Source organism: Rhizobium leucaenae USDA 9039 (genome assembly GCF_000426285.1).
Lineage (GTDB): Bacteria > Pseudomonadota > Alphaproteobacteria > Rhizobiales > Rhizobiaceae > Rhizobium > Rhizobium leucaenae.
The window spans coordinates 57672-112946 of record NZ_AUFB01000004.1; the positions used below are offsets into that span (position 1 = coordinate 57672).

60 protein-coding genes (2 of these 60 running past the window's edge) are annotated in these 55275 nt (G+C 60.6%); 18 read left to right on the forward strand and 42 right to left on the reverse strand.

Annotation, left to right across the window (positions count from 1 at the left end):
* From odhB to sdhC, 13 genes are all read right to left on the reverse strand, one after another.
* Positions 1-308, reverse strand: partial view of a 2-oxoglutarate dehydrogenase complex dihydrolipoyllysine-residue succinyltransferase gene (odhB, locus tag K290_RS0107270; protein ID WP_028751282.1) — the 5' portion only. The gene continues 919 nt to the left of window position 1, outside the view; 308 of the gene's 1227 nt are visible here — the first part of the coding sequence; the start codon lies at positions 306-308; the stop codon falls past the left edge of the window.
* Positions 309-341: 33 nt separating this feature from the next.
* Positions 342-662, reverse strand: a complete 321-nt coding sequence (locus K290_RS0107275; protein WP_028751283.1) for a YciI family protein — start codon at positions 660-662, stop codon at positions 342-344.
* A 19-nt stretch (positions 663-681) separates the two neighbouring features.
* On the reverse strand, positions 682-3666 hold the full coding sequence (locus K290_RS0107280) for a 2-oxoglutarate dehydrogenase E1 component (protein WP_028751284.1): 2985 nt from the start codon (positions 3664-3666) through the stop codon (positions 682-684).
* Between the two features lie 174 nt (positions 3667-3840).
* Positions 3841-4743: a succinate--CoA ligase subunit alpha gene (sucD, locus tag K290_RS0107285; RefSeq protein ID WP_028751285.1), complete on the reverse strand. Its 903-nt coding sequence runs from the start codon at positions 4741-4743 to the stop codon at positions 3841-3843.
* A 12-nt stretch (positions 4744-4755) separates the two neighbouring features.
* The gene (locus K290_RS0107290) at positions 4756-5247 is read right to left on the reverse strand and encodes a DUF1579 family protein (RefSeq protein WP_028751286.1); all 492 of its coding nucleotides are present in this window, start codon (positions 5245-5247) and stop codon (positions 4756-4758) included.
* 5 nt (positions 5248-5252) lie between these two features.
* Complete coding sequence (sucC, locus tag K290_RS0107295) at positions 5253-6446, reverse strand: ADP-forming succinate--CoA ligase subunit beta (RefSeq protein WP_028751287.1); 1194 nt, start codon at positions 6444-6446, stop codon at positions 5253-5255.
* Positions 6447-6473: 27 nt separating this feature from the next.
* The gene (mdh, locus tag K290_RS0107300; protein WP_028751288.1) at positions 6474-7436 is read right to left on the reverse strand and encodes a malate dehydrogenase; all 963 of its coding nucleotides are present in this window, start codon (positions 7434-7436) and stop codon (positions 6474-6476) included.
* Positions 7437-7616: 180 nt separating this feature from the next.
* On the reverse strand, positions 7617-8780 hold the full coding sequence (gene zapE / locus K290_RS0107305; protein WP_028751289.1) for a cell division protein ZapE: 1164 nt from the start codon (positions 8778-8780) through the stop codon (positions 7617-7619).
* A gap of 63 nt (positions 8781-8843) precedes the next feature.
* Positions 8844-9365 (reverse strand): protease inhibitor Inh/omp19 family protein, encoded by a 522-nt coding sequence (locus K290_RS0107310; protein WP_028751290.1) that lies wholly within the window; start codon positions 9363-9365, stop codon positions 8844-8846.
* A gap of 382 nt (positions 9366-9747) precedes the next feature.
* Entirely contained in the window at positions 9748-10527 is a 780-nt protein-coding gene (locus K290_RS0107315; RefSeq protein WP_028751291.1) for a succinate dehydrogenase iron-sulfur subunit, read from the reverse strand.
* Positions 10528-10544: 17 nt separating this feature from the next.
* Positions 10545-12401 carry a succinate dehydrogenase flavoprotein subunit gene (gene sdhA, locus K290_RS0107320; RefSeq protein WP_028751292.1) on the reverse strand — a complete coding sequence of 619 codons (1857 nt, stop codon included), beginning with the start codon at positions 12399-12401 and terminating at the stop codon, positions 10545-10547.
* A 6-nt stretch (positions 12402-12407) separates the two neighbouring features.
* Complete coding sequence (gene sdhD / locus K290_RS0107325; RefSeq protein WP_028751293.1) at positions 12408-12788, reverse strand: succinate dehydrogenase, hydrophobic membrane anchor protein; 381 nt, start codon at positions 12786-12788, stop codon at positions 12408-12410.
* 64 nt (positions 12789-12852) lie between these two features.
* Positions 12853-13251 (reverse strand): succinate dehydrogenase, cytochrome b556 subunit, encoded by a 399-nt coding sequence (sdhC, locus tag K290_RS0107330; RefSeq protein ID WP_028751294.1) that lies wholly within the window; start codon positions 13249-13251, stop codon positions 12853-12855.
* 311 nt (positions 13252-13562) lie between these two features.
* Here sdhC and K290_RS0107335 point away from each other — a divergent pair, with 311 nt between their 5' ends.
* Positions 13563-14066 carry a hypothetical protein gene (locus tag K290_RS0107335; protein ID WP_028751295.1) on the forward strand — a complete coding sequence of 168 codons (504 nt, stop codon included), beginning with the start codon at positions 13563-13565 and terminating at the stop codon, positions 14064-14066.
* 83 nt (positions 14067-14149) lie between these two features.
* On the opposite strand, the gene K290_RS0107340 is transcribed toward K290_RS0107335, so the two are convergent.
* From K290_RS0107340 to tsaD, 7 genes are read right to left on the reverse strand one after another with little or no spacing between them, the layout of a single operon-like run.
* The gene (locus K290_RS0107340; protein ID WP_028751296.1) at positions 14150-14800 is read right to left on the reverse strand and encodes a class I SAM-dependent methyltransferase; all 651 of its coding nucleotides are present in this window, start codon (positions 14798-14800) and stop codon (positions 14150-14152) included.
* A gap of 19 nt (positions 14801-14819) precedes the next feature.
* Positions 14820-15251, reverse strand: a complete 432-nt coding sequence (locus K290_RS0107345) for an EVE domain-containing protein (protein WP_028751297.1) — start codon at positions 15249-15251, stop codon at positions 14820-14822.
* Positions 15252-15253: 2 nt separating this feature from the next.
* Positions 15254-15547 (reverse strand): YciI-like protein, encoded by a 294-nt coding sequence (locus tag K290_RS0107350; RefSeq protein ID WP_028751298.1) that lies wholly within the window; start codon positions 15545-15547, stop codon positions 15254-15256.
* Positions 15548-15601: 54 nt separating this feature from the next.
* Positions 15602-16036, reverse strand: coding sequence for a PIN domain-containing protein (locus K290_RS0107355; RefSeq protein WP_028751299.1), 435 nt, complete (start codon positions 16034-16036; stop codon positions 15602-15604).
* Positions 16033-16332 carry a hypothetical protein gene (locus K290_RS0107360; protein ID WP_028751300.1) on the reverse strand — a complete coding sequence of 100 codons (300 nt, stop codon included), beginning with the start codon at positions 16330-16332 and terminating at the stop codon, positions 16033-16035. Before K290_RS0107360 ends, K290_RS0107355 begins: the two co-directional genes overlap by 4 nt.
* A gap of 58 nt (positions 16333-16390) precedes the next feature.
* Positions 16391-17380, reverse strand: a complete 990-nt coding sequence (locus K290_RS0107365; RefSeq protein ID WP_028751301.1) for an NAD(P)H-dependent glycerol-3-phosphate dehydrogenase — start codon at positions 17378-17380, stop codon at positions 16391-16393.
* On the reverse strand, positions 17377-18474 hold the full coding sequence (gene tsaD, locus K290_RS0107370) for a tRNA (adenosine(37)-N6)-threonylcarbamoyltransferase complex transferase subunit TsaD (RefSeq protein WP_028751302.1): 1098 nt from the start codon (positions 18472-18474) through the stop codon (positions 17377-17379). Before tsaD ends, K290_RS0107365 begins: the two co-directional genes overlap by 4 nt.
* A gap of 83 nt (positions 18475-18557) precedes the next feature.
* Here tsaD and hemC point away from each other — a divergent pair, with 83 nt between their 5' ends.
* From hemC to K290_RS0107400, 6 genes are all read left to right on the forward strand, one after another.
* On the forward strand, positions 18558-19487 hold the full coding sequence (gene hemC, locus K290_RS0107375) for a hydroxymethylbilane synthase (protein ID WP_028751303.1): 930 nt from the start codon (positions 18558-18560) through the stop codon (positions 19485-19487).
* A gap of 6 nt (positions 19488-19493) precedes the next feature.
* Positions 19494-20222, forward strand: coding sequence for a uroporphyrinogen-III synthase (locus tag K290_RS0107380; RefSeq protein WP_028751304.1), 729 nt, complete (start codon positions 19494-19496; stop codon positions 20220-20222).
* A gap of 79 nt (positions 20223-20301) precedes the next feature.
* Positions 20302-21573, forward strand: coding sequence for a COG4223 family protein (locus K290_RS0107385; RefSeq protein WP_028751305.1), 1272 nt, complete (start codon positions 20302-20304; stop codon positions 21571-21573).
* A gap of 14 nt (positions 21574-21587) precedes the next feature.
* Positions 21588-23189, forward strand: coding sequence for a heme biosynthesis protein HemY (locus K290_RS0107390; RefSeq protein WP_028751306.1), 1602 nt, complete (start codon positions 21588-21590; stop codon positions 23187-23189).
* Positions 23190-23201: 12 nt separating this feature from the next.
* Positions 23202-23687, forward strand: a complete 486-nt coding sequence (locus K290_RS0107395; RefSeq protein WP_028751307.1) for a tellurite resistance TerB family protein — start codon at positions 23202-23204, stop codon at positions 23685-23687.
* The gene (locus K290_RS0107400) at positions 23680-24411 is read left to right on the forward strand and encodes a glutamine amidotransferase (RefSeq protein ID WP_028751308.1); all 732 of its coding nucleotides are present in this window, start codon (positions 23680-23682) and stop codon (positions 24409-24411) included. The genes K290_RS0107395 and K290_RS0107400 overlap by 8 nt, the downstream gene beginning before the upstream one ends.
* Before the next feature lie 33 nt (positions 24412-24444).
* Here K290_RS0107400 and K290_RS0107405 read toward each other — a convergent pair whose 3' ends face one another.
* From K290_RS0107405 to K290_RS0107415, 3 genes are read right to left on the reverse strand one after another with little or no spacing between them, the layout of a single operon-like run.
* The gene (locus K290_RS0107405) at positions 24445-25539 is read right to left on the reverse strand and encodes an FUSC family protein (RefSeq protein ID WP_028751309.1); all 1095 of its coding nucleotides are present in this window, start codon (positions 25537-25539) and stop codon (positions 24445-24447) included.
* The gene (locus K290_RS0107410) at positions 25536-26540 is read right to left on the reverse strand and encodes an HlyD family secretion protein (RefSeq protein ID WP_245276499.1); all 1005 of its coding nucleotides are present in this window, start codon (positions 26538-26540) and stop codon (positions 25536-25538) included. The genes K290_RS0107405 and K290_RS0107410 overlap by 4 nt, the downstream gene beginning before the upstream one ends.
* Positions 26541-26588: 48 nt before the next feature.
* On the reverse strand, positions 26589-27845 hold the full coding sequence (locus K290_RS0107415) for an MFS transporter (RefSeq protein WP_028751311.1): 1257 nt from the start codon (positions 27843-27845) through the stop codon (positions 26589-26591).
* Positions 27846-27978: 133 nt separating this feature from the next.
* Here K290_RS0107415 and K290_RS0107420 point away from each other — a divergent pair, with 133 nt between their 5' ends.
* A complete protein-coding gene (locus tag K290_RS0107420; protein WP_028751312.1) occupies positions 27979-28272 on the forward strand; it encodes a YggT family protein in 294 nt (97 codons plus the stop codon).
* Complete coding sequence (locus tag K290_RS0107425) at positions 28269-28583, forward strand: DUF167 domain-containing protein (RefSeq protein WP_028751313.1); 315 nt, start codon at positions 28269-28271, stop codon at positions 28581-28583. Before K290_RS0107420 ends, K290_RS0107425 begins: the two co-directional genes overlap by 4 nt.
* Here the strand turns inward: K290_RS0107425 and ppa are convergent, their stop codons facing one another.
* From ppa to K290_RS0107445, 4 genes are all read right to left on the reverse strand, one after another.
* Positions 28584-29117 (reverse strand): inorganic diphosphatase, encoded by a 534-nt coding sequence (gene ppa / locus K290_RS0107430; RefSeq protein ID WP_028751314.1) that lies wholly within the window; start codon positions 29115-29117, stop codon positions 28584-28586.
* Between the two features lie 204 nt (positions 29118-29321).
* Complete coding sequence (locus K290_RS0107435) at positions 29322-29828, reverse strand: GNAT family N-acetyltransferase (protein ID WP_028751315.1); 507 nt, start codon at positions 29826-29828, stop codon at positions 29322-29324.
* Positions 29829-30035: 207 nt separating this feature from the next.
* Positions 30036-31853 carry a translational GTPase TypA gene (gene typA, locus K290_RS0107440; RefSeq protein ID WP_028751316.1) on the reverse strand — a complete coding sequence of 606 codons (1818 nt, stop codon included), beginning with the start codon at positions 31851-31853 and terminating at the stop codon, positions 30036-30038.
* 190 nt (positions 31854-32043) lie between these two features.
* The gene (locus tag K290_RS0107445; RefSeq protein ID WP_028751317.1) at positions 32044-32727 is read right to left on the reverse strand and encodes a glutathione S-transferase family protein; all 684 of its coding nucleotides are present in this window, start codon (positions 32725-32727) and stop codon (positions 32044-32046) included.
* 79 nt (positions 32728-32806) lie between these two features.
* Between K290_RS0107445 and K290_RS0107450 the strand changes: the two genes are divergently transcribed.
* Positions 32807-33310, forward strand: coding sequence for a MarR family winged helix-turn-helix transcriptional regulator (locus K290_RS0107450; RefSeq protein ID WP_425337583.1), 504 nt, complete (start codon positions 32807-32809; stop codon positions 33308-33310).
* A gap of 98 nt (positions 33311-33408) precedes the next feature.
* On the opposite strand, the gene K290_RS0107455 is transcribed toward K290_RS0107450, so the two are convergent.
* Positions 33409-35472, reverse strand: coding sequence for a M3 family metallopeptidase (locus tag K290_RS0107455; RefSeq protein WP_028751319.1), 2064 nt, complete (start codon positions 35470-35472; stop codon positions 33409-33411).
* 96 nt (positions 35473-35568) lie between these two features.
* Complete coding sequence (locus tag K290_RS0107460; RefSeq protein WP_028751320.1) at positions 35569-36210, reverse strand: LysE family translocator; 642 nt, start codon at positions 36208-36210, stop codon at positions 35569-35571.
* Between the two features lie 160 nt (positions 36211-36370).
* On the opposite strand from K290_RS0107460, the gene K290_RS0107465 reads away from it, so the two are divergent.
* Positions 36371-36853: a MarR family winged helix-turn-helix transcriptional regulator gene (locus K290_RS0107465; protein WP_028751321.1), complete on the forward strand. Its 483-nt coding sequence runs from the start codon at positions 36371-36373 to the stop codon at positions 36851-36853.
* A gap of 77 nt (positions 36854-36930) precedes the next feature.
* On the opposite strand, the gene K290_RS0107470 is transcribed toward K290_RS0107465, so the two are convergent.
* The 3 genes from K290_RS0107470 to K290_RS0107480 form a co-directional block, all read right to left on the reverse strand.
* A complete protein-coding gene (locus K290_RS0107470) occupies positions 36931-38154 on the reverse strand; it encodes an argininosuccinate synthase (RefSeq protein ID WP_028751322.1) in 1224 nt (407 codons plus the stop codon).
* A 73-nt stretch (positions 38155-38227) separates the two neighbouring features.
* The gene (locus K290_RS33900; protein WP_037135095.1) at positions 38228-38563 is read right to left on the reverse strand and encodes a type II toxin-antitoxin system RelE/ParE family toxin; all 336 of its coding nucleotides are present in this window, start codon (positions 38561-38563) and stop codon (positions 38228-38230) included.
* On the reverse strand, positions 38560-38805 hold the full coding sequence (locus tag K290_RS0107480) for a type II toxin-antitoxin system ParD family antitoxin (RefSeq protein ID WP_028751323.1): 246 nt from the start codon (positions 38803-38805) through the stop codon (positions 38560-38562). Before K290_RS0107480 ends, K290_RS33900 begins: the two co-directional genes overlap by 4 nt.
* Positions 38806-38891: 86 nt before the next feature.
* Here K290_RS0107480 and K290_RS0107485 point away from each other — a divergent pair, with 86 nt between their 5' ends.
* Positions 38892-39746 carry an SDR family NAD(P)-dependent oxidoreductase gene (locus K290_RS0107485; RefSeq protein WP_028751324.1) on the forward strand — a complete coding sequence of 285 codons (855 nt, stop codon included), beginning with the start codon at positions 38892-38894 and terminating at the stop codon, positions 39744-39746.
* Positions 39747-39809: 63 nt separating this feature from the next.
* Positions 39810-40451, forward strand: coding sequence for a LysE family translocator (locus K290_RS0107490; RefSeq protein ID WP_028751325.1), 642 nt, complete (start codon positions 39810-39812; stop codon positions 40449-40451).
* On the opposite strand, the gene K290_RS0107495 is transcribed toward K290_RS0107490, so the two are convergent.
* From K290_RS0107495 to K290_RS0107515, 5 genes are all read right to left on the reverse strand, one after another.
* Positions 40435-40863 carry a hypothetical protein gene (locus tag K290_RS0107495; protein WP_028751326.1) on the reverse strand — a complete coding sequence of 143 codons (429 nt, stop codon included), beginning with the start codon at positions 40861-40863 and terminating at the stop codon, positions 40435-40437. The two genes, K290_RS0107490 and K290_RS0107495, sit on opposite strands and share 17 nt — an antisense overlap.
* 5 nt (positions 40864-40868) lie before the next feature.
* Positions 40869-42104: a dual-specificity RNA methyltransferase RlmN gene (gene rlmN, locus K290_RS0107500; RefSeq protein WP_028751327.1), complete on the reverse strand. Its 1236-nt coding sequence runs from the start codon at positions 42102-42104 to the stop codon at positions 40869-40871.
* 264 nt (positions 42105-42368) lie between these two features.
* Positions 42369-42932, reverse strand: coding sequence for an invasion associated locus B family protein (locus K290_RS0107505; RefSeq protein WP_028751328.1), 564 nt, complete (start codon positions 42930-42932; stop codon positions 42369-42371).
* A 330-nt stretch (positions 42933-43262) separates the two neighbouring features.
* Positions 43263-43652, reverse strand: coding sequence for a YkvA family protein (locus tag K290_RS0107510; protein WP_028751329.1), 390 nt, complete (start codon positions 43650-43652; stop codon positions 43263-43265).
* 68 nt (positions 43653-43720) lie between these two features.
* The gene (locus tag K290_RS0107515; RefSeq protein WP_028751330.1) at positions 43721-44026 is read right to left on the reverse strand and encodes a 4a-hydroxytetrahydrobiopterin dehydratase; all 306 of its coding nucleotides are present in this window, start codon (positions 44024-44026) and stop codon (positions 43721-43723) included.
* A gap of 36 nt (positions 44027-44062) precedes the next feature.
* On the opposite strand from K290_RS0107515, the gene K290_RS0107520 reads away from it, so the two are divergent.
* Positions 44063-44545, forward strand: coding sequence for a low molecular weight protein-tyrosine-phosphatase (locus K290_RS0107520; RefSeq protein WP_028751331.1), 483 nt, complete (start codon positions 44063-44065; stop codon positions 44543-44545).
* Here K290_RS0107520 and thpR read toward each other — a convergent pair.
* Together thpR and K290_RS0107530 are read right to left on the reverse strand one after the other, a co-directional pair.
* Complete coding sequence (gene thpR, locus K290_RS0107525; protein ID WP_028751332.1) at positions 44476-45072, reverse strand: RNA 2',3'-cyclic phosphodiesterase; 597 nt, start codon at positions 45070-45072, stop codon at positions 44476-44478. The two genes, K290_RS0107520 and thpR, sit on opposite strands and share 70 nt — an antisense overlap.
* 68 nt (positions 45073-45140) lie before the next feature.
* Positions 45141-45791 carry an arylesterase gene (locus tag K290_RS0107530; protein ID WP_028751333.1) on the reverse strand — a complete coding sequence of 217 codons (651 nt, stop codon included), beginning with the start codon at positions 45789-45791 and terminating at the stop codon, positions 45141-45143.
* Positions 45792-45865: 74 nt separating this feature from the next.
* Between K290_RS0107530 and K290_RS0107535 the strand changes: the two genes are divergently transcribed.
* The 4 genes from K290_RS0107535 to K290_RS0107550 all read left to right on the forward strand — a co-directional run bounded on the left by K290_RS0107535 (position 45866) and on the right by K290_RS0107550 (position 50780).
* A complete protein-coding gene (locus K290_RS0107535; protein WP_028751334.1) occupies positions 45866-46576 on the forward strand; it encodes an ABC transporter ATP-binding protein in 711 nt (236 codons plus the stop codon).
* Entirely contained in the window at positions 46573-49119 is a 2547-nt protein-coding gene (locus K290_RS0107540) for an ABC transporter permease (RefSeq protein WP_028751335.1), read from the forward strand. Before K290_RS0107535 ends, K290_RS0107540 begins: the two co-directional genes overlap by 4 nt.
* 238 nt (positions 49120-49357) lie before the next feature.
* Positions 49358-50101, forward strand: coding sequence for a Bax inhibitor-1/YccA family protein (locus tag K290_RS0107545; protein WP_028751336.1), 744 nt, complete (start codon positions 49358-49360; stop codon positions 50099-50101).
* Positions 50102-50222: 121 nt separating this feature from the next.
* Positions 50223-50780, forward strand: coding sequence for a GNAT family N-acetyltransferase (locus K290_RS0107550; protein ID WP_028751337.1), 558 nt, complete (start codon positions 50223-50225; stop codon positions 50778-50780).
* A gap of 214 nt (positions 50781-50994) precedes the next feature.
* Here K290_RS0107550 and K290_RS0107555 read toward each other — a convergent pair whose 3' ends face one another.
* The 3 genes from K290_RS0107555 to acnA all read right to left on the reverse strand — a co-directional run.
* Positions 50995-51396 (reverse strand): DUF2794 domain-containing protein, encoded by a 402-nt coding sequence (locus K290_RS0107555; protein ID WP_028751338.1) that lies wholly within the window; start codon positions 51394-51396, stop codon positions 50995-50997.
* 357 nt (positions 51397-51753) lie between these two features.
* Entirely contained in the window at positions 51754-52497 is a 744-nt protein-coding gene (locus K290_RS0107560) for a DUF1223 domain-containing protein (RefSeq protein ID WP_028751339.1), read from the reverse strand.
* 258 nt (positions 52498-52755) lie between these two features.
* Positions 52756-55275, reverse strand: partial view of an aconitate hydratase AcnA gene (gene acnA / locus K290_RS0107565; protein ID WP_028751340.1) — the 3' portion only. It continues 171 nt past the right edge of the window; the window shows 2520 of its 2691 coding nt (coding positions 172-2691); its start codon lies beyond the right edge, outside the window — the gene reads right to left on this strand; the stop codon is at positions 52756-52758.

Genomic DNA, 55275 nt, shown 5'->3' on the forward strand with positions numbered 1-55275 from the left:
GCAACAGGTGCGGGCGCGGCGGCAGCGGCCGGTGCGGCAACAGCCTGGGCCGGAGCAGCCGCAGCGCCGTTGCCGGCGCTGATCTGGCCGAGCAGCGCGCCGAGGCCGACGGTTTCACCGGCCTGGACAACGATTTCGGACAGCGTGCCGGCTGCGGGTGCGGGAACTTCGATCGTCACCTTGTCGGTTTCCAGCTCGAGAATCGGCTCATCGGCCTTGATGGCATCGCCGACCTTCTTGAACCAGGTGCCGACGGTCGCCTCGCTGACGGATTCGCCGAGGGTAGGAACGCGGATTTCAGTGGCCATTGTTCAGATCCTGATTTTTCGTCGTTATAAAATTTAGATGGAATTTCCAGCGGCGGACGGCCGGAGAATGATCGAGGGCATCGGCGAGATTTCGATATGGAAACCGAGCCCAGCGAGAAGGACGGGATCGGCATCACCAAGTGCTTTGGCGGCATCGGCATCGTCCACATCGATGACAGCCATGCCGAAGGCACCGTCCGTCGCGAACACCGGACCGACGACTACAGCCGTTCCGGCACTCGCATGTTCGCGCCAGTAGGCGGCATGTTGCTGCATGGCAGCCATCTCCTCCCCTGTGGCGTCATGCGGGAAGCTGGGGCGCGGCGGCACGAGTTTCAGATGAAAATAGGCCATCGCGCACCCCTATTCGCCTTTAACCGCCGAGCGCATCCTCAAGGAACGCGGCAAGCTGCGCCAGATGCTTGGACATCAGGCCCGTCGCCGGAGAGGCGGCGGCCGGACGGCCGGTGTAGCGAACCCGCTGGTACTTGGCATCGATATGGGCAAGCACCCATTCCAGATAAGGGTCGATGAAGGACCAGGCGCCCATGTTCTTCGGCTCTTCCTGGCACCAGACCATCTCCGCATTGCGGAAGCGGCTGAGCTCGTTGATGAGCGCCTTGGCCGGGAACGGATAGAGCTGTTCGATACGCAGCAGGTAGATATCGTCGATACCGCGCTTTTCACGCTCTTCCAGCAGGTCGTAATAGACCTTGCCGGAGCAGATGACGACGCGACGGATCTTGTTGTCCTTCTGCAGCTTGATCGGGCCGTCCTTGATCACTTCCGCATCGTCCCAGAGCAGGCGATGGAACGAGGTTTCCCCCGCCATTTCCGCAAGTGCCGACACTGCGCGCTTGTGGCGCAGCAGCGACTTCGGCGTCATCAGGATCAGCGGCTTACGGAAGTCGCGCTTCAACTGACGGCGCAGGACGTGGAAATAGTTCGCCGGCGTGGTGACGTTGGCGACCTGCATGTTGTCCTCGGCACAGAGCTGCAGATAGCGCTCGAGGCGGGCCGAAGAGTGTTCCGGACCTTGGCCTTCATAGCCATGCGGCAGCAGGCAGACGAGGCCGGACATGCGCAGCCATTTGCGCTCGCCCGACGAGATGAACTGGTCGAAGACGACCTGAGCACCGTTGGCAAAGTCGCCGAACTGTGCTTCCCAGAGGGTCAGCGCATTCGGGCGGGCCAGCGAATAGCCGTATTCGAAGCCAAGAACCGCTTCTTCGGAGAGCATCGAGTTGATGACTTCGTAGCGGGCCTGGGTCGGCGACAGGTTGGCGAGCGGAATGTAGCGCTCTTCGGTTTCCTGATCGTAGAGAACCGAATGACGCTGCGAGAAGGTGCCGCGTTCGCAATCCTGGCCCGACAAACGGATCTTGTGGCCTTCGACCACGAGCGAGCCGAACGCCAGCGCTTCCGCCATCGCCCAGTCGATGCCTTCGCCGGTCTGGACCATGCCGGCGCGGTTTTCCATGAAGCGCTGGATGGTGCGATGCGCATGAAAGCCTGAGGGGATTTCCGACAGCTTGCGGCCGATATCCTTCAGCATCTTCATCGGCACGGCAGTCTTGCCGCGGCGCTGCTCGTCGGCATTGTCGGCCGTATGCAGGCCCGACCATTCGCCGTCCAGCCAGTCGGCCTTGTTCGGCTTATAGGACTGGCCGGCCTCGAACTCCTGTTCGAGATGGGCGCGCCAGTCGGCCTTCATCTTCTCGACTTCGCCTTCGCTCAACACGCCTTCGCCGACAAGCCGCTCGGAATAGAGCTGCAGCACCGTCTTGTGGGCACGAATGACCTTGTACATCTTCGGCTGCGTGAAGGACGGTTCGTCGCCTTCATTATGGCCGTAGCGGCGATAGCAGAACATGTCGACCACAACGGGCTTGTGGAACTTCATGCGGAATTCGGTCGCGATCTTCGCCGCATAGACGACCGCTTCCGGATCGTCGCCGTTGACGTGGAAGATCGGCGCTTCGATCATCTTGGCAACGTCGGACGGATAGGGCGACGAACGCGAGAAGGCCGGATTGGTGGTGAAGCCGATCTGGTTGTTGATGATGACGTGCATCGTACCGGCCACGCGGTGACCGCGCAGGCCGGAAAGGCCGAGGATTTCCGCCACGACGCCCTGACCCGCAAAAGCGGCGTCACCGTGGATCAGCAACGGCATGACCTTGGAGCGCTCGGAAAGCGGAATGATGTCGCCGTCCCAGAGGGTGGCGCTCATATCCTGCTTGGCTCGGACCTTGCCCATGACGACGGGATTGACGATTTCCAGATGTGACGGATTGGCCGTCAGGGAAACATGCACCTTGGTGCCGTCGAAATCGCGGTCCGAGGAAGCGCCGAGATGGTACTTGACGTCGCCCGAGCCTTCGACCTCGTCCGGCGCATACGAGCCGCCCTTGAACTCATGGAAAATTGCACGATGCGGCTTGCCCATGACCTGGGAAAGCACATTGAGGCGGCCGCGATGGGCCATGCCGAACACGGCTTCCTTGAGACCGAGCTGGCTGCCGCTCTTGAGAATCTGCTCCAGCGCCGGGATCAGCGATTCACCGCCGTCGAGGCCGAAGCGCTTGGTGCCCTTGAACTTGACGTCGAGGAACTGCTCGTAGCCCTCGGATTCGATCACCTTCTGCAGGATCGCCTTTTTGCGGTCCGCGCTGAAGTTGATACCCTTGTTGACGCCCTCGATGCGTTCCTGAATCCAGGCCTTCTCTTCCGGATTGGAGATATGCATGAATTCGACGCCGAGCGTCGAGCAATAGGTGCGCTCGAGGATTTCCATCATCTCGCGCACGCTCGCATATTCGAGCCCGAGCACGTTATCGATGAAAATCTTGCGGTCGAGGTCGGCCTCGGTAAAGCCGTAGGCTTCCGGCGACAGCTCTTTATAGTCTTCCACGGGAGCGGCGATGCCGAGGGGATCGAGCTTGGCGTGCAGGTGTCCGCGCATGCGGTAGGCGCGGATCATCATGATGGCACGGACGGAATCGCGCGTCGCCTGCAGGACGTCGGCGGTATCGGTCGGCTTGCCGGCGGCTTCGGCCTTGGCCTTCACCTTGGTCTCGATGGCCTTCTCGACGATGCCCCAGTTGCCGTCGAGCGCGGAAACGAGCTCGCCGTTTGCCTGGATCGGCCAGTTCTTGCGCTGCCAGGAGGCGCCCTTGGCCGCCTTCTTCACATCGTCAGGACTGTCTTCCAGTGCCTTGAAGAACGACCGCCATTCGTCGGCCACCGACGACGGGTCTTCCTCGTAGCGCGCATAAAGCTGCTCGATATAGGCAGCGTTGGCGCCGTCCAGGAACGAGGTGATCTGAAATTGCTCGTTGGCTTCTTGCCTTGCCATGGTGATATGCGGACACTCTCGTCCGCCTCCCGACTTGTTTACTTTGCCGGCTTACGGAAATCCGGCGACCATATTCCGTCTGCGGTCCTCGGACCGCACATCTGCTTTTACAACTTCGAAGCCGGACGGAATGTGCGAAAGCCGCTGCCCGTCCGGGTCTTGCTACAGGTAGGATCAGCCCTTCAGGACTTCCACCAGCGTCTTGCCGAGACGTGCCGGCGAAGGCGACACGCGGATGCCTGCCGATTCCATCGCAGCGATCTTGTCTTCCGCGCCGCCCTTGCCGCCGGAAATCACGGCGCCTGCATGGCCCATGGTGCGGCCGGGAGGTGCCGTGCGGCCGGCGATGAAGCCGACCATCGGCTTCTTGCGGCCCTTTTTGGCTTCGTCCTTCAGGAACTGCGCGGCGTCTTCTTCCGCCGAGCCGCCGATTTCGCCGATCATGATGATCGACTTGGTCTCGTCGTCGGCGAGGAACATTTCCAGGACGTCGATGAATTCCGTGCCCTTGACCGGGTCGCCGCCGATGCCGACGGCCGTCGTCTGGCCGAGCCCTTCATTGGTGGTCTGGAACACGGCTTCATAGGTCAGCGTGCCGGAACGCGAGAGAACGCCGACTGAGCCCTTCTTGAAGATGGAGCCCGGCATGATGCCGATCTTGCATTCGTTCGGGGTGAGCACGCCCGGGCAGTTCGGGCCGATCAGGCGCGACTTCGACTTCTGGAGGCGATCCTTGACCTTGACCATATCGGCGACCGGAATGCCTTCCGTGATGCAGACGATCAGCGGGATTTCGGCTTCGATCGCTTCGAGGATCGCAGCCGCGGCACCTGCCGGCGGCACGTAGATGACCGAGGCGTTGGCGCCGGTCGCATCCTTGCCTTCGGCGACCGACTTGAAGATCGGCAGCTTTTCGCCGTCCTTGCCGGTCCAGGTTTCGCCACCCTTGGACGGGTGGATACCGCCGACCATCTTCGTGCCGTGATAGGCAAGCGCCTGTTCGGTGTGGAAGGTACCGGTCTTGCCGGTCAGGCCCTGAACCAGAACCTTGGTGTCTTTGTTGATGAGAATAGACATGCGAGGCCTTTGTTACGAGAGGTTGGAAGACGCGGAGGCAACGCGACGATAGACGCCGCTGACAACCTCCTGCCATGTATCGCTGCCGGCGGGCGAGAAAGTGACGCCCATGCGGTAGCAGTCTTCATTTTCGAACTGGAAGAGAGTGCGTTGTTGACCGCGCGGCGAGACCTTGGTCAGGACAAGCTTGTTGTCGATCCATTCGCCGGAGGCCGGCGCGGCGGGCGTAAAGCCCATCGTATCGAACTGATAAAGCTTGTAGGCCTGATCCGCTGCGTCGAAGCCGAGAATGTTCCTGGCTTCGAACGACGCGCTGCCGTCCCGCATCTGCATGTAGCGCTGTTCGACGAAAAATCCGCCGAACAGACACTCGGCCGTGAGCTGCGCGGTTGCCGTTCCTTCCTTCGTCCAGGCCGAAGCCGCGACACGCTCTTCCCCTTCCCAGGTGCCCGCAAAGGCACCGAGGCGAAGATGAGCAGCCGTTGGAGCGAAGGAAGCAGCCATCCCGATCAGCCCTTGACTGCCTTCACGATCTTCTGGGCGGCATCGTCCAGGTCATCGGCGGAGATGACATTGAGACCGGATTCGTTGATGATCTTCTTACCGAGCTCGACGTTGGTGCCTTCGAGGCGGACAACGAGCGGAACCTTCAGACCGACTTCCTTGACGGCTGCGAGCACGCCTTCGGCGATGACGTCGCACTTCATGATGCCGCCGAAGATGTTGACCAGGATGCCTTCGACAGCCGGATCGGCGGTGATGATCTTGAAGGCCGCGGTGACCTTTTCCTTGGTAGCGCCGCCGCCGACATCGAGGAAGTTCGCCGGCTCGGCACCGTAGAGCTTGATGATGTCCATGGTGGCCATGGCAAGGCCGGCGCCGTTGACCATGCAGCCGATGTTGCCGTCGAGGGCGACATAGGCGAGGTCATACTTGTGCGCTTCGATTTCCTTGGCGTCTTCCTCCGTCGTGTCGCGCAGCGCAACGATATCCTCGTGACGGAACAGCGCGTTGCCGTCGAAGGAGACCTTGGCGTCGAGGACGCGCAGGTTGCCGTTGGTCATGACGATCAGCGGATTGACTTCGAGCAGGGCCATGTCCTTTTCGACGAAGGCCTTGTAGAGGATCGGGAAGAGCTTGGCAGCGTCTTCGCGGGCAGCGCCTTCGAGCTTCAGCGCGTCGGAAAGGGCAGCCGAGTTGGCAGCCGTCACGCCCGTCGAAGGATCGATGTCGACGGTGATGATCTTTTCCGGCGTGTCGTGCGCAACGGTCTCGATGTCCATGCCGCCTTCGGTCGAAACGACGAAGGCAACCTTGCCGACCGAGCGGTCGACCAGGATCGAGAGGTAGAGTTCGCGGTCGATGTCGGCGCCGTCTTCGATGTAGAGGCGGTTGACCTGCTTGCCGGCCGGGCCAGTCTGCTTGGTCACCAGCGTGTGGCCGAGCATTTCCTTGGCATTGGCAACGACGTCCTCGATCGACTTGGCAAGGCGAACGCCGCCCTTGGCGTCGGGGCCGAGTTCCTTGAACTTGCCCTTGCCGCGACCGCCGGCATGGATCTGGCTCTTGACGACATAAAGCGGGCCCGGAAGCTGCTTTGCGGCGGCTTCGGCTTCATCGGCGGAGAAAATGGCAACGCCGTCCGCGACGGGTGCGCCATAGGTCTTCAGCAGAGCCTTGGCCTGATATTCATGAATGTTCATGGATTTATCCCTGTTGGAACGCGGAAATTACTTCAGCGACGGCGCGATGGTGGCGCAGGCTTCGCAGAGGCCGGCAACGGCTGCGACCGACTTGTCGAAGGCTTCCTTCTCGGCCTTGTTCAGGTCGATCTCGATAACGCGCTCGATGCCGCCGGCACCGATGACGGTGGGAACGCCGACATACATGTCCTTCACGCCGTACTGGCCGGAGAGGTAGGCAGCGCAGGGCAGAACGCGCTTCTTGTCCTTGAGGTAGGATTCAGCCATCGCGATGGCGGAAGCGGCCGGAGCGTAGTAGGCCGAGCCGGTCTTCAGCAGGCCGACGATCTCGGCACCGCCGTCACGGGTGCGCTGGATGATTTCTTCGAGGCGCTCCTTGGTGACCCAGCCCATGGTGACGAGGTCGGTCAGCGGAATGCCGGCAACGGTGGAGTAACGAGCGAGCGGCACCATCGAATCGCCGTGGCCGCCGAGAACGAAAGCAGAGACGTCTTCGACCGATACGTTGAATTCCTTGGCGAGGAAGAGGCGGAAGCGCGACGAGTCGAGCACGCCGGCCATGCCGACGACCTTGTTGGTCGGCAGGCCCGAGAACTTCTGCAGAGCCCAGACCATGGCGTCGAGCGGATTGGTGATGCAGATCACGAAAGCGTCCGGGGCATACTTCTTGATGCCGGCGCCGACCTGTTCCATGACCTTGAGATTGATGCCGAGAAGATCGTCGCGGCTCATGCCCGGCTTGCGGGGAACGCCGGCGGTGACGATGCAGACGTCAGCGCCTTCGATCGCGGAATAGTCGCTGGCGCCGGTGAGGTTGGCGTCGAAGCCTTCGACTGGCGAAGACTGGGCGATGTCGAGACCCTTGCCCTGGGGAATGCCGTCCGCGATGTCGAACAGGACGATGTCGCCCAGTTCTTTCAGGCCGGCGAGATGCGCCAGCGTGCCACCAATCATGCCAGAACCAATAAGTGCGATCTTGTTGCGCGCCATTTCGGTGTATCCTTTGCGATCAAAATCCGTGGCGGGACACCTTGCAAGGCATCCACCATTGCCGCCAATCGCATAGACCCAAAGGCCGAAATTGGCAATTGATTATTTTTGGATCAGGTATTTCAATCGGTTAGATCGAAAATGTCTTACGTAAACGTAAGACATTCCGTCACTAAATCGTTACTCGGCGGCGCGCTTTCCGTGAGTCTGGGCGAGATATTCCGCGCTGCGCATCTCGAAAAGCCGTGACGCGGTGCGGTCGAACTCGAAGCCTTCCGTGCCGCATCTTTCGATCAGAAGGTCCTCCGGCATCGCTTCGGCCGAAATGAAAAGCCGCACCGCATGATCGTAAAGCGTGTCGATGAGAATAATGAAGCGCTTGGTTTGGTTGCGCTTTTCCGGCCCAAGCTTCGGAACGCGGTCGATAAAAATCGTGTCGAACCGCTTGGCAATGGCCAGGAAATCGCTCGCACCCAGTGGCTGCTCACAGAGATCGGCGAAGGAGAAGCGAGCCATGCCATCGGCGGCGAGCGGCACATGGATAGAGCGGCCCTTCATCGGAATCTCCAGCGGCTGTGCCTTGCGTCCATGCAGCACCTGCACCCATGACGCATCCATCGCCATATCGGTACGCTCGTTGATCGGCGTCAGATAGACCGGCTGGCTGTTCAGCTTCTCCATGCGGTAGTCTGTCGGCGAGTCAAGCGTGACGACGTCGACATAGCGTTTCAGGAGATCGATGAAGGGCAGGAACAGGCCACGATTGAGCCCGTCGCGATAGAGATTGTCCGGCTCGACATTCGATGTGGCAACCAACACGCAGCCGAGCGAAAACAGCTCGGAAAACAGCCGCGACAGGATCATCGCATCGGCGATGTCGGTCACGGAGAATTCGTCGAAGCAAAGCAGCTCGGCCTGACCATAAAGCTCGGCTGCGACCGGCGGCACCGGATCGGCCTGCTTGGTCTCACCGTTCTTGAACTTCAGCCGATGGGCGGCGATGCGGTTATGTATGTCCGCCATGAATTCATGGAAATGCGCCCGGCGTTTTTTGCTGCAGGGCGCCATGCCGAAGAACATGTCCATCAGCATGGTCTTGCCGCGCCCGACACTGCCATGAATATAGAGGCCGCGAACGATCTCAGTCGGCTTCTTGCGCGCGGCAAACATCCAGCCGAGCGCGCTCGATTTGGTCGCCGGTCGCTTTCGCTTGAGATTGGCAAGCACGCGATCGAGGGATTTCGCCACATCCATCTGCGCCGAATCCACCTGAAGCGATCCGGAAGCCGTCAGCGCCTTCAAATGTTCGACGACGCTGATGGAATAGTCGGGCATGGGCTGCATGGGGAGATACCCACCTGTGCAAGGAGGAAGCGGCCGGGATGGCCCAACCGCTTCTAAAGAGTGCTATCGGCTGAGGCTGAGCGGCTGGCCGGACGCCGTGGAACCGTCGAAGCGTGAAGCGGCCGTCTTGTAGAGCGAGCCGATCTGGCTGCCATCACGGTTCTTCAGGATAACCTGCTTGCCGGAAACCTCCCAGGAACCCATCGTCGTGAGTTCGCCCGCGCAACCGCGCGTACCGCCGCGCGAACCGCTGCCGAGATTGGTGAGCGTCAGGAACATGTCGCAGCTCGCACCGCCGTTGCTGACTTTCCAGCTACCGACCATGGATTCCTTGGTCACGTCCTGCGCGGAAGCGGCCATCGCCTGCTGTTGCTGCTGATTGCCCGCGTTCGGCGCATTCGTCGGCGCTGCCGGAAATTGCGAGGCGCCGCCGGTCGTGGGCGGAAGCTGGCTGGATTGGACAGAAGGGACGGGCTGAGCCTGCAGTGGCGGGGCAGAATAATCGTCGTTGTTGTATGCTGTGCGCTGGCAACCGGCAAGCGACAGACCTATCGCCGCAGCCGTCGCTGCATATCTCAATTGCATCATCATCCTCCTAATTGTCCACCATCGATGTTTGCAAACTGGCGCTTAGTTAGGTTGGGATTATCGTATTTCACTTTGGTTAATCAAGTCGCTACAGGGCACAAATCGCCGGAGGCCATAGCTCCGCAAGAATCCGGTCATTTCAAGGCTTAACCCGATGAACCTCATCCAAATAGAAATGATTGGCGAGTTCCTGCATCTTTTATCGCGTGGTCTGTCACGCTGCAGCTTGCCAGGGAAATCGGAATGGCGTGTGAACGTGGCAGATAAAAACTCCGTGAGCCGCGCCCGCGGCGGCCCTCTCGCAACTGCTCCTTGACCACGAGCAGTTGGGGGGCGATCCCGCTTCTATCCGATATGGACGAAGCGGGAATCATGGCGATCAGATCCGCCGCTCGACCATCATCTTCTTGATTTCGGCAATCGCCTTGGCCGGGTTCAGACCCTTGGGGCAGGTCTGGGCGCAGTTCATGATCGTGTGGCAGCGATAGAGTCGGAACGGATCTTCGAGATTGTCGAGACGCTCTCCCTTTGCCTCGTCGCGGCTGTCGATCAGCCAGCGATAGGCCTGCAGAAGAACAGCCGGGCCGAGATAGCGGTCGCCGTTCCACCAATAGCTCGGACAGGAGGTCGAGCAGCAGGCGCAGAGGATGCATTCATAAAGGCCGTCGAGCTTCAGACGATCCTCATGGCTCTGCTTCCATTCCTTTGCCGGCGGAGGCGACACCGTCTTCAGCCAGGGCTCGATCGAGCGATGCTGGGCGTAGAAGTTCGTCAGATCCGGCACGAGATCCTTGACGATGGGCATGTGCGGCAGCGGATAGATTTTCACCGTGCCCTTGATCTCGTCCATGCCCTTGGTGCAGGCGAGCGTGTTGGTGCCGTCGATATTCATCGCGCACGAGCCGCAAATGCCTTCGCGGCAGGAGCGGCGCAGCGTCAGGGTCGGGTCGATCTTGTTCTTGATATAGAGCAGACCGTCGAGCACCATCGGGCCGCAATCATCGACGTCGATGTAATAGGTGTCGATGCTTGGGTTCAGTCCATCATCCGGGCTCCAGCGGTAGACGCGGAATTCCCGCGTGTTCGTCGCGCCCGTCGGCTTCGGCCAGACCTTGCCTTCACGCATCTGAGAGTTTTTGGGGAGAGCGAGTTCAACCATGGTCAGTTCCTCTCAGATCAGTACACGCGTGCCTTCGGCTCGATCTTGTGCGGATCGATGCCTTCGGCGATCAGTTCGGTATGAACGGGACGATAGTCGAGCTTCACGTCGCCGGCTTCGTTGACCCAGGCGAGCGTATGCTTGCGCCAGTTTTCGTCGTCGCGGCCGGCGAACTTGCCCTCGGTGTAATCCTCGCGGGCATGCGAGCCGCGGCTCTCCTTGCGGGCTTCGGCGCCGTAGATCGTCGTGATGGCGTTTGCCATCAGATTGTGCAGTTCCAGCGTCTCGACGAGATCGGAATTCCAGATCAGCGAACGGTCGGTGACCTTGACGTCGGGCAGCTCCTTCCAGATCGCCGAGAGGCGGCGGCAGCCGGATTCCAGCGATTCCTGCGTGCGGAACACGGCGGCGTCTTCCTGCATGGCGCGCTGCATCTTTTCGCGCAGCACCGCCGTCGGCGTCGAGCCGCTGGCATGGCGCAGACGGTCGAAGCGCTCCATGATCTTGTCGCACGCGGCAACATTGACCGGCGGCACCGGGCTCGCGCGGTCGATGACCTCACCGGCGCGGATGGCAGCGGCACGGCCGAAGACCACGAGGTCGATCAGCGAGTTGGAGCCGAGCCGATTGGCGCCGTGCACCGAGGCGCAGCCGGCTTCACCGACGGCCATCAGACCCGGCAGAATGCGCTCCGGATTGTTGCTGTCAGCGTTCAGCACCTCGCCCCAATAGTTCGTCGGAATGCCGCCCATATTGTAATGAACGGTCGGCAGAACCGGGATCGGCTCGCGGGTGACGTCGACGCCGGCGAAGATCCGCGCGCTCTCGGAAATACCCGGCAGCCGCTCATGCAGCACGGCCGGATCGAGATGGTCGAGATGCAGGAAGATATGATCCTTGTTCTTGCCGACGCCGCGGCCTTCTCGGATTTCCAGCGTCATGCAGCGCGAAACGACGTCGCGCGAGGCAAGGTCCTTGGCGGACGGCGCGTAGCGTTCCATGAAGCGCTCGCCTTCGGAGTTGACGAGATATCCGCCTTCGCCGCGCGCGCCTTCGGTGATCAGACAGCCCGAACCGTAGATGCCGGTCGGATGGAACTGCACGAACTCCATGTCCTGCAGCGGCAGCCCGGCGCGGGCAACCATGCCGCCGCCGTCGCCGGTGCAGGTATGGGCCGAGGTCGCCGAGAAATAGGCACGGCCGTAGCCACCGGTCGCCAGCACCACCATCTTGGCCGCGAAGCGATGGATCGTTCCGTCGTCCAGGCACCAGGCAACAACGCCGGTGCAGCGGCTGCCGTCGTCGGACATGATGAGGTCGAGCGCGAAATATTCGATGAAGAATTCGGCGTTGTTGCGCAGCGACTGGCCATAAAGCGTGTGCAGGATGGCGTGGCCGGTACGGTCGGCAGCAGCGCAAGTGCGCTGCACCGGCGGGCCTTCGCCGTAGTTCTGCATATGGCCGCCGAACGGACGCTGGTAGATCTTGCCTTCCTCGTTACGCGAGAAGGGCACGCCGTAATGCTCGAGCTCATAGACCGCCTTCGGCGCTTCCATGGTGAGATACTGCATGGCATCGACGTCGCCGAGCCAGTCGGAACCCTTGACCGTGTCGTAGAGATGCCACTGCCAGCTATCCGGCGTCATGTTCTGCAGCGAGGCGGCGATACCGCCCTGCGCTGCGACCGTGTGCGAGCGGGTGGGAAATACCTTGGTGATGCAGGCGGTGCGGAAGCCCTGCTCTGCCATGCCGAGTGTGGCGCGCAGGCCCGCGCCGCCGGCGCCGACGACGATCACGTCATAGGAGTGATCGACATATTTATAGGCTTTCCCATTCTGAGCGGGCCCATTCTGAGGGGATGAATTCGGTGCCATCGGTAATTATCCTACGAACGCGATCTTCAGAATGGCGAAGAGACAGAGCCCAGCCACGAAAATCGCGAAGAATGTGTTGAGCATGAGAAGGACGATCTTGCTGATCTCGCTATGGACATAGTCCTCGATGATGACCTGCATGCCGATCCTCATGTGAATGACGCCGGAGATCACCATCAGGCCGAAGATCACGGCAACGATCGGGTTCGACAGCGCATGCACGACTTCCGCGTAGGGCGCGCCGGCATAGATCATCAGGAAGATAACGAAGAAAATGATGAGGGGAACGTTTGCAACGGCGGTCAGGCGCTGGCGCCAGAAATGCTCCGTGCCTTCCTTGGCGGAACCGAGACCGCGGACTTTGCCCAGAGGAGTGCGCATATCCATGAGAAATATCCTTTAAAGCATGATCCCGCAGGCGTTAGAGCGCGTCCGGGAACAATCATGCCAATCAAATCAGCCGGATGGCGATGCCGATAATCCAGACCAGTGCGGTCAGACAGAGCGAGCCGACGAGCGTCGCCTTGGCCATCCTGGTCGAGACAGCGGGATCATAGCCGTGTCCGAGATCCCAAATGAAATGGCGGAAGCCGCCGAGCATATGGTGCAGCAGCGCCCAGGTATAACCGAGCAGCACGAGCCGGCCGATGATCGAACCCATGATCCAATTGACCAGCTCGAAATAGCCTTGGCCGGTCGCCGCCGCGATCAGCCACCAGGCGACCAGCAGCGTGCCGAAATAAAGCGCGCCGCCGGTAACGCGGTGGACGATCGACATGACCATAGTGGGAATGAGTTTGTAAACTTGCAGATGCGGCGACAGGGGCCGGCTTTGTGTGACGTTCGCCATCAGAACCTCGCGGCGTTACGATACGCTTCTATCCCGGATATCTCCGGGGCAACACACGCTTGGGGGAAGTCCTGTGTGCGTTGCATCAATTGCGACCATTAATGACGGAAAGCCACGTCGACAAGCACAATTGCTGTCTGCCTTCAATTTAATCGATTCGGATCGTCGGGCAATTTTAGCGAGTGCACAGAAACGACATTCTCCGATAGGCGGTCCGATACGATTTTCCCGCCAGCCGAGTGGACTTGATGTCGCTCTTAAGGCACTCTGCTCTTCATACTTTATTAAGCATTTGGAGCGCGAGGCAACCTATGGGACGGCATCTTTTCAAGGCAGCAACGCTCCTCTTAGCGGCAGCCGCCGCCCTGTCGTCCATGTCGGCCTCCGCAGGCGGCTATCATGATGGGTACCGTCCGTTCCGGCATCATGGGCCATTTCCCCTGCACCCGGCCCGCGTCGGCGCCTATGCCACGGCGGCCGCCTTTTCGACCGACTATCGCCACGGATATCGGCCATTCGGCCATCGTGGCCCGGTTCGGTTGCAGCAAATCTCCTGGCCGCAGCACTACACGCAGCCGCAACCGACCAGAATCATTCTCATGGATCGGCAATATGCGGCTGACGTCGGCACCTATGCCGGCACGGCCGACATGTATCAGGCCGATGGCGGGACCTATATTGTCGGCTATGGCGGCGGCTACGATCCATACCGAGGCGAACCCGCTCTGCTGAAGCCGAGAGCCAAGGTAATCGACGTCAAACGGGCTGGCAATGCCTGCTCCTACGAAGCCGGGGTCTGTGTGATTCGTCCCTGACGGTCTTTAAACAGTTCCAGGAAAAGTGCGAAGCGGTTTTCCGTCCGGAATGCGTTAAAACAAAGGGCTAGCGGGATCCCGCTCTAGCCGGCCAGAAATCGCCAGACCGTCGTCTTCTTCACCTCGCTATCCTCCAGCGCCCGCGTCACCGGCACCTGATAGCTGGCCTCAGCCTCCAGACGATCCTTGGGCAGATAGGCCCTGCCGGGATCGCCTACCAGCACGAGACGGTCCTCGCCCGCCAACTGCCGGAACCATGGAATGAGGCGATCGGCGAAATCGCGATCGTAAAAGACATCGCCGGCAAGAATGACGTCGACATCCATTATCCGGCCAATGAGATCGTCACCGGTGAAGTCGAGCGCGACATCGTTTTCCGCCGCATTGAGCCTTGTCGCGGTTTCAGCCCAGGGATCGATATCGGCGGCGAGCACATGGCTCGCACCCGCAAGCTTCGCGGCAATCGCGACGAGGCCGGAGCCGCTGGCGAAATCCAGGACCCGTTTTCCGGCAACCGTGTCCGGATGATCGAGAACGTAGCGCGCAAGCCCCTGCCCGCCCGCCCAGGCGAAAGCCCAGAACGGCGGCGGCAAACCAATCGCTTCGAGTTCTTCCTCCGTCTTCAGCCAGAGATCATGAGCCTCGCTCGCCAGATGCAGCCGGATTTCCGGCACATGCGGCGGCGCCGTGAGACTGGTGTTCGCGCGGATGAAACTTTCCGGATCGGTCTTCAAGGCGCCCTCGAATTACGGATCAGACGGGCGGATTGTCGAGTTCGCCCATGCGGCAGACTTCGAGATATTCCTCGTCGGTCACCGGCTGCACGGAGAGCCGCATCGAGGTGACGAGCGACATCTGCGAAAGCTTCGGATTGGCCTTGATATCCTTCAGCGATACGGGCTTCGGCATGTCGCGCACGGCGCGGATGTCCACGCAGTCCCAGCGCGGATCGTCCTTGGCGGTCGAATCGGGATGCGACAGTGCGCAGACCTCGACAATGCCGACGATCTCCAGGCCGTCATTGGAATGATAGAAGAAACCCTTGTCGCCGATCTGCATCGCCCGCATGTTGTTGCGGGCAAGATAATTGCGCACGCCGGTCCATTCCGTGCCCTTTTCGCCGGCTTTCTTCTGCGCGTCCCAGGACCACGAGGACGGTTCGGATTTATATAGCCAATGTGCCATACTCACGCCTCCGGATTGTTGAAGACCCAGTTGAATGGCTTGATCTCGACGCTCTCGAACAAACCGGCCTTGGTGTAGGGATCGGCATCCGCGATCGCCTTCGCCGCTTCGATCGTCTCGGCGCTGACGATGGCGAGGGTGCCATTCGACTTACCCTCCGCATCGAGGAACGGACCTGCCATCTTTAGCGTACCCTCGGCATTGAGCTTATTCAGATATTCGAGATGGGCAGGGCGCGTGTCCATGCGGACATTCAGGTGACCGGGCTTGTCCCTGCACACAAAGGCAAACAGCATGTTTTCATTCTCCTATGGGAATCATGTTTGAGATATGATTGGCATTTGGCGCAATTATCCAGTGCTCCTCCGAAGAGGATTGACAATATCCAGACCCCAAAAGTCTTTTTCGTTGTCGGTCACCAAAATGCAATCATTTACGATCGCCACCGAAGCGATAATCATATCAAAGGAATTACGTGGCCGACCAGCGGCTCTCCCTTCAGCCATAAGCTGTGCCCAAACCAGCCCAGCATGCTCGTCAAAGAGAAGAATCCGGCCGGCAAACACCGCCTGCGGCCCTGCGCTACTTGAAAACCATGCCTCCAGCAAATTGCGTTTGCGCCCCACCGGCAAAATCAAAATACCGCGTTGAATCTCGGCAATTGCAAGCGATGGAACAAACAAATCGCTATCTAGCTGCTCGGTATACCATGCCAAAAGAGCCAGAGAGGGTTCAGGCTTGATCGCATTGCTGACGATATTGGCGTCAAGCAAATAGCGCTTCACAGATCAATCTCACGCGGGTGAGTTCGCAGCCGTTCGAGATCAAGTTCCGCATCCTCAAGAGGAAAACTCCGCAGCGCGGCAATGACGCCACCCTTCTTCGGTGGCTCCCCTGAGATCGTCTTGGCGACAACATCGCGAATACGGGCTGACTCGGGACTATCTTCCGCTAAACGTCGCGCGAGCGAGCGAATGAGAGCACGATCGCCGTCAAGGCCGAGCACCTCGAAACGGGCCAGACCACGTTCGCTAAGCCTTGAACGATAATTCTGAATCGCGCGTTTTTGTGAGCTGCCCATCATGGCCTCCGGTTATATCCAGTAATAAATCCAGTGCGCTGTCGATGTTCAAGTTTTCCTATTCCGTCGTAATCGGCCGTGTCATCAACTGCTCGATTGCCGTCGGGATATCGAGTTTGCCGTCGATGATGGCCGACACTGCTTCGGTGATCGGCATATCGACACCCAGCTTGCGTGCCAGACGCGCCGCGATGGAAGCGGCATAGGCACCTTCGACGAGATCGCCATGCGATGGATCGGCCGCCTCGCCGCGGCCGAGCGCAATGCCGAAACGCAAGTTGCGTGATTGGTGGCTGGTCGCAGTCAGCACCAGGTCGCCGAGGCCGGAGAGCCCGCGCACCGTTTCGGCCTTGCCGCTCTTGGCAACGACGAAGCGCGACATTTCCGCCAAGCCGCGGCTGATCAGCGCCGCGCGGGCCGAATCGCCGATACCACGCCCCTCGACGATGCCACATGCGATCGCCAAGACATTTTTCAGCGCGCCGCCAAGCTGCACGCCGACGCGATCGTCGGATGCATAAAGACGGAATGTCGGCCCTGAAATCGCCTGCGCCAGCCGTTCCGCCACCGCCATGTCGCCGGCAGCAATCGCCATTGCCGTCGGCAAGCCCTTGGCAATATCGGTCGCAAAGCCCGGACCGGAGAGAACCGCGACGGTATGATGCGGTAATTCCCGCTCCAGCATGTCGGTCAAAAGATCGCCGGAAACCTTGTCGATGCCTTTGGCACAGGTGACGACGACGGCATCCTCTGCGAGATAAGGTCCGTAATGGCGTGCCGCATCGGCCTGCGCCTGCGACGGCATGGCAAAGAGCACGATGCCGGCGTCCGAAACCGCGTCCGGCTCGGCAGAAAATTGCAGTGAATCCGGCAAATCGATGCCCGGCAACGCCGCGTCGTGCATCCGGTCGACGCTGAGATCCGCCATAACAGCCGCGTCGCGCCCGACCAGCGTCACTTGGCTCTTTCCGGTTAAGGCGATGACGGCGGCGAGCGCCGTTCCGAAGGCGCCGGCGCCGATCACTGCAATGCGTTCATTGCCGCTCATGCCTTCGCTCCTCGTTTGCCATGTCCCAAAAGAGTTTCCGCCTTCTGATCGAGCGGCCAGCGCGAGCGCGGCTGCACATCAAGGCCATCGGGTGCTGCCCCTGTCGCCATGCGCTCCAGCCCCGCCCAGGCAATCATCACCGCATTGTCGGTGCAGAGCCTGAGTGGGGGCGCGATGAAGCGGAAACCATTGAGGTCGCAAAGCTCCTGCAGCGTGCGCCGCAGATCGAGATTGGCCGCGACCCCGCCCGCAACCACCAGCGCCGGCTTGTCCGCCGTCTTCGGAAATTCCTTTTTGAAGCGCTGCAGGCCGCGGCCGATCCGATCCTTCAACGTACGCGAAATTGCCTTCTGAAACGAAGCGCAGATATCGGCGATATCCTGCTCGCTCACCGGTGCGATCGCCGTTGCCGCCTGTCGCACCGCAGTCTTGAGACCGGAGAAGGAGAAATCAAGGCGGGTCTCGCCGACCAGCGGCCGCGGAAAGTCGAATCGATCCGGGTTGCCATTCTTCGCCGCCTCTTCCACCGCCGGGCCGCCGGGATAGGGCAGACCGAGCAGCTTTGCCGTCTTGTCGAAGGCTTCGCCCAGCGCATCGTCGATGGTCGTGCCCCAGCGCTCATATTCGCCGACGCCGCGCACCAGGATCAGTTGTGTATGGCCGCCGGAGACGAGCAGCATCAGGTAGGGAAAGGTGAGACCATCTGTCAGCCTTGCCGTCAGTGCATGGCCCTCTAAATGGTTGATAGCATAGAGCGGCTTACCGGTCGCCCTCGATATCGCCTTGCCGGTCATCAGCCCGACCAGCAGGCCGCCGATCAGACCGGGACCGGATGTGGCCGCGATGGCGTCCACGTCGGACAGCGACACATTGGCGCGCTTCAGGGCCTCGTCGATCAACGTATCCAGCGCCTCGACATGGGCTCGCGCGGCAATTTCCGGCACGACGCCGCCATAGGCGCTATGCTCGTCCAACTGGCTCAAGACCACGTCGGAGGCAATCGTGGCGCTGCCGTCGTCGTGGCGCTCGACAATGGCCGCGGCGGTTTCGTCGCAGCTAGTTTCAATGCCGAGAATGCGAAGAATGGGCGCCATGGAAGCTGTCGTTGTCGGTTGGTCGATTGCGATGAAGCGGAAATATGGTTACGGGAACTGTCGGTAACAACGGATCAAAGCGGATGCAAACAAAACCTTTCCGGATCGGCACGCGTGGCAGCCCGCTTGCGCTGGCGCAGGCACACGAGGCCCGCGACCGCCTGATGGCGGCGCATGGCTTGCCGGAGGAGATGTTCGACATCGTCGTTCTGAGCACCAAGGGCGATCGCATTACCGACCGCTCGCTGGCGCTGATCGGCGGCAAAGGCCTGTTTACGGAAGAGCTGGAACAGAAACTGACCACAGGCGAGCTCGATTTTGCCGTACACTCGGCCAAGGACATGGCGACGAAGCTGCCGGAGGGGCTGTCGCTGTCAGCCTATCTGCCGCGCGAGGATATCCGCGATTCCTTTATCGGCCGCACGGCGCCCAAGCTGATCGACCTGCCCCACGGTGCGACCGTCGGTTCCGCCTCTTTGCGCCGTCAGGCGCTGATCCGGCGCCTGCGCCCCGATATCAACGTCATAACCTTTCGCGGCGCAGTCGAAACGCGCCTGCGCAAACTGGAGGAAGGCCAAGCAGACGCGACATTATTGGCCCTTGCCGGCCTGAAGCGGCTCGGCAAGGTGAACGTGATCACCGACATTCTTGACCCGAACGAATTCCCGCCGGCGCCGGCACAAGGTGCGATCTGCATCGAAAGCCGCATCGGGGATGACCGGACGAACGACCTGCTCTCCGCCATCAATGACGGGCCGACCTTCGACACCGTTTCCTGCGAACGGGGCTTCCTAGCAGCGCTCGACGGCTCCTGCCGCACGCCGATTGCCGGCTATGCCGTCTGCGAGGGCGATCACATCAGGTTCTTCGGCATGATCCTGACCCCCGACGGCCAGCAAGTGCACACCACCACCATCGAAGGGCACCGCCGGGATGCCGAGGCGCTCGGCACCAATGCCGGCCAGGCGATCCGCGCCGAGGCTGGTAGCGCCTTCTTCGAAGACTGGACCTGATAGCGGATGCGCGTCGTCGTCACCCGTCCTGAGCATTCGGGTGAACGCACCGCCCGGCGGCTTGCGGAGATGGGGCATGAGGCGGTGCTCCTGCCGCTGTCAAAACCCGTCCACCATGTCGACGCGACCTGGCAAGCCCTATCGGATACGCGCGGGGCCATTGCCGTCACCAGCGCCGAAGCGATCCGCACATTGGCTGCAATAGGCAATCCTCTCGAGCCTCATCTCGGCCGACCGCTTTTCGCCGTCGGCAAAGCGACCGCTGACGAGGCTAAAAGTGTTGGCTTTATCGATGTTTTCGCATCTGAGGGCAGCGGCACCGAGCTGGCGGAGCTGGTTTCCCGCAAATGCACCGGCAATCCTCAAGCCCCTCTGCTCTATCTCGCCGGCGCGCCGCGCGCCGCAGGTTTCGAAGCAAGATTGACGGGGCTGAATATCCCCTTCCAGACGGTCGAATGCTATCGAATGCAGGATATCGTCATCGGCGGCGCGGTCCTTCGCCGGCTCTTTCTCGATGCTTCCGCCGATGCCGTACTGCTCTATTCGCATCAGACGGCGATCCGCTTCTTCAGCCTGCCTTTCCTGCAGCAACATTCGAACCTGCTCGCCTCGACAAGATTCCTTTGCCTCAGCAAAGCAATTGCCGAAGCGGTCCCCGCTTTCCTACATTCTCATGTGGATATCGCTAATATGCCGGACGAAGACAGCCTTCTGGCGCTTCTTGCTGCGAAGTGAGGTCGCAATTTTGATCTAAGCTCTTTCCATAATCGACTTGTCTGTCTACTTTCGCTGCAGCGCATGAAAAGAGGACCTCATGGTATCGGGAAATCCGCCAAACCATTCGAAGCCCAACGACGAGCCGATCACGATCGATCTGGAAGCTGAGGACACTGCTAAGACCGCGGCTTCCGAGGAGATGCCGGAGCGCAATCATAGCGAACCCGGCAGCTCGTCCGCCAATGAGGTGGAAATATCGTCTGGACCGGAAAACGGCCCAGCGGGGGGAGACGCGGATGAAGCCGGCGCGGAAACTGCGGCAGAACAGCCGAAAACCGAGGCCGTCAGGGAACCGGAACCCACCCGCTCTTATGCCGAACAACCTTCCGCGCCCCAGCGGCAGCCAGGCGCAACGTCCGGCCTGATCGCCGCCGGCATTGTCGGCGGGCTGATCTCTCTCATCTGCGTCGGCGCCATCCAATATGCCGGTCTCCTGCCCGGCGGCAGGCCTGCAAAGGACTATTCCGCTGATATCGCAGCGCTCTCCGCCGAAATTGATGGTCTGAAGCAAACGGTGACCAATCTCGCCGCCGCTCCCGCCGCAGCATCTGACACCACTCTCGCCGCCCGCGTCTCAGCCCTGGAGACAGCTGCCGCCAACAACACGGGCACAAGCCCTTCGTCCGGTGCGAGCAGCAGCGATGCCGACCAGAAGATTGCCGCTCTCACCGCCGAAGTGGATCAATTGAAGGCGAGCCTTGCTCAGACGACGCAAAGTCGGGCCTCGTCCGACGCCGATGTCAGCAAGCGTCTGGAGGACGCCGAAAAGAAGCTGAACGCGCCGAGCCAGGAAAGCGCCGTCGCCCGCGCCATTGCGGCTGCGGCCCTGAAGGCTGCGATCGACCGCGGCGGCCCCTTTCAGCCAGAGCTCGACACCTACGCCAATGTCGCGCCTGACGACTCTGCCGTTGCTGATCTCAAGACTTTCGCCCAGACCGGCATTCCCTCGCGCGCCGATCTCATCCGCCGGGTATCGGACGTTGCGACGGCGATCGTCACTTCGACGCAGCAGGACGATCCGAACCAGAGCTGGAGCGACCGGCTGCTGACCAGTGCCAAATCCCTGGTGCAGGTGCGCCCAGTCGGGAACGTCACCGGCGACAGCGTCGAGGCCATTACCGCCCGCTTCGAGGACAAGGTGAAGAACGGCGATCTGCCCGGCGCAATCACCGAATGGAACAGCCTGCCGGACCCAGCCAAATCGGCCTCCGCCGCCTTCAAACAATCATTGGAAGCTCGCATTCGGGTCGAAGACCTGGTCGGCGACGCCCTGTCGAAGGCGATCGCCAACACCGGAAAACAAAGCTGAGGGCGGGGAAGAGAATGATCAGACTGCTTATTTTCGCCGTTCTCGTCCTGCTGCTTGGCTATGGCTTTTCCTGGCTTGCGGATCGCCCGGGCGATCTTTCGCTGGTGTGGGGCGGCGAGCTCTATCAGACCAAGCTCATCGTCGCTGCCGGCATCCTGATCGCGCTGATCGCCGCCGTCATGGTGGTCTGGTGGTTCATCCGCCTGATCTGGACCTCGCCGCATTCCGTCACCCGCTATTTTCGCGCCCGCAAGCGCGACCGCGGCTATCAGGCGTTATCGACGGGGCTGATCGCCGCCGGTGCCGGCAATGCGCTGCTTGCCCGCAAGATGGCGGCGCGCTCGCGCGGCCTGATCCGCGCCGATCAGGAGCCGCTGATCAACCTGCTCGAAGCGCAGGCCGCGCTGATCGAGGGCAAGCACGACGAGGCCCGCCAAAAATTCGAACTGATGGCCAACGACCCGGAAACCCGAGAACTCGGTCTGCGCGGCCTTTATCTCGAAGCCAAACGCCTTGGCGCGCATGAGGCGGCGCGGCACTATGCCGAAAAGGCGGCCGACCACGCCCCCTATCTGCCTTGGGCGGCACAAGCGACGCTTGAATACCGCAGCCAGGCCGGCGATTGGGACGAGGCGATCAAGCTGCTTGACCAGCAGAAGATCGCCCGTGTCATCGATAAGGATACCGCCAACCGGCAGCGCGCCGTATTGCTGACCGCGCGCGCCAATGAAAAGCTCGAAGGCGATCCCTCCGGTGCCCGCGACGATGCGCTGGCAGCACTGAAGCTGTCCCCCGATTTCGTGCCGGCCGCGCTGACGGCCGCCAAGGCATTGTTTCGCGAAGACAAGGTGCGCAAGGCCGCTTCCATTCTCGAACAGGTCTGGAAGGCCGAACCGCATCCGGAGATCGGCCGAGCCTATGTCCGCGCCCGCAGCGGCGATTCTGTCACCGATCGCCTGAAGCGTGCCGAACGGCTGGAGGCGATGCGCCCGAACAATGCCGAAGCGCTGCTGGTCACGGCAAAGGCCGCCCTCGACGCCCGCGACTTCGCCAAGGCTCGCGCCAAGGCGGAGGCCGCGGCCCGCATCGAAGCCCGCGAAAGCGCCTTCCTGCTGCTGGCCGACATCGAAGAGGCGGAGACCGGAGACCAGGGCCGCGTCCGCCATTGGATGGCGCAAGCTTTGCGCGCGCCCCGCGATCCGGCCTGGCTGGCCGATGGCTTCGTCTCCGACAAATGGCTGCCTCTGTCGCCGATTACCGGCCGCCTTGATGCCTTCGAATGGAAAGCGCCCTTCGGCCAACTCGAAGGGCCGGTGGAAGAGGGCACGACAGCCTCGGTCGATGCGGCGTTGAAATCGCTGCCGCCGGTGCGCGAGGCCGCTCCCGCAACCGTTGCGCCTAAACCGGTCTCTCCAACTGTTGCTTCGCCGGCTGCCGATGTCTCTGTTATGGAATTGGAGCCGGTCGCCAAGAAGCCGGCGCCTCCACCCGCCGCCAAATTGGAGCCGACGAAGGAGCCGGAAGCAAAGCCCTTCTTCGGCGGTGCGCCCGATGATCCGGGCGTCAAAGATCTTAAGCTTGAACCGGAACCCAAGACACGGCTGAAGCTCTTCTAAGAATGGAATCGAATGTTCGAACGCTTTCAGGAATTCTTTCAAAACCTGACCAAGGAACACCCCAAGTCCGGTTTTGCTCCCGATGATCCGCGTATAGCGGTTGCGGCGCTTTGTTTCCAGGTGATGGAGGCGGATGGCAAGATCGAGGAAAGCGAGAAGAAGCGGCTCCGCAAGTTGCTGAAGAGCCAATACGGTCTCGACGGTCGCCAGCTCGACGCGCTGATTGCAGCAGGCCAGGAAGCCGAAAGCGAGGCGGTCGATTATTATCGCTTCACCTCCGATCTGAAGCGCCATCTCAATAGCGAACAGCGCCTCGAACTTCTCGGCATCCTCTGGGATATCGTTTATGCCGATGGCGAACGCAGCGAAATGGAGGATCATGCGATCTGGCGTATCGCCGATCTCATGGGCATCTCCGACCGAGACCGCGTCGTCAAGCGCCAGGAAGCAGCCGCCCGTGCCCCGGGTCCCAGGAAGGAAACCGGGGATGATGATTGAGGCGCCGCAGGGCGGTGGCCACCGCCCCGTATTGATCGTCCTGCACCAGGAGCGTTCCAGCGCCGGTCGTGTCGGCCAGATGCTCCTGGACAAGGGCTATGATCTCGACATCCGCCGGCCGGTGCTCGGCGACGGATTGCCGACGACACTGGAGGGTCATGCGGGCGCGGTGGTCTTCGGCGGCCCGATGAGCGCCAATGATCCCGACGATTTCGTCAAGAGCGAGATCAACTGGCTCGAAGTGCCGCTCAAGGAAAACCGCCCCTACCTCGGCATCTGTCTCGGCGCGCAGATGCTTGCCCGCCATCTCGGCGCCAAGGTCAAAGCCCGCGACGACGGCAAGACCGAAATCGGCTGGTATCCGCTGCAGCCGACGGAAAAGGGCCGGCTTCTGATGCGCCACTGGCCGCAAATGGTCTATCATTTCCATCGTGAAGGTTTCGACCTGCCGCACGGCGCCGATCTGCTCGCGACCGGCGAGACCTATCCAAACCAGGCCTATCGCTACGGCGCCAATGCCTGGGGTTTGCAGTTCCACGCGGAACTCACCCGGGCCATGATGCAGCGCTGGGTCGTGCACGGCGAACACCGCTTCTGCATGCCGAACGCCCAGCAAGGCCGCGAGCATCTGGAGGGCCGCATGATCTTCGACCCGCCGCTCAAAGCCTGGCTATCCGAATTCCTCGATCTCGTTTTTGCGGGCAAGCAGGCAATGGCGGCCTGAACGGCTCCGCTTCACCCCTTCTTTACGTCGGCCCTACTTTTCTTCATTTGCCTGCCAGGCACCGAGCGGCGGTCCAAGCAACAGGTTGATGAGCACCAAGAGCCCTATGGCCCCCATCATGCCGGCGATGCGATTGATAGCCGGCAGCAGGCTGTCCGCCGGGCCTGTATCCTGAACAAGCGTCAGGATCAAAGCGATAGCGGCCTGCGAGCCGACGCCGGCGATACCGTACCGCCCGTTCTGGATCTGCATGGCAAGCCAAGTACCCGCCATCAGCAGCAAAAGCCAGGGCACGAAGGATTGGCTGATCGGCAGGAACAGCACGATCGCGCCAAAGCAGCCGCCCAGGATGCAGCCGGCTATCCGCTGCAACATGCGCTGAGCAATCGCCGATTGATCGGTCTCCGAGACTCCGGTGAGAGTGGGAACGGCCATGACCGCGCCGATCGAAATCGCCATTTGGCTGAGATTCGGCAATTCCAGTTGCCGCCAGACAAGCGGCACCGCGGCCACTGCCATCCCGGTTCGCATGGCATACGATAGGACGTGCCAGTTTCGACCTAGCAAACTATGCCAACCAGGCGGCGGCGCCACAGCCCCGCCTTCCACAGGTGCCAGCAACCGTGTCATCAGAAGCGCCGTTGCGGTGCCGAGCACGATCTCGACGGCACGATAGAAGGCAATGGAAAGCGCCAGCGTCGGATCGTCCAATGAGCCGAGGGTGACCATCATGGCGGTGATTCCACCAAGCAGCCAGGCATAGCCATGGGGGCTCAGCAACGCGCCGAGTATGGCAAGCGTGCCGGCCGCAAAAAGCAGCAGCACCGTCGCCAGGGGATCATAGACGAGCCAGGGTGTAAGGACGAAGCTCACCGCCGCGCCGACGAGCGTTCCCATGATCCTCATCCCGCCTTTCTGCCAGGATTGCGGATGGCTCGCCTGCACGCACAGAAAAGCGCTGATCGCCGCCCACCAGGGATTGTTGAGCCGCAGGACCAGGGCGAGGACGAGGGCGAGCCCGACCGCCAGTGCGGCGATATTGGCGTGCCGCACGCGAGGACCGTAAAGGCTGAGTTCCGCCAGCTCGCCGCAGATCGCATCGACGAGCTCTGCAACAGCCTGCCTCATGGGAAGATCAGCGTGCTGGCATCCGATCCCATATAAAGAGTGAGGTCGGATGGAGGATCGACCAGTCTCAGCGTTACCGGAAAGCGGCGTTTCAGCTGGATCCAATCGGTGGTCGGGGCGACATAGGGCAATATCCCATCCTGATCAGGGCCTCTGCTGATGCCGCGCGACACGCCCTCGATGCGAGCGCGGTAGAGGCGCCATGGATGCGTGTCGAGCCACACCCAGGCTGCTTTGCCGGTCTCAAGGTTCCGGATGTAGCTTTCCTTGTAGTTCGCGATGATGCGCCAGCCCGCCGCATCGACGATGCCGACGAGCGCCTTGCCGGCCGAGGCGGTATCGCCGACGCTCACGGAGAGATTATTGACCGCACCGTCGGCTGGCGCACGGATTTCGGTCTGGCTGAGCTGCCATTCCGCCAAGGCGAGCGCAGCCTTAGCCTGCGCGACGACGGCGTCCTGGCTGACAACCGACTGCGATGCCTTGTCGACCGCATCCCGCGCCGCCGCCTGCTCCCGCTGTTTGGCGGAAACCATATCGGCGCCAGTCAAGGCCACCTGTTTCTGATCGTCGCCGGCCTGCTGGAGCGCGGCCGTCACAGCCGTCAGCCGATCCTGAGCCGTCTTCAGCTCATCACTCACAAGCTTATGGTTCGCAACAGCGTCCTGAACCGCCGCTTTGCGCTGATCGACGACGAGCTGGAACGGCACCTTGTCGACGACAGCCAAAAGGTCGCCGCGCCGTACTTCCTGGTCATTGGCGACGTTGACGCTCACGACCACGCCCGTCACCTGCGGAGCAACCGTCACGAAATTCGTGGTGACATAGGCATCGTCCGTATAGGCGACGAATGACGTCCAAACCTGCCAAACCGCCCATAGCGCCGCCAGGCAGGCTATACCCACGACAAGCCGGAAGGCGCGCCGGCGCTCGGCGGAAACAGCCGGCGGCGAAGCAGATGGCTCCGGTTCGATCGGTTCGTTGCTCGTCATATTGCTCATGGCGATAACATGCGCGCGCAGTTACCATCATGACAAGAAAATTGTGGCTTATGCCACCTGCGGCTCGCCCCCACGATCCGGCGCATTCAGGCTATCAATCCGGCGCAATTGCGGGAAGCCGCCTGCCCAGATGATCGCGACGGCCAAGGTGCCGATGCCGCCGATGACGACGGCGGGGATGGCGCCGAAATAATGCGCCATGGTGCCGGCGCGGAACTCGCCGAGTTCGTTTGATGCGCCGACGAAGACCATGTTCACGGCATTGACGCGGCCGCGCACATGATCCGGCGTCCAGAGCGTGATCAGAGTTTCGCGAACATAGACCGAGATCAGGTCGGAGGCGCCCATGAGGGTAAGCGCTGCGATCGACAGCCATGGCGTATGCGAAATGCCGAAGATCAATGTTCCCACGCCAAACATTGCAACGCCGCTGAACATGTAAATCCCGGCACGGTGCCGGATGGGATAGGTCGCCAGAAACAAGCCCATGGCAATGGCGCCGAAGCTTGGAGCGGCGCGCAGCAAACCAAGGCCCCACGGACCGAGTGTTAGAATATCGCGCGCATAGACCGGCATCAGCGCTACGGCACCGCCGAGCAGCACGGCAAAGAGATCGAGCGAGACCGCGCCGAGCACCACCTTTTCCGACCAGATGAACCGGAAGCCGGCGAGAATCTCATTCAAGCTTCTGGATTCATGCGCAACACGTTGCTGCGGTTTTGGAATGAGGAAAGTCAGCAGCGAACCGGCGGCGAAAAACAGGACAGCGACGGTATAGGAAATGCTCGGACCGATGCCGTAGAGCAGGCCGCCCGCAACGGGGCCGAGAATGGCGGCCGCGTCCCAGGACATTGAATTCCAGGTGACCGCGTTCGACAGATCTTCCGGCGGAATGAGGTTGGGCGCCAGCGATTGCGTTGCCGGCGTCATGAAGGCGCGCTCGATGCCGAAGACGGCGAGGATCACGAACACCGGAAGCGGCGCGAAGGTACCGGACACAGTCAGGAACAACAATGCCGCAGTACAGATCGTGCCGACGAAAATGCAGATGGCGGCCACCATCCGCCTGTTATAGCGGTCAGCGACAGTGCCGGTCACGAGGATCAGGAGCAGCGAAGGCAGGAACTGGACCAGACCTATCAGGCCGAGATAGATCGGATTGCCGGTATGATCATACATCTGCCAGCCGACGGAGACGCTGACCACTTGCGTTGCGAAAGCCGTCAGAAAACGGGCGAAGAAAAAATAGGTGTAGGCAACATGCCTGAACGCGGCAAACCGGTCACCGCTCGGAACCGACGACATGAGATGAGGCTTTCCGGCCGGCACTCCTGAGACCTCGGCCTGTTAAACATGATTCAGCGTGCTTCAAAGCATGGGACTTGCCCGTTAAGTCGCCAATGTCTACATGTCTGTCAACCGCGAAATGGAGACGGATATGCTCGCCTTATTTCAAACCATTGATCTGGCTTTGAATCTTTATACTTGGGTGCTGATCGCCAGCGCTATTTTTTCATGGCTCTATGCATTCAATGTCATCAATTCGAGCAATCAGTTCGTCAACTCGGTTGGAAGTTTTCTCTATGCGGTCACGGAGCCGGCACTCCGTCCGATCCGGCGCGTGCTGCCCGATCTCGGCGGCATCGATATTTCGCCGATTATCCTGCTGCTGATCATCTTCTTCTTCCGTTCCCTGATGTGGAATACGCTTTATCCGCTCGTCGGCCGGTGAGCGAGGACTGGCAGGTTTTTGCCGACCATGTGAGACTATCTGTCCGGCTCACGCCCAATGGTGGACGTGATGCGATCGACGGATTGGAGACCGGTGCCGATGGCGAGGCGTTTCTCAAGGCGCGCGTCTCCGCGGTGCCGGAAAAGGGCAAGGCCAACAAGGCGCTGATCGTGCTCATCGCCAAGAACCTCAGCATCCCCAAATCCCCGATCAGCCTGATTTCCGGCGACACCGCGCGTAAAAAAATCCTCCGGATCGATGGCGACCCGGAGGATTTGATAGGCAAGCTGAACGCTATATCGAAGACCTGATCACTTCGCCTTCTTGGCGCGCTCGATCGCTTCAAGAATGAGCTCGCCGGCTTCCTTCGAGCCCTTCCAGCCGTAGATCTTCACCCACTTGCCGGGCTCCAGATCCTTGTAGTGCTCGAAGAAATGCTCGATCTGCTTCACCGTGATTTCCGGCAGGTCGGTATATTCCCTGACCTTCTCGTAACGCAGTGTCAGCTTCGGCGAGGGAACGGCAATGATCTTTTCGTCCTTGCCGGAATTATCTTCCATCATGAGCACGCCGATCGGGCGGACGTTGATGACACAGCCCGGAACCAGCGGGCGGGTGCTGGCGATCAGCACGTCGATCGGGTCGCCGTCTTCGGAGAGCGTGTGCGGGACGAAGCCGTAATTGCCCGGATAGGTCATCGGCGTGTAGAGGAAACGGTCAACGACCAGCGTGCCGGCGTCCTTGTCCATTTCATACTTGATCGGATGGCCGCCGACCGGAACTTCAACGATGACGTTGACGTCTTCGGGCGGGTTCTTGCCAATGGAAATCGCGTCGATGCGCATGCGTCTCCCCTAATAAGGATGGTTGCTGCCAGCCAGATAATCGGAATCATGACGCAACGCAACAAGGCATTGGACAATGGGGGATTTTAATCGATTGTCGCAACGGGCGTCTCAACGCATGTCGCGCAACGGTTTTGCAATAACGACATGCGCAAAATCAAGAGCCTAAAGCGCAAAGAGCAGTCTGAAAAACCGCGACACGCTTTAGGGCCAGACGAAGCCGATCTTCTTGAGCTGCTTGCGGTCGAAGGTCTCGATACCCTCACAAAAATCCGCGCCGCCTTGGCCGCGATAGAAGCGGTCGGCATTCTCGTTTTCCTCAAGGCACCAGACGACCAGCCCCTTGCAGCCGAGCGACTTCAACAGCCGGCGCGCTTCGCCGAAGAGAAGCCGGCCAAGGCCGATGCCCTGATATTCCGGGCGAAGATAGAGCTCGTAAATCTCGCCTTCCTGAGGCAGTGCGCGGGCGCGGTTGAGGCCGAGCGTAGCATAGCCGGCGATCTCGCCGGCGACATCGAGAACCAGAAGCGTCGCCGGGCCACTGGTCGCCTTGCGCCACCAGGCTTCGCCGCGGCGCTCGATCATCTGGCTGAGCGCGCGGTGCGGAATGATGCCGGTATAGGCGTACTGCCAAGACTGGCGGTGCACCTCGGAAATGGCCCGGGCATCATGCGGTTCAGCCCGCCGAACATCGATCGACAACGTCTTCATAACGTCTACTCTGGTCCCGCCAGCGAAAATTAACCATCCACAAATCATGCAGACAGATGATTTGCCCACAGTCTTTACCTGTGGACGACTGCTGAAAATTAACCCCTTTTTAACCTTTGCAACAAGGGCTCAAAAATCGAACACACAAAATAAAACCCCGGCACAGGGGCCGGGGTCAATTCGTCCGAAGCGGTACAAGTCGCTCTATTATGCGTAGCGAGCCTTCTCGAAACGCTTACGCTCGTTCGGATCGAGGTACATTTTGCGCAGGCGGATCGACTTCGGCGTGACTTCGACCAGTTCATCGTCCTGGATCCAGGAGAGTGCGCGGTCGAGCGTCATGCGGATCGGCGGGGTCAGCTTCACGGCTTCGTCCTTGCCGGCGGCGCGGATGTTGGTGAGCTTCTTGCCCTTCAGCACGTTGACTTCGAGGTCGTTGTCGCGGGAGTGGATGCCGATGATCATGCCGGCATAGACCTTCTCGCCGGCGTCGATGATCATCGGGCCGCGGTCTTCCAGGTTGAACAGAGCATAGGCGACGGCTTCGCCGGCTTCGTTGGCGAGCAGCACGCCGTTGACGCGGCCGCCGATTTCGCCCTTGTACGGCTGGTAGTCATGGAACAGACGGTTCATGACGGCGGTGCCGCGCGTATCCGTCAGAAGTTCCGACTGGTAGCCGATGAGGCCGCGGGTCGGTGCGAAGAACACGAGACGGACGCGATTGCCGCCGGACGGACGCAGCTCCGCCATTTCTGCCTTACGCTCCGACATCTTCTGCACGACGATACCGGAATGCTCTTCATCGACGTCGATGACGACTTCTTCGATCGGCTCGAGAAGCTCACCGCTCTCATCCTTGTGCATGACGACGCGCGGACGCGACACGGCAAGCTCGAAGCCTTCGCGGCGCATGGTTTCGATCAGGACGGCGAGCTGCAATTCGCCGCGGCCGGAGACGTAGAACGAGTCCTTGCCTTCGGCTTCTTCGATCTTCAGCGCAACGTTGCCTTCGGCTTCCTTGAACAGACGGTCGCGGATCACGCGCGAGGTGACCTTGTCGCCTTCGGTGCCGGCATAGGGGCTGTCGTTAACGATGAAGGACATGGTGACGGTCGGCGGATCGATCGGCTGCGCGATCAGCGGCTCGCTGACCTGCGGGTCGCAGAAGGTATCGGCGACCGTGCCCTTGGAAAGGCCGGCGATGGCGACGATGTCACCCGCTTGCGCTTCCTCGATCGGCTGGCGTTCGATGCCGCGGAAAGCGAGGATCTTGGAAATACGGCCGGTTTCGATCGTGCTGCCGTCGGCGTGCAGAACCTTGACGGCCTGGTTCGGCTTGATCGAGCCGGAATGAATGCGGCCGGTGATGATGCGGCCGAGGAAGGGGTTGGCTTCCAGGATGGTGCCGATCATGCGGAAAGGACCTTCGCCGACGGTCGGCTCCGGAACGTGCTTGACGACGAGGTCGAGAAGCGGGCCGAGACCTTCGTCCTTCGGACCTTCCGGCGAATAGTTCATCCAGCCGTTTCGGCCCGAGCCGTAGAGGATCGGGAAATCGAGCTGCTCGTCGGTGGCGTCGAGGTTGGCGAAGAGGTCGAAGACCTCGTTGATGACTTCGTCGGCCCGAGCGTCCGGACGGTCGATCTTATTGATCGCAACGATCGGGCGCAGGCCAACCTTCAGCGCCTTGCCGACGACGAACTTGGTCTGCGGCATCGGGCCTTCGGCAGCGTCGACAAGAACGATCGCGCCGTCCACCATCGACAGGATGCGCTCGACTTCACCGCCGAAGTCGGCGTGGCCGGGGGTGTCGACGATGTTGATGCGGGTATCCTTCCAGACGACCGAGGTCGCCTTGGCGAGAATGGTGATGCCGCGTTCCTTTTCCAGGTCGTTGGAATCCATGACGCGTTCGGCAACGCGCTGGTTCTCGCGGAAGGAGCCGGACTGCTTCAGAAGCTCGTCAACGAGGGTGGTTTTCCCATGGTCAACGTGCGCGATGATCGCGATGTTGCGAAGTGCCATAATCTTGTATCTCTGAGGCTGGGGCGCGGTATGAAGTGAACACGCCAATTTCATTTGGCGCGCTCATACCCTTTTTTTCGCGTCTGCGAAAGGGGGGAGGCAAGAAAGCCGCGCTAAGCCTGGCTTTGCGCGTCAGGAGCACGTTAAACCTGTCTGTGCGCAATCGCCTTAGTCCCGATTCCGCTAATCCTTAGGCACCGAGCTTCAGCAGCCACGCATCATGATCCACCAGGAAGACTTTGAGGCGGTCGGGATAGTCGTGCGTCACCGCATTTCGCACGCTTTGCCGTGATGCCAATTCTGCACGCCATGCCGTGACACGCGGCAGCGTATCGAATATGCCGGTCGGCATGATGGTGTCGAACACGTCAAAATAACGGAAGATCGGTGCGAAGACCGCATCGACTAGGCTGAAGGCTCCGCCAGCGAAAAATGGTCCGTCGTTCAATTCGGTCTCAACACGACCGAACTTGTCGATGAGCGCCTTGCGCTTAACCTCATAGGTCGCTTCATCTTTAGCGGTCTCAAAACCCCATAAATCCGAAAGGACGGAGGAGCCAAACTCGATCCAGCCGCGATGCCGGGCACGAGCCAGAGGATCAGCCGGATGGAGCTTGGCGCCCGATTGGGTTTCCTCGAGATATTCGCAGATCACTGCGCTCTCGAACAACACTGTTTCTGTGCCGTCGCCCTGCCTCACGATCAGAAGAGGCACCTTGCCGAGCGGAGAAATGGCGAGAAACCAATCAGGCTTTGCCGACAGATCGACATAGCGGAGCTCGAACGGCACCGCCTTCTCGGTAAGCGTGATGACAGCCCGCTGAACGTAGGGGCAAAGATGGTGGCTGACGAGGATCAACTTCGCGTCGAACATGAAATCTCCTATTACCTAGTCCAAGCGAATGGAGCATGGAAATATCTCCACGGATATAGATGTAATTGCATCTATATGCATGCTTGCCAAATTGGTCAATATAAATGTAATTGCATCTATGTCCGATAATTCAGATTTCGAATCCCCGCAGCCCTCCCCAGCCATCACGCGAGCATGGGTGCGCCTCATGCGCACTCAGCAAATCGTCCTTGCGGCGATCGAGCAGGACTTGAAAGCAGCCGGCCTGCCGCCGCTCGGCTGGTATGACGTGCTGCTGGAATTGACGCGGGCGACAGACGGCAGACTGCGTCCCTACGAGATCGAGGAGCGCACGCTCCTAGCCCAACACAATCTGTCTCGCCTTCTTGACCGCATGGAAAAGGCTGGTTTTGTTCACCGTGAGGTATTTTCGGAGGATGGCCGGGGCCGCTGGGCGGTTATCACCGAGGCAGGAATTGCCATGCGGAGCGACATGTGGACTGTTTATGCCTCAGCGCTTCAACGCCATCTGGGTGACAAGCTGGACGACATCCAAGCCGATCAATTGAGTGAACTGTTAGCTCTGCTCTCGCGCAGGTCCTGATTTACCTGGCCAAATCAATCCGATCAGACACTGCCGCACACATCGGCCGCCAAAGTTGACCTTGGCGACTGAGCTTCGCTGCGTACCCAACGCAAAGATCAGGCCGCCAGCCCCTTCTTCTTCAGCATTGCATCCGGGCTCGGCAACTTGCCGCGGAAGGCCTTGTAGGCATCTTCCGGGTCGATCGAGCCGCCGACGGAATAAATGTTGTCCTTCAGCTTTCCGGCCATATCCGGATCGAAGGCATCACCGGTTTCCTCGAAGGCGGCGAAGGCATCGGCATCCAGCACTTCCGACCACATGTAGGAGTAATAGCCCGCCGAATAGCCGTCGCCGGAAAACACGTGCTGGAAGTGCGGGGTGGCGTGGCGCATGACGATCGAATTCGGCATGCCGATATCCGAAAGCACTTCGGCCTGCACCACCATCGGGTCCTCGACGGCGCCACGCGTGTGAAAAGCCATATCGACGAGCGCCGAGGAGGTGAATTCCACTGTGTTGAAGCCGGCATTGAAGGTGCGGGCGGCAAGAACCTTGTCGAGCAAAGCCTGCGGCATCGGCGCGCCGGTCTCGTAATGGACGGCATATTCCCTGAGGATCGCCGGCACGGTCAGCCAGTGTTCATATAGCTGCGACGGCAGCTCGACGAAATCGCGGGAAACGCCGGTGCCGGACACCGAAGGATAGGTGACGTTGGAGAGCATGCCGTGCAGTGCATGGCCGAATTCATGGAACAGCGTGCGGGCATCATCGAGCGACAGCAGCGCCGGCTTGCCTTCAGCGGGCTTGGCGAAATTGCAGACATTATAGATGATCGGCAGTTCGCCGACGTGACCATTCTTCAGCGGCAATTTGTGCTGCGACTGAAACGAGCTCATCCACGCGCCGGAACGCTTGGAGCTGCGGGCGAAATAATCGCCGAGGAACAGCGCCACTAGTTTGTCCGAGCGATCGCGGATCTCGAAGACCCGCACGTCGGGATGATAGGTGGGAACGCCCTTCTGCTCGACGGCGCGAATGCCGAAAAGCCGGCCGGCAACATCGAAGCAGGCGGCGATGATCTTTTCGAGCTGCAGATAGGGCTTCAGCTCCGTCTCGGAGAAATCGAACTTCCGTGTCCTGATCTTTTCCGCATAATGCCGCCAATCCCAAGGCATGACCTCATGATTGCGGCCTTCTTCAGCGATCAGCGCGGCGATGTCAGCCTCTTCCTCGCGAGCACGCTCCACCGCCTTCGCCCAGACCGTCTTCAGCAGTTGGTTCACGGCCTCCGGAGTCTTGGCCATGGTGTTGTCGAGCTTCAATTCGGTATAGTTGCCGTAGCCGAGCAATTCGGCCTTCTCGGCTCTCAGCGCCAGCGTCTCCTTGATGATCTTGCGATTATCCGTCTCGCCGCCGTTCGCGCCGCGTGCCACCCATGCTTTGAACGCCTGCTCGCGCAGATCCCGACGCTCGGACGAAGCCAAAAACGGCTCGATGATCGAGCGCGACAGAGTGACGGCAAATTTGCCCTCTTCGCCGCGCTCGCGCGCCGCCGCAGTCATCGCGTCCCTCAGGAAATCAGGAAGGCCGGCAAGATCGGGCTCTTCGGAGAGGATCAGTGCCCAGCCCTTTTCGTCGGCAAGAACATTCTGTCCGAACTGCGCGCCGAGCCCCGCCAGCGTCTCGTTGATTTCGGCGAGCCGTTCCTGCTCTGCCTTCGCCAGCTTGGCGCCCGACTTTACAAAACCCTTCCAATGCCGTTCCAGCACGCGGGTCTCTTCCATCGTCAGGCCAAGGTCCTCACGCGCTTCCCAAAGTGCATCGATGCGGGCAAAAAGCGCGGCATTCATGCCGATCTTCGAATAGTGCCGCGACATTTTCGGCGCGATCTCCCGCTCCAGGGTCTGGATCACCTCGTTGGTATGCGCCCCAGCCCGATTCCAAAATAGAGCGGAAACGCGCGACAGCTCGTCACCGGCGATTTCGAGCGCGGTAACGGTGTTGGCAAAAGACGGCGCTTCACCATTGTCGGCGATCGCATCGATTTCCGCGTCATGGGCCGCAAGCGCTGCGTCAAAGGCAGGCGCAAAGTCGACGTCTTTCACGGCATCGAAGCGCGGCAATCCCTGATGTCCGGTCCATTCGACGAGCGCTGGGTTGACGGCGGTTTGGGAGGACATGCAAGGCATCCTTTCGGCAGGCATCTGATCGAAGCACGATATAAGACCCTCCGCGCCAAATTGGTATGGCGAGGGTGGAACAAAAAAGAGGAACGGTCAGGCCTTGCGCCAGCCGAGCAGGCCGGGCGTCGCATGCCACAATGCCTGCGCCGCAAAGCCCATGAACAACACGCCGGAGCAGCGCACGATCAGCCGCTCATGCGCACGGTAGAAACGCCGGACGGCGCCTGCGCCGATAACGCCGATGAGAATAATGTCGGCCGTGACGAAGCCGACGAAAGAAACGGTGAGCAGCAGTGGCAGCGCACTGAACGTCAATGCGCCCGCCGACCCCGCCACCAGCGCTGTAAACGTTGCCAGCGCCACCGGATATCCTTTCGGATTGGTGACACCGAAGATCAGGCCACGGCGGAAGGGGCGGTCGACAGTCAGCAGGGCCTTGCCATCCCTCTTCGGCTTGGCGGTGAAGGCATTCCAGCCGATCCAGGCAAGATAGAAACCGCAGAGCAAGCCGAGCACGTCGAATACGACGGTGCCGATAGTTTTCGCGCCGATGATCGCAATCAGCGCGAGCGAAGACCAAATGATGTCCCCGACCAAATGACCGCTTACGAAGAAGGCGCCAGCCTTCCGCCCCTGCCCCGCGCCGATGCCGAGCAGCGCCAGGAAAGCCGGTCCGGGAATGAGCACATAGAACAGCGCCGCCAAAAAGGCGCCGACGATAAGTGATTGCGTCATATTGGAAGTTCCCGCTGGTGATCGGCACAGATTAACCACGCGTCGAATCGGGTCAAGCTAAACAAGTCCCTTGAAACAGGAAGAATCCGTTGAATTTGGGGGGCGAAATCACTAAAGATTGATCGGGGCCTAAAAACAGAGCGTAAGTAGGGAAGCGCTTATGAGCAGCAGGATAGATACGGATTCGCTTGCCTTTCTGGTGGCGGATTGCGCGCGATTGATGCGAGCGGCCTTTGAACGGCGCATCATGGTCGCGGGATTGGGTTTGACCGCGGGTGAAGCGCGCACGCTGATTCAGGTCGCCGCCGTCAATGGCAGCCGTCAACTCGATATTGCCACGCGAATGGGGTTGGAGCCGATGACGGTCAGCGCCTTTCTCGACAAGTTGCAGGCCCGCGGCCTGATCGAGCGTCAGCCCGATCCACTTGACCGCCGCGCCAAGCGCATCGTGCTGTCTGAGGCGGCCGGCGCCAAGCTGAAGCAGATCGGTTGCGAGATCTACGCGGTGGAAAAGGACGCGATGCAGGGCTTCGATCACGGCCTGCAGGATGAGCTCCATCATGCGCTCCGTGCATTCCGCAGCAATCTGCAGAATGCGGAGCTGCCGGCAGAGATGGAACGCGAATTGAGGGCTGCCGAGTAATCCGGCCGTTTTTTATCCAAAAATAAAAACCCGCCTCCGACAATCGGAAGCGGGTTCGTATTTCATCGCGAAGCTGATTACTTCGACAGATTGCGCTTGCCGAGCGTACGCAGACGCAGCGCGTTGAGCTTGATGAAGCCTGCCGCATCCTTCTGGTCGTAGGCGCCCTGGTCGTCTTCGAAAGTGACGAGCTTGTCGGAATAGAGCGACTTCGGGCTTTCGCGGCCGATAACCATGACATTGCCCTTGTAGAGCTTCAACGTCACTTCGCCTTCCACATGCTCCTGGCTCTTGTCGATCAGGGCCTGCAGCATTTCGCGCTCCGGCGAGAACCAGAAGCCGTAATAGATCAGCTCGGCGTAACGCGGCATCAACTCATCCTTGAGGTGAGCGGCACCCCGATCGAGCGTAATGGATTCGATGGCGCGGTGGGCGGCGAGCAGGATCGTACCGCCGGGTGTTTCGTAGACGCCGCGCGACTTCATGCCGACATAGCGATTCTCGACAAGGTCGAGGCGACCGATACCGTTGTCACGGCCGTAATTATTGAGCGTAGAGAGCAGCGTTGCCGGGCTCATACGCTCACCGTTGATCGAAACGGCATCGCCCTTTTCGAAGCCGACCTTGATGATCGTCGCCTGGTCGGGAGCGGCCTCCGGCGAAATCGTGCGCATGTGCACATATTCCGGCGCTTCCTGCGATGGATCTTCCAGAACCTTGCCCTCGGAGGAGGAGTGCAGCAGGTTGGCATCGACGGAGAACGGCGCCTCGCCCTTCTTATCCTTGGCAACCGGAATCTGGTGCTTTTCGGCGAATTCGAGCAGGTCGGTACGGCTCTTGAACGACCAGTCGCGCCACGGCGCGATAATCTTGATGTCCGGATTCAACGCATAGGCTGACAATTCGAAACGGACCTGGTCGTTGCCCTTGCCGGTCGCGCCATGGGCAATCGCATCGGCGCCGGTCTTCTTGGCGATCTCGATGAGGTGTTTGGAGATCAGCGGCCGGGCAATCGAGGTGCCGAGCAGGTAGACGCCTTCATAAACGGCATTGGCGCGGAACATCGGGAATACGAAATCGCGCACGAATTCTTCGCGTACATCCTCGATATAGATTTCCTTGATGCCGAGCATCTCGGCCTTCTTGCGCGCCGGCTCCAGCTCTTCGCCCTGGCCGAGATCCGCGGTGAAGGTGACGACTTCTGCGCCAAGCTCCGTCTGCAGCCACTTCAGGATAATCGAGGTGTCGAGACCGCCGGAATAGGCGAGGACGACTTTCTTCACGTTCTTATGTGATGCCATGGTGATGAGGTCCGTTTCAATGCGAGCCCGCGGAGACGCCCGCAAACCCTTTGTCGCGGCACTTTTAGCGAGATTATCGCGAGGCGCAAGGGGAAGCGCGGTGGAGACCGTTGCAGAACAACGTCAGAGATGTGCGCCAATATTCATCCGCTGATGAAGGATGCGAACGATCGTAATCGTCTGAGCGGCGTCTTTGTAGATAATGAAGTGTGAGCCGGAGGCCAAAGCGAGAGGGTTTGATACTACCGACCTTACGGCCGCGCGCGATACCCTTTGCCAAAGCATGACAGCGATCACGCAGAGCGAAGACATAATCCTCCGCCTGCTCATAACCCCATTTTTCCTCGGTATAGTCGTAGATTTGATCGATGTCGGACGCTGCCTTGGGCAAGAAGACCAAATTCTTCATCGCTGATTGCGCAACTTTCGCTTTCCTTCGATAAATCCGTCGAAGTCAAACTCCTCCGGCTCTCCCGAAGCCTCGCCTTCAGCAATAGCGGCCGCAATGGCTGCTATTTCCGCTCGGCTGCGCAATAGCTTCAGCGCGGCGTCGATGACCTCGCTCGGCGAACCGTAGTGGCCATGGCTGATCTGCTCGCCGATGAATGCTTCCATCTGCTCGTCGATCTCTACGGACACATGCTTTGTCACAGGCGCGACCTCCGGTCGGTTTGACTTGATTACGGAAAATACCATATTCGGCGGCGACCAAACAATGCCTAGGGAGGGCGCCGCTCGTGACGGACATTCAAGAGATTTTCAAGAAAGCCAATGTTGCCGTCATCACCGGCGGCGCCTCCGGCATCGGCCTTGCCGCGGCCAAATATTTCGCAAGTCTCGGCATGAGCGTCGCCATCGCCGATCTCGGCGGCGATCGGCTGGCCGATGCACGCGCCGAACTCGCAGCAATCGCCGACGAAGACCAGATCATGGCTGTCGAAACCGACGTTGCCCGGAAGGAGTCCCTCGAAGCTCTCGAACGCGCCGTCCTGCAGCGTTTCGGTCGGGTGCACGTACTGATGAACAATGCCGGCATCGGCCCGGAAACTTCGATTTTCGGCGCGCAGGCCGGCTGGGACAATATTCTCGGCGTCAATCTGCTGGGGGTCATCAATGGTACGCGCGTCTTCGGACCCGGTATGCTGGCCCATGGCGAGCCTGGCCTGATCATCAACACCGGCTCGAAGCAGGGCATCACCACGCCGCCCGGCAACCCCGCTTACAATGTTTCCAAAGCCGGCGTGAAGGTCTTCACCGAGGCGCTGCAGCATGAGCTGCGCAACACTGCGGGCTCAAAGATTTCCGCGCATCTCCTCATCCCCGGCTTCGTTTTCACCGGCTTGACCAAGGGCGACCGCAAGGAAAAGCCGGCGGGCGCCTGGACAGCGGAGCAGACGGTCGATTTCATGGTCGAGAGCATCGAGCGCGGCGACTTCTACATTCTCTGCCCGGACAATGACGTTGCGCGGCCGACGGACGAGCGCCGCATGCTCTGGGCCGCAGGTGATATCATCGAAAACCGCCCGCCGCTGTCGCGCTGGCATCCCGATTACGCCGACAAGTTCAAGGCATTCCTGGAAAAGAAGGACTGATTGGCAAAGTACAGAAAGCCGGATAAAAACGTTGATCCTTTTATCCGGCTTTCGGAGCATGCCATGGACTTCATACCCAGCCTGCCGACCCTTCTTGCTTTCTCGGCTGCAAGCCTGCTGCTGGCGGCGACCCCCGGCCCCGATATGACCCTGTCGATCAGCCGTGCACTGGCGCAGGGCAAGAAGGCAGCACTCTTCGTGGTCCTCGGCACCAGCTTCGGCATCGTGGTGCATACCTTTCTGGTGGCTTTCGGCGTTTCGGCGCTGATTACCGCCTCACCGCTCGCCTTCACCATGTTGAAAACCGGTGGTGCTGCCTATCTGCTGTGGCTGGCGATCCAGGCGATCCGTTTCGGGTCCAGCCTGTCGGTCAAGAAGGTTGATGTGGCAAAGGGTACGCCGCTCGCCAATGTCTCCACCGGTTTCTGGGTCAACCTGCTGAATCCGAAGGTCATTATCTTCTTCATGACCTTCCTGCCGCAGTTCGTCACCGCGGGAGACCCGGCAGTCACGCAAAAGCTTCTCTTTCTGGGCTTCTTCTTCATCGTGATCGGCATGCCGGTCAACACGCTCGTCGTGCTTGCCGCCGACGGTCTGTCGACGTGGCTGCAGAAGAACCGCGGCGTCATGCGCGGCCTCGACTATGTCTTTGCGAGCGTCTTTTCGCTCTTTGCCGTGAAGATCTTTCTCACCCATTCCCGCTAAGTATGGGACCGCGACCGGCAAACCGGCCGGCGATCCACCAGTAGACGGTGGCGCTGGCGATGCCCAGGAAAGCAAAACAAACGACGATGGTGATCAGATTTAGGGTCTGCGGCCGTTCGACACTCCCGGAGATCAGAACGGATGCCGACGCCGACAGCATGGCGCCGTAGATGGCATAACCGTACCAGCGGCGCATGCGGCGCCATTCGAAGATCGCAATGACGACAAGCGATGGCAGGACGCTGACGATTATCGCGAGCTTGGTCAGCGCAACGGTGAGCACGAAGAGCTCGGGGGCAGCCGTTCCGGGCATCGTCCAGGCGGCAACGCAAGCCAGCACGAAGCCCATCAGAACACAGGCCCCGAGATAGCCCCACAGAAGCCGTATCGGCCTACGCAAACCGCGAAGCACGGATATCAATCTTCGCCATGGTTGGCGATCATCATGGCTTCGAAGGCCAGCCGTTCGGTCTTGCGCATGCGCTCCGACTCCGACTTCAACTGGCCGCAAGCAGCCAGAATGTCTCGCCCGCGCGGCGTGCGGATCGGCGAGGCATAACCGGCCGAATTGATGAAATCGGCAAACTTCTCGATCTGCTCCCAGTCCGAACACTGGTAGTTCGTGCCCGGCCACGGATTGAAGGGAATGAGATTGATCTTGGCGGGAATGCCCTTCAGGAGCTGGATCAATCCCTTGGCATCCTCGAGGCTGTCATTGACGCCCTTCAGCATCACATATTCGAAAGTGATGCGGCGCGCGTTCGAAAGACCGGGATAGGCGCGGCAGGCATCCATCAACTCCTTCAGCGGATATTTTTTGTTGATCGGCACCAGCATGTCGCGCAGGTCATCCCGTACCGCGTGCAGCGAGATTGCCAGCATGACGCCGATCTCATCGCCGGTGCGGTAGATTTCGGGCACGACGCCGGATGTGGAGAGCGTGATGCGGCGCTTGGAGAGCGACAGGCCATCGCCATCCGAAGCGATCAGCAGCGCGGTCTTGACGCTGTCGAAATTATAGAGTGGTTCGCCCATGCCCATCATGACGATATTGCTGACCTTGCGGCCTTCGGCGGGCATGATCGTCCCTTGCGGCGCTTCGCGATCCGGGAAATCGCCGAGCCGGTCGCGCGCCAGGAGAAGCTGTGACAGGATCTCCTCCGCCGTCAGATTGCGGACGAGGCGCTGCGTGCCGGTGTGACAGAAGGAACAGGTGAGCGAACAGCCGACCTGGCTGGAAATGCAAAGCGTGCCGCGGCCCTCTTCCGGAATATAGACGGTTTCCACCTCGACCGGCCGGCCGGCGCCCCGCGGCGGGAAGCGCAGCAGCCATTTGCGGGTGCCATCGTTGGAAACCTGCTCCTCGACGATCTCCGGCCGGGCGATGGTGAAATGCGTCTTCAGCATTTCGCGCATGTCCTTGGAGACATTCGCCATGGCATCGAAATCGGAGACGCCGCGCACATAGATCCAGTTCCAAAGCTGGCTGACGCGCATCTTGATCTGCTTGTCGGCGACGCCCTTTTCCTTAAGCGCGGCACCCATCTCCTCTCGCGTCAGGCCGATCAGCGACGGCTTCGGCGAAAGCTCGACCGGCTGCGACATGGGCACCGGCTTCAGCTTGGATGGGGTCATGACATCGATCGCGGACATAGGATCATTCCAATGGTTCATATCGGCGATGCCCCAAAAGCCGGAAAGCTGCGGGCGCGGGCAAGGCACTGAGATCAGAGGTTCATCTGGTAGCGGGACAGGAAATTGCAAATACACCGCTCGTCGGCGCGGCCTTTAACATTATTTTGGGGCCGCGTCATCCCTCTTGAAGAAAGGCGAAAGGCCAGCCATTCAGGCCGGCCTCATCGCTTTGGTTTCGACGGAAACGCCGATCACTTTGACGTGATCGAGACATCATCGAACTTATTTGCAGCTTTCGATCTGCTTCAGCGCGGCGGTGACGCCCTTCAGCGAGTAGGTGTAGGAGGTGCCGGTGCCCTTCTTCGAGGTCGCGGTGACCTTCAGCGAATGGCCGGACTTCAGCGCTGCGACCAGTGCCGGCTCCTGCGCGGCATTCTCGACCCAAGCGGCCTTGTCCTTGGTGAACATCACGAAAGTCTTATTGTCGATGACGACGTCGACCTTTGAATTTTCCTTGAGCGGATAGCCCATCATCGCCTGCGGCTCATAGGAGATGTTCTGGCCTGGACGCTGGGAAACGATGAAGAAGTTATCGCCATGGTCGATGCCGGTCGCCGGCAACTTTGCCGTCGGCACCGAAAGGACGTAGCAGACCTTGCCGGCGCCGGACTGGTAGGAATAGGCGCCCCAGGCATCGAACTGCTGGATGCGCGTCGGAGCCGCCGGTGCTGCTGCCTGCGCCTGTGGGGCGGGCGCTGCCTGCTTCTTGGTCTTGGGCTGCGCCGATGCGATACCGGTGCCGGCCAGAACGAGCGAGAGGGCGATTGCGAAGCTTTTTACAAACATGGTTTCCTGCCGATTTCTTGCGGTCCAGAGCTCAAGACGATTTAAATAACGCACGCCTATGCTCGTGAGCTGCCCTATTTTGACTTTATTTAGGTTACCAAACCGTCAACGGGGCGGTGATTGCCCCCGATCTGTGCCGTTTCAACCCAAGTGGGCCGGGCCTGAAATGCATCAGGAGGAATTGGAAAACCCGGATGGCGGAATACCACCCTATGGGATCGATTTAAGACAGAAAGATTCAGGCAAGAGTTTGACCTCTCTAAAATCAGGAAGACCTCATAAAGGCCTGGAAACCCGGCAGGAATCCCATCACCGCGAAGTGGACGAGGATCAAGCCGTTTTTACGGCCTCTGGCTCGTTGGCCAAGGCCCGGTCGGCGGCGTCGTAATGCTCCTGCCGGATGTGGCCTTTGATCATGCCGAAGGCGAGCGTCAGCACCGCGACATCGTCCGAAAAACCGATAACAGCGAAGAAATCCGGAATGATATCGACCGGCATGACGAAATAGCCGAGCGCCGCTAGCAGAATGCCGCGGACGCGCGTCGGCGTCTGCGGATCGAGCGCGCAATAGAAAGCGGCGACGACATCGCGGGAAAACGGGATATACCGTGCTGCCTTGCGTAAGGTCGGCCAGAACTTGCTGCGCACCGACTTTTCCTGCCGTTCTTGTGTCTCTTCGTCACCAGGCATCAGGATTTCCCCGTACTTGATGTCATCCATTCCACTCATCCCTTGTCGGAAGCCCTTTTCTGGACCGCATCAAACATATGGTGATCGGCCCCTGCGATTCAATCGGCGCGCCGGGCCGCGGCCTTTTCCATTGCCTTGGCGAGCTTGATGTCCTGTTCCGTCAGTCCGCCGGCGTCATGGGTCGTCAGTTTCACGTCGACCCGGGAATAGACGTTGAACCATTCGGGATGATGATTGAACTTCTCCGCCGCCAACGCCGCTTCGGTCATGAAGCCAAAAGCTTCGATAAAATTGCGGAATTTGAAGCTCTTCGACATCGAGAGGCGGTCGGCCGCCAATGTCCAGCCGCTAAGGCCAGCCAGATTTTCATCGATTGCCGCCGGTTCCAGCTTCTCGTATTTCATAGCAAGATCACTCCTCTCTATCGATCGAACGATACTATGGCCCGTCACAGAATTCTGTTTGTTTGCGCCGGAAATATCTGCCGCTCCCCGCTTGCCGAAGGCATTTTCCGGCATCTTGCGAACGAAGCTGGGCGAAGCTCCGAGTTCGAGATCGATTCGGCCGGCACCGGCGACTGGCATCATGGCGAAAGGCCGGACCGCCGCTCCGTGCAAATGGCGTCAGGCCACGGCGTCGATATTTCCGCTCAACACGCACGCCGCATCGAGACAGCCGATTTTCATCGGTTCGACCTGATCCTGGCAATGGATCAAGACAATTTGACGAATTTGCGCAAGATCGCGCCTACCGATGTACTCGGCAAGCTGCACCTCTTCAACGCCTTCACGCTAGGCAGCCCCAAAGACATTCCGGACCCCTATTATGGAGGCCATGAGGACTTTGAAGCGGTCTATACCATGCTCTTGGCTGGCTGCAGAGCGTTGTTGCCCATCGCGGGAAAAGCGCTGCGAGCCTCATGAAGCGGGAAGATCTCTTCGGTGAGGTAGGGACCGCCGCCGACCGATTCGCGCGACGACAGCAGCACGAAGCGTCCTACCGTGAACGGCGCGGTATAGAAGTTACCGCGACCGGAGAGATAGTGCACGACATCATCGACACGCGACGACTTCAGCCGCGCGAGCGTGACATGCGGTGTGAACTTGCGCGGGTCCGGCGGCAGGCCGATGCGCTGGCAGATGCGCTCGATTTCGCCCTGCAACGCGTACATATCGGGCGCCTGGGTGACGCCCGCCCAGACCGAATGCGGTTTCTTCGAACCGAAGGAACCGATGCCTTCCAGCCGGAGCTGGAATTCCGGCCGGTCGATGCGGTCCAGTCGCTCGACGATTTCATCGGCGGTACGACCGTCGACATCGCCGATAAAACGCAAAGTGATGTGATAATTTTCAACGTCGATCCACCGGGCTCCGGGAAGACCGCCGCGCAACAACGAAAGGCTCATGGCCGCGTTGCGCGGAATTTCGAGGGCGGTAAAAAGTCTCGGCATAACGAGCACTCCCCGAATCTCTTGCAGATAACAGCAGGGAATCATGCAATTGCAGCCGGTGCAAGCTCCTATTTCGCGTGTGCGACAATCGTCCCAATGAAACTCGTCGCTGCGGGTTGAAAGCGTTGCACCATCACATCGATACCCTGCGGGTTCGGATGCATACCGTCGTTCAATTGTAAGTCCGCATGCGTCGCGACGCCATCGAGAAAAAATGGATAGAGCGGCAGTTGATACTTGTCGGCAAGCCGCTTGTAGATCGGGTTGAACTTGGCTGCATAGTCCGGACCCATGTTCGGCGGCGCCAGCATTCCGGCGAGCAGGATGGGAATGTTGCGCTCCTTAAGCCGGCCGATGATGGCGTCGAGGTTCTTTTCCGTCTGTTCCGGCGGAATGCCGCGCAATGCGTCGTTGGCGCCGAGTTCGAGGATCACGCCGTCGGTTCCATCCGGCACCGACCAGTCGACGCGCGACAGGCCGCCGGAGCTGGTATCGCCGGATACCCCGGCATCGGCAATCGCTACATCCAGCCCCTTGGCTTTCAGCGCCGCCTCCAGCCTGGCGGGAAATCCACCGCCGGGCGGCAGTTGATAACCGGCCATCAGGCTGTCGCCGAGGCCGACCAATTGGATCGTCCGTGCATCGGCCGCACCCGCAGCGCCAAACAAAAGACCGAAAGCAATGACAGCGAAGTGAAACGCGACAACTTTAAAACCCATGATCCATTCCCTAAATTCGCCGTAAGGGCCAAATCGCGCCCGCCACGGTCTCTGACGTATATAGGGCGTTCGCATTGGCAAAAACCATCATCGAGCTGAAGAAGGCGGATTTGACGCTCGGCAACGCTGCCGCCTCTGTCCATGTATTGAAAGGCATCGATCTCACCGTTGCCGAAGGCGAATCCGTCGGCATCGTCGGCCCCTCCGGTTCCGGCAAGTCGACCTTGCTGATGGTGCTGGCCGGCCTTGAAAAGCTCGACAGCGGCGAACTCTTGATCCGCGACACGCCCTTGCATAGCCTCAGCGAAGACCGCGTCGCCGATTTTCGCGGCCGCAACATCGGCATCGTCTTTCAGTCCTTCCATCTCATCGCCAACATGACCGCGCTGGAAAATGTCGCCGTGCCGCTGGAGCTCGCCAATGTCCGCGATGCCTTCGACATTGCCCGACGCGAATTGCAGGCAGTGGGTTTGGGCGAGCGGCTGAGCCATTATCCGGGCCAGCTTTCAGGCGGCGAACAGCAGCGCGTGGCGATCGCCCGCGCGCTTGCCCCGTCACCAGCCCTGTTGATCGCCGACGAGCCGACAGGCAATCTCGATACCGATACCGGCCGGCAGATCGCCGACCTGCTTTTCGCTGAGCAGGCCGAGCGCGGCACAACGCTGCTGCTCGTCACCCATGACCCGGCGCTTGCCGCCCGCTGCTCCCGCCAGATCCACGTTCGCTCCGGCGAAATCGAGGGCGACAGCGCCCGCGCACGGACCAATCAGGCGGCAATGGCATGACTGCCGCGGGAGCGCGTCTGACGCTTGCCTTTCGCCTGGCGCTGCGTGAACTGCGCGGCGGTCTCGGCGGCTTCTATATTTTCCTCGCCTGCATCGCCCTCGGCACCGGCGCGATTGCGGCCGTCAACTCGGTCTCGCGCTCGATCACCGACGCGATTTCGACTCAAGGTCAGTCACTGCTTGCCGGCGACGTCCGCTTCGAACTCAACAATCGCGAGGCGACGCCGGGCGAACTGGCCTACCTCAACAGCCTCGGCCAGCTCTCCCGATCCACCGGCCTGCGCTCGATGGCGCGCCTGCCCGACGGTTCCGATCAGGCGCTGGTCGAAGTCAAGGCGGTCGACGGCGCCTACCCGCTCTACGGCACCTTCGAGGCCGATCCGGATCAGCCGCTATCGACGCTGCTCGCGGCAAAGGACGGAACCTATGGCGCCGTCGCCGCGCCTCTGCTGCTGGAACGACTGAACCTCAAGATCGGCAGCGAGCTGCTGCTCGGCAACGCCAGGCTCCGAATCACCGGCACGGTGAAAACCGAGCCGGATTCGGTATCGGAAGGTTTTGGCTTTGCACCGCGATTGCTTACCAGCCGGGACGCGTTGGTCGCCTCGGGCCTGATCACGACCGGAAGTCTCGTCGAGCAGGTCTACAAGATCCGCATGGACGATCCCGCCAGCGGCCTGAACAACATCGCCGCCCGTGCCAATACGGCTTTCCCGCAGGCCGGCTGGTCGGTCCGAACGAGCGACCGGGCAGCGCCCGCGCTTGCCGACAACATCACCCGCTTCTCGCAATTCCTGACCCTGGTCGGGCTGACGGCGCTCATCGTCGGCGGCGTCGGCGTCGCCAATGCCGTGCGCGCCTTTCTCGATTCCAAACGCACCACCATCGCCACGTTCAAATGCCTCGGCGCACCGGCTTTGGTCGTGGTGATGATCTACCTGATCCAGATCGCCCTGATTGCGTTGGCCGGCATCGCCGTCGGTCTCGTGCTCGGCGCCATCACGCCATTGCTCGCCTCGCAGTTCATGGCCGAATTTCTGCCGATCTCGACCGCGCCGCGACTTTATCCCGGTCCGCTGACGCTGGCAGCGCTTTTCGGCCTGCTGACGACGCTGGCCTTTGCCATTCTGCCGCTTGGCCATGCCCGCGAAGTGCCGGCGACGGCGCTGTTCCGGGAGCAAGGCTTCGAGGCCCGCCGCCTCCCAAGCTGGCCCTACCTGCTCACCGCCGGTCTGCTGATGGCGGCACTTTCGGCGCTTGCGATCTTCACCGCCTATGACCGCTTCATCGCGGTCGTCTTCGTCATCTCGATCGCCGTCGCCTTCGTCGTGCTGCGCGCTGTCGCCGCCCTGCTGTCCTGGCTTGCCCGTCGTAGCCCGCGCGTCCATTCGCCGGCGCTGCGATTGGCGATCGGCAACATCCACCGGCCCGGCGCGCTCACCGCCTCCGTCGTCCTCTCGCTCGGTCTCGGCCTCGCACTCCTGGTAACCTTGACGCTCATCGACGGCAATATGCGCCACGAACTCACCGGGCGCATGAGTGAACAGGCGCCGAACTTCTTCTTCGTCGACATCCAGGGCTCGGAGCTCGACGGCTTCCGTAAGGTCGTGCAGGCGCAGGCGCCGCAGGGCAAGCTCGTCGAAGTGCCGATGCTGCGCGGCCGCATCGTCGCCTTCAATGGCGAGGATGTGAGCAAGAGGAAAGTGCCACCGGCCGGCCAGTGGGTATTGCGCGGCGACCGCGGCATTACCTATGCCGACAGTATCCCGGAGAACGCCGCCCTGACCGAAGGGCAGTGGTGGGGCAAGGATTACAGCGGCGAGCCGCTGGTCTCCTTCTCCGACGAAGAAGGCAAGGCGCTCGGGCTGAAGCTCGGCGACACCGTGACCGTCAACGTGCTCGGCCGCAACCTGACGGCCAAGATCGCCAGCTTCCGCAAGATCCAGTGGCAGTCGCTGTCCATCAATTTCGTCATGATCTTTTCGCCCAATACCTTCAAGGGCGCGCCGCATACCTGGCTCGCAACCCTCACCGACCCCAGCGCGACGTCGGCGCAGGAAGCCGCGATCCTGAAGAATGTCACGAACACCTATCCGACGATCACCAGTGTCCGCGTCAAGGATGCGCTCGATATCGTCAACACGCTGGTCGGCCAGCTTGCCGCCGCCATCCGCGCCGCGGCGTCCGTGGCGCTCATCGCATCCGTGCTGGTTCTTGCGGGCGCGCTCGCAGCCGGAAATCGCGCACGCACGCATGACGCGGTCGTGCTGAAGACCCTCGGCGCGACGCGAGCCATGCTGATCCGCGCCTTCAGCTACGAATATCTGATGCTGGGTGCAGCGACCGCCGTCTTTGCATTGCTCGCCGGTTCCGTTGCAGCCTGGTACATCGTCAGCCGCATCATGCACCTGCCGTCGACCTTTCTTCCCGACGTCGCTTTCTCGACCCTCATCATCGCACTGCTGCTGACGGTCGGGATCGGGTTGATCGGCACCTGGCGCATTCTCGGCCAGAAGGCCGCGCCGGTCCTGCGTGAACTCTGAGCGCATAACACCATGGGTTTTCGGAAAGGCCGGTCCGCAGCCAAGGCTGCCTGGGCGTTAACCGAGCACCCCGAAATTGCTCGATATTACGCCGATTTAACCCTGCTGCCCCCGCTTAGCCCTTGTGCATAGGGCGTGAAAGCCTCATATTCTGTGCAGGCATGCTGGAGCTCCGCAGCGGCGCCTGGGACCAAAGTGCCCGACACGCTACTCACATCGGAGCTTGAAAGAGGAAAACATGGCTGACTTCCGCAATTACCAAAACCGGGCGCCCCAGAGCGGTGCGCAGACCGGTGCGATGATAGATGAGGGCCTTCGAGCTTATATGCTCAAGGTCTATAACCTGATGGCGCTGGGTCTGGCGATCACGGGTTTGGCCGCCTACTTCGCATTCACGCTCGCCTTCGCTGACGGGCAGCTCACAGCTTTCGGTCAGGCGATCTATCTGAGCCCGCTGCGCTGGGTCGTCATCCTCGCTCCCTTGGCGATGGTGTTCTTCCTAAGCTTCAGGATCAATAACATGAGCGTTGCCGCCGCGACGACCACCTTCTGGGTCTATGCCGCGTTGGTGGGCCTGTCGCTGTCATCGATCTTCATCATCTACACCGGCCAGAGCGTCGTGCAGACCTTCTTCGTGACCGCCGCCTCCTTCGGCGCGCTTTCGCTGTTCGGCTACACGACGAAGCGTAACCTGTCCGCGATGGGCTCGTTCATGATGATGGGTCTTTTCGGCCTGATCATCGCCATGCTCGTCAACATTTTCCTGCATTCGTCCGCCCTGCAGTTCGCCATCTCGGCGATCGGCGTGCTGATCTTCGCAGGCCTGACCGCGTGGGATACGCAGCGGATCAAGGAAATGTACTATGAAGCCGACGACGTTGCCGTTGCTGGCCGCAAGGCGATCATGGGCGCGCTGACGCTTTACCTTGACTTCATCAACCTGTTCATGTTCCTGCTGCAATTCATGGGCAACCGCAAATAATTGCTGCGACATGAATGAACCTTCGAAAAGGCGGCTCCGGCCGCCTTTTCTGTTTGCCTTGTAGCTTCACACGCGGCTTTATACCTGCGTCTTGGAATCGCAGATCAGGCAATAAACGCAGATGTCCTTCCGCCTTCGCAACGCCACATCAGCCGACCTTCCCTTCATCACCGCCATTTATCGCGACTCCGTTTTGAACGGCACCGCAAGCTATGAGATCGTCCCGCCGGGTGAAGAGGAGATGGCCGGCCGCTTCCAGGCGATCCGCGACAAAGGTTACCCCTATATCGCCGCTGAAGGCGAAGACGGCGCTTTCCTGGGCTATGCCTATGCCTCCGCGTTCCGCACGCGGCCGGCCTATCGCTGGATGGTGGAGGATTCGATCTATCTCGCGCCGGAAGCGCGCGGTCGCGGCGTCGGCAAAGCGCTGCTGGCAGCTTTGGTGGAAACCTGCCAGACCCTCGGCTTCCGCCAGATGATCGCCGTCATTGGCGGTGCCCACCCGGCCTCCGTCGCCCTCCACCGCGCCGCCGGTTTTACGGAGACGGGCCTGTTGAAAGGCACCGGCTACAAGCACGGCCGCTGGCTCGATACGATGCTGATGCAGAAGCCGCTGGGCGAAGGCGCGGAAACGGATCCGGATCCATCGGTCTATCCGGGGACTTTGTTTGAGGGATAATATTGCCTTTACCTTCGCCCCGGCGGGGAGAAGGTCGCGCTCCTGAGTTTATCGAAGGGGCGCGGGTTGAGGGGGCGTTACCGGGAAATCTTCATTTATTCAAAATTAGGTGAGGGTCAAAGCCCCATCCTTCGAGTATGCCGCGCCCCTCATCCGACCTCCCGAGCTTGTCGAGGGGCGGGCCACCTTCTCCCCGAGGGAAGAAGGAACAACGCTACTTCTCCACCAGCTTGAGCTGCTTATCGAAAACCTTCAGCACCTGGTTCAGGTCGTGGCCACGCTTCAGGATCATGCCGTTGATATTGATCACGGAAAAGGCGCCCTGCTTGGCGCCCTGCTTTGGGTTTTTCTCGATACGGAAGAGCGGCAGCTCGCCTGCCCGCTTGAAGACCGAGAAAACCGCCTTTTCCCTGAGATGGTCGATGGCGTAGTCGCGCCATTCGCCTTCGCCGACCATGCGGCCGTAGATCCACAGAATGGCGTCCAGCTCCCTGCGATGGAAGGTCACCGGCAGCGGGTCCTTGCTCTGTTTGTATTCTCTGAGATCAACGACGACGGAAGAAGTGGTGTCGACGGAACGGCTTTCGCCGTGTCGCAATTCCGGCTGATCAGTCATCAATCCCCCAGGGGTTGTGTCATGACAAGAAGATGACAGTTTGCCTCAGCCACACCAAATTGCAAGACCAAGAGCCACTCACAATTTCTTGCGCTTCAAGGAAAGCATCTTGGGGCCGCCGTATTTCAGTCAAAACGACGCCCCATTTACCGGAACTATAGGGCTCGGTTTGGTGCCGCCGCGCCAAACCGAGCCCGGTCGGGGGCGTGTCGACCGAACCCCAGCCCCGAATGCGCCCTCGCCGGGCACCTCCTCTTTTCGGCGCCAGCCGAAATAGAGACCTTTTCGGCGCCAGCCGAAATAGAGAACTTACGGCGCCAGCCGAAGCCGCAAACTTCGACTTCTGTCGAATGCAGGTCAGCCGTCGGTCCCGATCGTCAGGACGGTCGCGCCGATAATCGCGGCCGGATCGCCGGATGGCGTCGAGGACTGCAGTAGAACCGCGAGGCCGCGCCGGCCGCTTCTCTCCAAAACATTGGCGGGCAGCACGACATTCATTTCCTTGCCGTCCCACATGCCCACCGTCTCGACGTCCGAAACCGAGTGCAGATAGGTAATCTGCTGGCCGCTGTTTTCACCGGTCTTCGGAGACACCTGCTGTTCCCGGTCGAAATAGGCGACAACCACATTGGCACGGCCCTGGCCGGCGCCGATTTTAATCTCCAGTTCGTCGCCCTTCATCGCAGCACTGACGGGGACCGTCAGGCCCTTGCCCTGGCGCTGGAACTCGTCGAGCTTGAAATTGATGGCGTTTAGATCGGCACCGTTCAGATGGTCGCGGCCATTGATGATCGCCTGCGGCGTATAGACCCCGCTGCGGCCGAGGGTACGGGCATAGGCATATTGCCGAGCCGTATTGTCCTTGGACGCCATCGTGTCGTTCCAGCCGAGATAGTTCCAATAATCGACGTGGTAGGCGAGTGCGACGACGTCGCCCTGGCGGATCAGCTTTTGAAATGCAGCATCGGCCGGCGGACAGGAGGCGCAGCCCTGAGAGGTGAAGAGTTCGACGACGCCCTTGATTTTGGCAAGCTCCTGCGCATGCAGCGAACTTGCGAGCGCGATGCCTGCTAGAAGTGGAACCAAAAGCCGTAAGCGCATGCCGTTATACCTCTTTCCCAGACCGTGAAAGCCTTGTGCTGGCACGAACCCCGAAACCACTTCCGCTTTTCAGGATGCCGTAAAGCCTCATCAAGCCTGATAAATCTGAAACAAGAGATAATAGCTAAGCACGATGACGCAAAGTCACGAAGGGGTGAGACCAAGGCCTGGAGACGTTAGCGTCGTACACATCGGCGTGAAAAACAAGACGCCGCCGGAAAGCTGTGCTCCGGCGGCGTGTACAAGTTTTTACGTCAATCAGGCCGCGAGATCGCGCAGAACGGTCTGCAGAATGCCGCCGTTGTTGACGTAGGTCACCTCATCCAGCGTATCGATGCGGCAGATGATCGGAACGTCCTTCACGGAGCCGTCGCCATAGGTGATCTTGGCGATCTTGCGCTCGCGCGGCTTGATGTGTTCCAGGCCTTCGATCGTCACGAGCTCGTCGCCCTTCAGGCCGAGGCTGGCCCAGGTCGTGCCGTCCTCGAAGACGAAGGGGATGACGCCCATGCCGACCAGGTTCGAGCGGTGGATACGCTCGAAGGACTGGGCGATCACGGCGCGTACGCCGAGCAGGTTCGTACCCTTGGCAGCCCAGTCGCGCGACGAGCCGTTGCCGTATTCGACGCCTGCGAAGATGACGAGCGGAACGCCCTCGGCCTTGTACTGCATGGCCGCGTCGTAGATCGAAGTCTCTTCCTTGGACGGATAATGGATGGTGTAGCCACCTTCCTTGCCATTCGGGCCGAGCATGTGGTTGCGGATGCGGATATTGGCGAAGGTGCCGCGCATCATGACCTCATGATTGCCGCGGCGCGTGCCGTACTGGTTGAAGTCGGCAACGCCGACGCCATGACCGATGAGGTAGGAACCGGCCGGCGAGGCAGCCTTGATCGAACCGGCCGGAGAAATGTGGTCGGTGGTGATCTTGTCGCCGAAGAGACCGAGAACGCGAGCGCCCTTGATGTCGGAAACGCCGGCGCCGGTCTTGCCCATGCCGACAAAGTAAGGCGGGTTCTGCACATAGGTCGAGTTGTCGTCCCAGGCATAGGTCTGGCCCGGAGGAACCTGCACGGCCTGCCAGTTGGCATCGCCCTTGAAGACATCGGCATACTTGCTCTCATAGAGCTCGCGGGTGACGTACTTCAGGATGAATTCCTGCACTTCCTGCGAGGTCGGCCAGATATCCTTGAGGAAGACCGGCTTGCCGTTCTGGTCCTCGCCGATCGGCTCCTTCGTCAGATCCATCTGCACCGTGCCGGCGAGCGCATAAGCGACGACGAGCGGCGGGGACGCCAGGTAGTTCGCCTGGACGTCGGGCGAAATGCGGCCTTCGAAGTTGCGGTTACCGGAGAGAACGCCCGAAACGATCAGGCCCTTGTCGTTGATCGTCTTGGAGATCGGTGTCGGCAGCGGGCCGGAATTGCCGATGCAGGTGGTGCAGCCGAAGCCGACCAGGTTGAAGCCGAGCTTGTCGAGATCGGCCTGCAGGCCGGACTTGGCGAGATATTCGCCGACGACCTGCGATCCGGGAGCCAGCGAGGTCTTGACCCAGGGCTTGGTCTTCAGGCCCTTTGCAACGGCGTTGCGGGCGAGCAGGCCGGCAGCGATCAGCACCGACGGGTTCGAGGTGTTGGTGCAGGACGTGATGGCAGCGATGGCGACGTCGCCATGGCCGATATCGAAATCCGTGCCTTCGACGGCATAGCGGTTGGAGAGCTGGCCGGGCTTCTTGTATTCGGTGTCCATCGAGGTGGCAAAACCGGAAGCGATGTTTTCCAGCGCGATACGGCCTTCCGGGCGCTTCGGGCCGGCCATTGACGGCACGACGTCGTTAAGGTCGAGTTCCAGCGTATCCGTGAAGACGAGATCGGAACCGTCGCCTTCGCGCCACATGCCCTGCGCCTTCGAATAGGCTTCGACGAGCGCGATGCGGTCCTTCGCACGGCCGGACATGTTGAGATAGTTCAACGTTTCCTTGTCGACCGGGAAGAAGCCGCAGGTCGCGCCGTATTCCGGACCCATGTTGCCGATGGTAGCGCGGTCGGCGAGCGGCATGTTGTCGAGGCCAGGGCCGAAGAATTCGACGAACTTGGAAACGACGCCCTTCTTGCGCAGCATCTGCACGACGGTCAGAACGAGGTCGGTCGCGGTTACGCCTTCCTTGAGCTTGCCGGTGAGCTTGAAGCCGATGACTTCCGGCAGCAGCATGGAGACCGGCTGGCCGAGCATCGCAGCTTCAGCTTCGATACCGCCAACGCCCCAGCCGAGAACGCCGAGACCGTTGATCATGGTCGTGTGCGAATCCGTGCCGACGCAAGTGTCGGGATAGGCAATCGTTTCGCCCTCTTCTTCCTTCGTCCAGACCGTCTGGCCGAGATATTCGAGGTTGACCTGGTGACAGATGCCGGTGCCGGGGGGAACGACGCGGAAGTTCTTGAAAGCCTGCTGACCCCACTTCAGGAAGCGGTAGCGCTCGCCGTTGCGCTGGTATTCCAGCTCGACGTTCTTGGCGAAGGCCTGCGGCGTGCCGAATTCGTCGACGATGACGGAGTGGTCGATGACGAGGTCGACGGGAACCAGCGGATTGATCTTTTCCGGATCGCCGCCGAGCGACACCATCGCGTCGCGCATGGCAGCGAGATCGACCACGGCCGGAACGCCGGTGAAGTCCTGCATCAGCACGCGCGCCGGGCGATAGGCGATTTCGTTCTCGACGGTACCCTTGTTGGTCAGCCATTCGGCGACTGCAACGATATGGTCCTTGGTGACCGACTG

Bases quoted from the DNA above. Each gene is read 5' to 3' on its own strand.
- K290_RS0107275 (WP_028751283.1), bottom strand. From the start codon at position 662: ATGGCCTATTTTCATCTGAAACTCGTGCCGCCGCGCCCCAGCTTCCCG.
- K290_RS0107280 (WP_028751284.1), bottom strand. From the start codon at position 3,666: ATGGCAAGGCAAGAAGCCAACGAGCAATTTCAGATCACCTCGTTCCTG.
- sucD (WP_028751285.1), bottom strand. From the start codon at position 4,743: ATGTCTATTCTCATCAACAAAGACACCAAGGTTCTGGTTCAGGGCCTG.
- K290_RS0107290 (WP_028751286.1), bottom strand. From the start codon at position 5,247: ATGGCTGCTTCCTTCGCTCCAACGGCTGCTCATCTTCGCCTCGGTGCC.
- sucC (WP_028751287.1), bottom strand. From the start codon at position 6,446: ATGAACATTCATGAATATCAGGCCAAGGCTCTGCTGAAGACCTATGGC.
- mdh (WP_028751288.1), bottom strand. From the start codon at position 7,436: ATGGCGCGCAACAAGATCGCACTTATTGGTTCTGGCATGATTGGTGGC.
- zapE (WP_028751289.1), bottom strand. From the start codon at position 8,780: ATGCAGCCCATGCCCGACTATTCCATCAGCGTCGTCGAACATTTGAAG.
- K290_RS0107310 (WP_028751290.1), bottom strand. From the start codon at position 9,365: ATGCAATTGAGATATGCAGCGACGGCTGCGGCGATAGGTCTGTCGCTT.
- K290_RS0107315 (WP_028751291.1), bottom strand. From the start codon at position 10,527: ATGGTTGAACTCGCTCTCCCCAAAAACTCTCAGATGCGTGAAGGCAAG.
- sdhA (WP_028751292.1), bottom strand. From the start codon at position 12,401: ATGGCACCGAATTCATCCCCTCAGAATGGGCCCGCTCAGAATGGGAAA.
- sdhD (WP_028751293.1), bottom strand. From the start codon at position 12,788: ATGGATATGCGCACTCCTCTGGGCAAAGTCCGCGGTCTCGGTTCCGCC.
- sdhC (WP_028751294.1), bottom strand. From the start codon at position 13,251: ATGGCGAACGTCACACAAAGCCGGCCCCTGTCGCCGCATCTGCAAGTT.
- K290_RS0107335 (WP_028751295.1), top strand. From the start codon at position 13,563: ATGGGACGGCATCTTTTCAAGGCAGCAACGCTCCTCTTAGCGGCAGCC.
- K290_RS0107345 (WP_028751297.1), bottom strand. From the start codon at position 15,251: ATGGCACATTGGCTATATAAATCCGAACCGTCCTCGTGGTCCTGGGAC.
- K290_RS0107350 (WP_028751298.1), bottom strand. From the start codon at position 15,547: ATGCTGTTTGCCTTTGTGTGCAGGGACAAGCCCGGTCACCTGAATGTC.
- K290_RS0107360 (WP_028751300.1), bottom strand. From the start codon at position 16,332: ATGGGCAGCTCACAAAAACGCGCGATTCAGAATTATCGTTCAAGGCTT.
- K290_RS0107365 (WP_028751301.1), bottom strand. From the start codon at position 17,380: ATGAGCGGCAATGAACGCATTGCAGTGATCGGCGCCGGCGCCTTCGGA.
- tsaD (WP_028751302.1), bottom strand. From the start codon at position 18,474: ATGGCGCCCATTCTTCGCATTCTCGGCATTGAAACTAGCTGCGACGAA.
- hemC (WP_028751303.1), top strand. From the start codon at position 18,558: ATGCAAACAAAACCTTTCCGGATCGGCACGCGTGGCAGCCCGCTTGCG.
- K290_RS0107380 (WP_028751304.1), top strand. From the start codon at position 19,494: ATGCGCGTCGTCGTCACCCGTCCTGAGCATTCGGGTGAACGCACCGCC.
- K290_RS0107385 (WP_028751305.1), top strand. From the start codon at position 20,302: ATGGTATCGGGAAATCCGCCAAACCATTCGAAGCCCAACGACGAGCCG.
- K290_RS0107390 (WP_028751306.1), top strand. From the start codon at position 21,588: ATGATCAGACTGCTTATTTTCGCCGTTCTCGTCCTGCTGCTTGGCTAT.
- K290_RS0107395 (WP_028751307.1), top strand. From the start codon at position 23,202: ATGTTCGAACGCTTTCAGGAATTCTTTCAAAACCTGACCAAGGAACAC.
- K290_RS0107400 (WP_028751308.1), top strand. From the start codon at position 23,680: ATGATTGAGGCGCCGCAGGGCGGTGGCCACCGCCCCGTATTGATCGTC.
- K290_RS0107405 (WP_028751309.1), bottom strand. From the start codon at position 25,539: ATGAGGCAGGCTGTTGCAGAGCTCGTCGATGCGATCTGCGGCGAGCTG.
- K290_RS0107410 (WP_245276499.1), bottom strand. From the start codon at position 26,540: ATGAGCAATATGACGAGCAACGAACCGATCGAACCGGAGCCATCTGCT.
- K290_RS0107415 (WP_028751311.1), bottom strand. From the start codon at position 27,845: ATGTCGTCGGTTCCGAGCGGTGACCGGTTTGCCGCGTTCAGGCATGTT.
- K290_RS0107420 (WP_028751312.1), top strand. From the start codon at position 27,979: ATGCTCGCCTTATTTCAAACCATTGATCTGGCTTTGAATCTTTATACT.
- ppa (WP_028751314.1), bottom strand. From the start codon at position 29,117: ATGCGCATCGACGCGATTTCCATTGGCAAGAACCCGCCCGAAGACGTC.
- K290_RS0107435 (WP_028751315.1), bottom strand. From the start codon at position 29,828: ATGAAGACGTTGTCGATCGATGTTCGGCGGGCTGAACCGCATGATGCC.
- typA (WP_028751316.1), bottom strand. From the start codon at position 31,853: ATGGCACTTCGCAACATCGCGATCATCGCGCACGTTGACCATGGGAAA.
- K290_RS0107445 (WP_028751317.1), bottom strand. From the start codon at position 32,727: ATGTTCGACGCGAAGTTGATCCTCGTCAGCCACCATCTTTGCCCCTAC.
- K290_RS0107450 (WP_425337583.1), top strand. From the start codon at position 32,807: ATGCTTGCCAAATTGGTCAATATAAATGTAATTGCATCTATGTCCGAT.
- K290_RS0107455 (WP_028751319.1), bottom strand. From the start codon at position 35,472: ATGTCCTCCCAAACCGCCGTCAACCCAGCGCTCGTCGAATGGACCGGA.
- K290_RS0107460 (WP_028751320.1), bottom strand. From the start codon at position 36,210: ATGACGCAATCACTTATCGTCGGCGCCTTTTTGGCGGCGCTGTTCTAT.
- K290_RS0107465 (WP_028751321.1), top strand. From the start codon at position 36,371: ATGAGCAGCAGGATAGATACGGATTCGCTTGCCTTTCTGGTGGCGGAT.
- K290_RS0107470 (WP_028751322.1), bottom strand. From the start codon at position 38,154: ATGGCATCACATAAGAACGTGAAGAAAGTCGTCCTCGCCTATTCCGGC.
- K290_RS33900 (WP_037135095.1), bottom strand. From the start codon at position 38,563: ATGAAGAATTTGGTCTTCTTGCCCAAGGCAGCGTCCGACATCGATCAA.
- K290_RS0107490 (WP_028751325.1), top strand. From the start codon at position 39,810: ATGGACTTCATACCCAGCCTGCCGACCCTTCTTGCTTTCTCGGCTGCA.
- rlmN (WP_028751327.1), bottom strand. From the start codon at position 42,104: ATGTCCGCGATCGATGTCATGACCCCATCCAAGCTGAAGCCGGTGCCC.
- K290_RS0107505 (WP_028751328.1), bottom strand. From the start codon at position 42,932: ATGTTTGTAAAAAGCTTCGCAATCGCCCTCTCGCTCGTTCTGGCCGGC.
- K290_RS0107510 (WP_028751329.1), bottom strand. From the start codon at position 43,652: ATGGATGACATCAAGTACGGGGAAATCCTGATGCCTGGTGACGAAGAG.
- K290_RS0107515 (WP_028751330.1), bottom strand. From the start codon at position 44,026: ATGAAATACGAGAAGCTGGAACCGGCGGCAATCGATGAAAATCTGGCT.
- K290_RS0107520 (WP_028751331.1), top strand. From the start codon at position 44,063: ATGGCCCGTCACAGAATTCTGTTTGTTTGCGCCGGAAATATCTGCCGC.
- thpR (WP_028751332.1), bottom strand. From the start codon at position 45,072: ATGCCGAGACTTTTTACCGCCCTCGAAATTCCGCGCAACGCGGCCATG.
- K290_RS0107530 (WP_028751333.1), bottom strand. From the start codon at position 45,791: ATGGGTTTTAAAGTTGTCGCGTTTCACTTCGCTGTCATTGCTTTCGGT.
- K290_RS0107540 (WP_028751335.1), top strand. From the start codon at position 46,573: ATGACTGCCGCGGGAGCGCGTCTGACGCTTGCCTTTCGCCTGGCGCTG.
- K290_RS0107545 (WP_028751336.1), top strand. From the start codon at position 49,358: ATGGCTGACTTCCGCAATTACCAAAACCGGGCGCCCCAGAGCGGTGCG.
- K290_RS0107550 (WP_028751337.1), top strand. From the start codon at position 50,223: ATGTCCTTCCGCCTTCGCAACGCCACATCAGCCGACCTTCCCTTCATC.
- K290_RS0107555 (WP_028751338.1), bottom strand. From the start codon at position 51,396: ATGACTGATCAGCCGGAATTGCGACACGGCGAAAGCCGTTCCGTCGAC.
- K290_RS0107560 (WP_028751339.1), bottom strand. From the start codon at position 52,497: ATGCGCTTACGGCTTTTGGTTCCACTTCTAGCAGGCATCGCGCTCGCA.